The sequence below is a fragment of the Janthinobacterium sp. GW821-FHT03C08 genome, from assembly GCF_059420905.1.
Map to the genome: position 1 here is coordinate 457,747 of NZ_JBWKUP010000001.1, position 56,651 is coordinate 514,397.

General features: G+C 64.9%; 53 protein-coding genes (2 of these 53 only partly in view). 17 read left to right on the forward strand and 36 right to left on the reverse strand.

Annotated elements, in window-relative coordinates; genetic code table 11:
- The 6 genes from rbbA to AC07VL_RS02120 all read right to left on the reverse strand — a co-directional run.
- On the reverse strand, positions 1-2,097 hold the 5' portion of the coding sequence (rbbA, locus tag AC07VL_RS02095) for a ribosome-associated ATPase/putative transporter RbbA (protein WP_494804389.1). It extends 648 nt beyond the left edge of the window; only the first 2,097 of its 2,745 coding nucleotides appear in the window; it begins with the start codon at positions 2,095-2,097; the stop codon falls past the left edge of the window.
- On the reverse strand, positions 2,094-3,167 hold the full coding sequence (locus AC07VL_RS02100; protein WP_290603097.1) for an HlyD family secretion protein: 1,074 nt from the start codon (positions 3,165-3,167) through the stop codon (positions 2,094-2,096). The genes rbbA and AC07VL_RS02100 overlap by 4 nt, the downstream gene beginning before the upstream one ends.
- Positions 3,168-3,184: 17 nt before the next feature.
- The gene (locus AC07VL_RS02105) at positions 3,185-4,624 is read right to left on the reverse strand and encodes an efflux transporter outer membrane subunit (protein WP_494804455.1); all 1,440 of its coding nucleotides are present in this window, start codon (positions 4,622-4,624) and stop codon (positions 3,185-3,187) included.
- Between the two features lie 10 nt (positions 4,625-4,634).
- Entirely contained in the window at positions 4,635-5,402 is a 768-nt protein-coding gene (fabI, locus tag AC07VL_RS02110; RefSeq protein WP_494804390.1) for an enoyl-ACP reductase FabI, read from the reverse strand.
- Positions 5,399-5,584, reverse strand: coding sequence for a hypothetical protein (locus AC07VL_RS02115; RefSeq protein ID WP_494804391.1), 186 nt, complete (start codon positions 5,582-5,584; stop codon positions 5,399-5,401). The genes fabI and AC07VL_RS02115 overlap by 4 nt, the downstream gene beginning before the upstream one ends.
- 435 nt (positions 5,585-6,019) lie before the next feature.
- Positions 6,020-7,456, reverse strand: a complete 1,437-nt coding sequence (locus tag AC07VL_RS02120) for an IgA Peptidase M64 (RefSeq protein ID WP_494804392.1) — start codon at positions 7,454-7,456, stop codon at positions 6,020-6,022.
- 216 nt (positions 7,457-7,672) lie between these two features.
- On the opposite strand from AC07VL_RS02120, the gene AC07VL_RS02125 reads away from it, so the two are divergent.
- Together AC07VL_RS02125 and AC07VL_RS02130 are read left to right on the forward strand one after the other, a co-directional pair.
- Positions 7,673-8,275 (forward strand): TetR/AcrR family transcriptional regulator, encoded by a 603-nt coding sequence (locus AC07VL_RS02125; protein ID WP_494804393.1) that lies wholly within the window; start codon positions 7,673-7,675, stop codon positions 8,273-8,275.
- An 8-nt stretch (positions 8,276-8,283) separates the two neighbouring features.
- A complete protein-coding gene (locus tag AC07VL_RS02130) occupies positions 8,284-9,486 on the forward strand; it encodes a DUF418 domain-containing protein (protein ID WP_494804394.1) in 1,203 nt (400 codons plus the stop codon).
- Here the strand turns inward: AC07VL_RS02130 and AC07VL_RS02135 are convergent.
- From AC07VL_RS02135 to AC07VL_RS02145, 3 genes are all read right to left on the reverse strand, one after another.
- The gene (locus AC07VL_RS02135) at positions 9,477-10,730 is read right to left on the reverse strand and encodes a cyanophycinase (protein ID WP_494804395.1); all 1,254 of its coding nucleotides are present in this window, start codon (positions 10,728-10,730) and stop codon (positions 9,477-9,479) included. The two genes, AC07VL_RS02130 and AC07VL_RS02135, sit on opposite strands and share 10 nt — an antisense overlap.
- A 150-nt stretch (positions 10,731-10,880) precedes the next feature.
- Positions 10,881-13,676 (reverse strand): TonB-dependent receptor, encoded by a 2,796-nt coding sequence (locus tag AC07VL_RS02140; protein ID WP_494804396.1) that lies wholly within the window; start codon positions 13,674-13,676, stop codon positions 10,881-10,883.
- 33 nt (positions 13,677-13,709) lie between these two features.
- Positions 13,710-14,729, reverse strand: coding sequence for a MurR/RpiR family transcriptional regulator (locus AC07VL_RS02145; protein WP_494804397.1), 1,020 nt, complete (start codon positions 14,727-14,729; stop codon positions 13,710-13,712).
- 201 nt (positions 14,730-14,930) lie between these two features.
- Between AC07VL_RS02145 and AC07VL_RS02150 the strand changes: the two genes are divergently transcribed.
- Positions 14,931-16,067 (forward strand): succinylglutamate desuccinylase/aspartoacylase family protein, encoded by a 1,137-nt coding sequence (locus tag AC07VL_RS02150; protein WP_494804398.1) that lies wholly within the window; start codon positions 14,931-14,933, stop codon positions 16,065-16,067.
- 19 nt (positions 16,068-16,086) lie between these two features.
- Positions 16,087-17,475, forward strand: a complete 1,389-nt coding sequence (locus AC07VL_RS02155) for a YfcC family protein (RefSeq protein WP_494804399.1) — start codon at positions 16,087-16,089, stop codon at positions 17,473-17,475.
- A 40-nt stretch (positions 17,476-17,515) separates the two neighbouring features.
- Here AC07VL_RS02155 and AC07VL_RS02160 read toward each other — a convergent pair whose 3' ends face one another.
- From AC07VL_RS02160 to AC07VL_RS02180, 5 genes are all read right to left on the reverse strand, one after another.
- A complete protein-coding gene (locus AC07VL_RS02160) occupies positions 17,516-17,803 on the reverse strand; it encodes a hypothetical protein (protein ID WP_494804400.1) in 288 nt (95 codons plus the stop codon).
- A 123-nt stretch (positions 17,804-17,926) separates the two neighbouring features.
- The gene (locus AC07VL_RS02165) at positions 17,927-18,355 is read right to left on the reverse strand and encodes an alpha/beta hydrolase (protein ID WP_494804401.1); all 429 of its coding nucleotides are present in this window, start codon (positions 18,353-18,355) and stop codon (positions 17,927-17,929) included.
- 160 nt (positions 18,356-18,515) lie between these two features.
- Positions 18,516-18,779 carry a hypothetical protein gene (locus AC07VL_RS02170; protein WP_494804402.1) on the reverse strand — a complete coding sequence of 88 codons (264 nt, stop codon included), beginning with the start codon at positions 18,777-18,779 and terminating at the stop codon, positions 18,516-18,518.
- A 94-nt stretch (positions 18,780-18,873) separates the two neighbouring features.
- Positions 18,874-19,299 carry a GNAT family N-acetyltransferase gene (locus AC07VL_RS02175; RefSeq protein ID WP_494804456.1) on the reverse strand — a complete coding sequence of 142 codons (426 nt, stop codon included), beginning with the start codon at positions 19,297-19,299 and terminating at the stop codon, positions 18,874-18,876.
- Positions 19,300-19,465: 166 nt separating this feature from the next.
- A complete protein-coding gene (locus AC07VL_RS02180; RefSeq protein ID WP_494804403.1) occupies positions 19,466-19,663 on the reverse strand; it encodes a hypothetical protein in 198 nt (65 codons plus the stop codon).
- A gap of 275 nt (positions 19,664-19,938) precedes the next feature.
- On the opposite strand from AC07VL_RS02180, the gene argH reads away from it, so the two are divergent.
- Complete coding sequence (argH, locus tag AC07VL_RS02185) at positions 19,939-21,336, forward strand: argininosuccinate lyase (protein ID WP_494804404.1); 1,398 nt, start codon at positions 19,939-19,941, stop codon at positions 21,334-21,336.
- Between the two features lie 51 nt (positions 21,337-21,387).
- Here the strand turns inward: argH and AC07VL_RS02190 are convergent, their stop codons facing one another.
- Positions 21,388-22,044, reverse strand: coding sequence for a hypothetical protein (locus tag AC07VL_RS02190; protein ID WP_494804405.1), 657 nt, complete (start codon positions 22,042-22,044; stop codon positions 21,388-21,390).
- 672 nt (positions 22,045-22,716) lie between these two features.
- Here AC07VL_RS02190 and AC07VL_RS02195 point away from each other — a divergent pair.
- From AC07VL_RS02195 to AC07VL_RS02250, 12 genes are all read left to right on the forward strand, one after another.
- Positions 22,717-25,248 (forward strand): M4 family metallopeptidase, encoded by a 2,532-nt coding sequence (locus AC07VL_RS02195; protein ID WP_494804406.1) that lies wholly within the window; start codon positions 22,717-22,719, stop codon positions 25,246-25,248.
- Between the two features lie 246 nt (positions 25,249-25,494).
- Positions 25,495-26,688, forward strand: a complete 1,194-nt coding sequence (locus tag AC07VL_RS02200) for a type II secretion system F family protein (protein WP_494804407.1) — start codon at positions 25,495-25,497, stop codon at positions 26,686-26,688.
- 22 nt (positions 26,689-26,710) lie between these two features.
- A complete protein-coding gene (locus AC07VL_RS02205; protein ID WP_494804408.1) occupies positions 26,711-28,408 on the forward strand; it encodes a GspE/PulE family protein in 1,698 nt (565 codons plus the stop codon).
- Positions 28,395-29,171, forward strand: a complete 777-nt coding sequence (locus tag AC07VL_RS02210) for a hypothetical protein (protein WP_494804409.1) — start codon at positions 28,395-28,397, stop codon at positions 29,169-29,171. Before AC07VL_RS02205 ends, AC07VL_RS02210 begins: the two co-directional genes overlap by 14 nt.
- On the forward strand, positions 29,162-29,716 hold the full coding sequence (locus AC07VL_RS02215; protein ID WP_494804410.1) for a hypothetical protein: 555 nt from the start codon (positions 29,162-29,164) through the stop codon (positions 29,714-29,716). Before AC07VL_RS02210 ends, AC07VL_RS02215 begins: the two co-directional genes overlap by 10 nt.
- Complete coding sequence (locus AC07VL_RS02220) at positions 29,704-30,324, forward strand: hypothetical protein (protein WP_494804411.1); 621 nt, start codon at positions 29,704-29,706, stop codon at positions 30,322-30,324. The genes AC07VL_RS02215 and AC07VL_RS02220 overlap by 13 nt, the downstream gene beginning before the upstream one ends.
- Positions 30,321-30,860 (forward strand): hypothetical protein, encoded by a 540-nt coding sequence (locus AC07VL_RS02225; RefSeq protein WP_494804412.1) that lies wholly within the window; start codon positions 30,321-30,323, stop codon positions 30,858-30,860. The genes AC07VL_RS02220 and AC07VL_RS02225 overlap by 4 nt, the downstream gene beginning before the upstream one ends.
- The gene (locus AC07VL_RS02230) at positions 30,857-32,758 is read left to right on the forward strand and encodes a secretin GspD/PilQ domain-containing protein (protein WP_494804413.1); all 1,902 of its coding nucleotides are present in this window, start codon (positions 30,857-30,859) and stop codon (positions 32,756-32,758) included. Before AC07VL_RS02225 ends, AC07VL_RS02230 begins: the two co-directional genes overlap by 4 nt.
- 8 nt (positions 32,759-32,766) lie before the next feature.
- Entirely contained in the window at positions 32,767-33,237 is a 471-nt protein-coding gene (locus tag AC07VL_RS02235) for a type II secretion system protein (protein WP_494804414.1), read from the forward strand.
- Positions 33,238-33,242: 5 nt separating this feature from the next.
- Positions 33,243-33,626, forward strand: a complete 384-nt coding sequence (locus AC07VL_RS02240; RefSeq protein ID WP_494804415.1) for a type IV pilin protein — start codon at positions 33,243-33,245, stop codon at positions 33,624-33,626.
- Complete coding sequence (locus AC07VL_RS02245) at positions 33,613-34,149, forward strand: type II secretion system protein (RefSeq protein WP_494804416.1); 537 nt, start codon at positions 33,613-33,615, stop codon at positions 34,147-34,149. The genes AC07VL_RS02240 and AC07VL_RS02245 overlap by 14 nt, the downstream gene beginning before the upstream one ends.
- A 56-nt stretch (positions 34,150-34,205) precedes the next feature.
- Positions 34,206-35,429, forward strand: coding sequence for a M24 family metallopeptidase (locus tag AC07VL_RS02250; protein WP_494804417.1), 1,224 nt, complete (start codon positions 34,206-34,208; stop codon positions 35,427-35,429).
- Here AC07VL_RS02250 and AC07VL_RS02255 read toward each other — a convergent pair.
- The 21 genes from AC07VL_RS02255 to paaA form a co-directional block, all read right to left on the reverse strand.
- Positions 35,426-37,006, reverse strand: coding sequence for a methyl-accepting chemotaxis protein (locus AC07VL_RS02255; protein ID WP_494804418.1), 1,581 nt, complete (start codon positions 37,004-37,006; stop codon positions 35,426-35,428). The two genes, AC07VL_RS02250 and AC07VL_RS02255, sit on opposite strands and share 4 nt — an antisense overlap.
- 44 nt (positions 37,007-37,050) lie before the next feature.
- Positions 37,051-37,455: a type 2 periplasmic-binding domain-containing protein gene (locus AC07VL_RS02260; protein ID WP_494804419.1), complete on the reverse strand. Its 405-nt coding sequence runs from the start codon at positions 37,453-37,455 to the stop codon at positions 37,051-37,053.
- A 10-nt stretch (positions 37,456-37,465) separates the two neighbouring features.
- Positions 37,466-38,728, reverse strand: a complete 1,263-nt coding sequence (locus AC07VL_RS02265) for a hypothetical protein (RefSeq protein ID WP_494804420.1) — start codon at positions 38,726-38,728, stop codon at positions 37,466-37,468.
- A 362-nt stretch (positions 38,729-39,090) separates the two neighbouring features.
- Complete coding sequence (gene iaaH / locus AC07VL_RS02270; protein WP_494804421.1) at positions 39,091-40,566, reverse strand: indoleacetamide hydrolase; 1,476 nt, start codon at positions 40,564-40,566, stop codon at positions 39,091-39,093.
- Positions 40,567-40,643: 77 nt separating this feature from the next.
- Positions 40,644-42,695, reverse strand: a complete 2,052-nt coding sequence (gene paaZ / locus AC07VL_RS02275; RefSeq protein WP_494804422.1) for a phenylacetic acid degradation bifunctional protein PaaZ — start codon at positions 42,693-42,695, stop codon at positions 40,644-40,646.
- Between the two features lie 21 nt (positions 42,696-42,716).
- Positions 42,717-43,331 (reverse strand): phenylacetic acid degradation protein PaaY, encoded by a 615-nt coding sequence (gene paaY / locus AC07VL_RS02280; protein ID WP_494804423.1) that lies wholly within the window; start codon positions 43,329-43,331, stop codon positions 42,717-42,719.
- A gap of 116 nt (positions 43,332-43,447) precedes the next feature.
- Positions 43,448-44,179, reverse strand: a complete 732-nt coding sequence (locus AC07VL_RS02285; protein WP_290603171.1) for an ABC transporter ATP-binding protein — start codon at positions 44,177-44,179, stop codon at positions 43,448-43,450.
- Positions 44,179-44,934, reverse strand: a complete 756-nt coding sequence (locus AC07VL_RS02290) for an ABC transporter ATP-binding protein (RefSeq protein ID WP_314626212.1) — start codon at positions 44,932-44,934, stop codon at positions 44,179-44,181. Before AC07VL_RS02290 ends, AC07VL_RS02285 begins: the two co-directional genes overlap by 1 nt.
- 1 nt (position 44,935) lies before the next feature.
- Entirely contained in the window at positions 44,936-45,919 is a 984-nt protein-coding gene (locus AC07VL_RS02295) for a branched-chain amino acid ABC transporter permease (protein WP_494804424.1), read from the reverse strand.
- A complete protein-coding gene (locus AC07VL_RS02300; protein ID WP_046684305.1) occupies positions 45,916-46,794 on the reverse strand; it encodes a branched-chain amino acid ABC transporter permease in 879 nt (292 codons plus the stop codon). Before AC07VL_RS02300 ends, AC07VL_RS02295 begins: the two co-directional genes overlap by 4 nt.
- A gap of 82 nt (positions 46,795-46,876) precedes the next feature.
- Complete coding sequence (locus tag AC07VL_RS02305; protein WP_092796544.1) at positions 46,877-48,028, reverse strand: ABC transporter substrate-binding protein; 1,152 nt, start codon at positions 48,026-48,028, stop codon at positions 46,877-46,879.
- A gap of 87 nt (positions 48,029-48,115) precedes the next feature.
- Positions 48,116-49,321, reverse strand: coding sequence for a 3-oxoadipyl-CoA thiolase (gene pcaF / locus AC07VL_RS02310; RefSeq protein WP_494804425.1), 1,206 nt, complete (start codon positions 49,319-49,321; stop codon positions 48,116-48,118).
- 28 nt (positions 49,322-49,349) lie between these two features.
- Positions 49,350-50,678 (reverse strand): phenylacetate--CoA ligase PaaK, encoded by a 1,329-nt coding sequence (paaK, locus tag AC07VL_RS02315; RefSeq protein WP_494804426.1) that lies wholly within the window; start codon positions 50,676-50,678, stop codon positions 49,350-49,352.
- 69 nt (positions 50,679-50,747) lie between these two features.
- A complete protein-coding gene (paaI, locus tag AC07VL_RS02320) occupies positions 50,748-51,194 on the reverse strand; it encodes a hydroxyphenylacetyl-CoA thioesterase PaaI (protein WP_494804427.1) in 447 nt (148 codons plus the stop codon).
- Positions 51,187-52,752 carry a 3-hydroxyacyl-CoA dehydrogenase PaaH gene (gene paaH / locus AC07VL_RS02325; protein ID WP_494804428.1) on the reverse strand — a complete coding sequence of 522 codons (1,566 nt, stop codon included), beginning with the start codon at positions 52,750-52,752 and terminating at the stop codon, positions 51,187-51,189. Before paaH ends, paaI begins: the two co-directional genes overlap by 8 nt.
- Position 52,753: 1 nt before the next feature.
- A complete protein-coding gene (gene paaG / locus AC07VL_RS02330; RefSeq protein WP_494804429.1) occupies positions 52,754-53,545 on the reverse strand; it encodes a 2-(1,2-epoxy-1,2-dihydrophenyl)acetyl-CoA isomerase PaaG in 792 nt (263 codons plus the stop codon).
- A 92-nt stretch (positions 53,546-53,637) separates the two neighbouring features.
- Complete coding sequence (gene paaE, locus AC07VL_RS02335) at positions 53,638-54,717, reverse strand: 1,2-phenylacetyl-CoA epoxidase subunit PaaE (RefSeq protein WP_494804430.1); 1,080 nt, start codon at positions 54,715-54,717, stop codon at positions 53,638-53,640.
- A 40-nt stretch (positions 54,718-54,757) separates the two neighbouring features.
- Positions 54,758-55,291 (reverse strand): 1,2-phenylacetyl-CoA epoxidase subunit PaaD, encoded by a 534-nt coding sequence (paaD, locus tag AC07VL_RS02340; protein ID WP_494804431.1) that lies wholly within the window; start codon positions 55,289-55,291, stop codon positions 54,758-54,760.
- Positions 55,291-56,043 (reverse strand): 1,2-phenylacetyl-CoA epoxidase subunit PaaC, encoded by a 753-nt coding sequence (gene paaC, locus AC07VL_RS02345; RefSeq protein WP_494804432.1) that lies wholly within the window; start codon positions 56,041-56,043, stop codon positions 55,291-55,293. The genes paaD and paaC overlap by 1 nt, the downstream gene beginning before the upstream one ends.
- A 14-nt stretch (positions 56,044-56,057) precedes the next feature.
- Positions 56,058-56,342 carry a 1,2-phenylacetyl-CoA epoxidase subunit PaaB gene (paaB, locus tag AC07VL_RS02350; RefSeq protein ID WP_034746356.1) on the reverse strand — a complete coding sequence of 95 codons (285 nt, stop codon included), beginning with the start codon at positions 56,340-56,342 and terminating at the stop codon, positions 56,058-56,060.
- Between the two features lie 26 nt (positions 56,343-56,368).
- Positions 56,369-56,651 carry the final stretch of a 1,2-phenylacetyl-CoA epoxidase subunit PaaA gene (gene paaA, locus AC07VL_RS02355; protein WP_494804433.1) on the reverse strand. The gene runs 707 nt beyond the window's last position, so only the last 283 of its 990 coding nucleotides appear in the window; its start codon lies beyond the right edge, outside the window; it ends in the stop codon at positions 56,369-56,371.

A 56,651-nucleotide genomic window follows, 5' to 3' on the forward strand; every position in this document is an offset into this window, starting at 1 on the left:
GCTCATCGTGATGCCGTAGCGGTGCAGGGCCTGGTCGGCCAGCCACAGCTGGTGCATGCCCTGCACGTAGCCCTGCACGGTTTCGGCGCGCATCGGCATGGCGCCGTCGATCCACGCACCCACCTGGGCCGGCGCGCCGCGCTGCACGTCGCGCGCGAAGCCGGGCGGGATCTCGATGGCCAGCGACAGTTCGCCGCTGCGCATGCGCTTGTCGATATCGGCATAGTCGCGCAGGGGCGGCTTTTCGATGAAGTAGCGCGAGCCGGCCAGGTTATTCGCGTAATTCTGGCTCAGGGTCGTCTGGTCGTGGTCGAGCACCGCGTACGTCAAGTCTTCGACGTCCAGGCTGATGCCGAAGCCGATGACGAACAGCAGCAGCACGGAGCCGCCCAGCGCCAGGGTCAGGCGCACGGGGTCGCGCCGCAGCTCCAGGGTTTCGCGCCACATGTAGCTGAGCATGCGGCCCAGGCTGAAGCGGCTGCGCCGGTGCCCGGTGGCGATGGCAGGAGCGGCGACGGGAGTGGCCTGGGCAGCCTGCGCCTCGGGCGCCGTGCCGCCGCCCGCCTCTTCCAGGTAGGCGATGAAGGCCGCTTCCAGCGATGGCGCGCCCTTCTTGCGCACCAGCTCAGCCGGTGCATCGCTGACCAGCACTTTCCCCGCATGCATCAGCGAGATGCGGTCGCAGCGCTCGGCCTCGTTCATGAAGTGGGTGGAAATGAAAATGGTGACGTGGTCGCGCCGCGCCAGCTCGATCATCAGGCGCCAGAAATTGTCGCGCGCGATGGGGTCGACGCCGGACGTCGGCTCGTCGAGAATCAGCATTTCCGGCTTGTGCACCATGGCCACGGCCAGGGACAGGCGCTGGCGGATGCCCAGCGGCAGGCTGTCGGGCAAGTCATCCATTACGTCGCGCAGGTCGAATCGCTGCGCCATTTCGTCGACGCGGGCAGAAATTTCCGCCTCGGGCACGTGGAACAGGCGCGCGTGCAGCACCAGGTTCTGGCGCACCGTCAGTTCGCTGTACAGGGAAAACGCCTGCGACATGTAGCCGACCCTGCGGCGCGTGTCGATGTCGTTGGAATCGACTTCCTTGCCGAACAGCCAGGCCTTGCCTTCCGTGGCCGGCAGCAGGCCCGTGAGCATCTTCATGGTGGTCGACTTGCCGCAGCCGTTCGACCCCAGAAAGCCGAAGATCTCGCCGCGGCCGATACGGAAATTCACATGGTCGACGGCCGTGAAATCGCCGAAGCGCATGGTCAGGTCTTTTGCCTCGATGGCGACGTCCTGCGCGCTGGCCGCGTCCAGCGGCGTGATGACGACGGGCTGGTGGCCCGCGCGCTTGGCTTCGGGCAGCAGCTTGATGAAGGCCGCTTCCAGGTTGCTGCTGTCCGTGCGCGCCAGCAGTTCGGCCGGCGTGCCCGTGTCGAGCACCTTGCCGTCGTCCATGGCGACCAACCAATCGAAGCGCTGCGCCTCGTCCATGTAGGCGGTGGCGACCATCACGCTCATTTGCGGGCGCTGCACGCGGATGCCGGCGATCAGGTCCCAGAACTGGGCGCGCGCCAGCGGATCGACGCCAGTGGTCGGCTCATCGAGGATCAGCAGGTCGGGATCGTGGATCAGGGCGCAGCACAGGCCCAGTTTCTGCTTCATGCCGCCCGACAGCTTGCCCGCCGGGCGCGCCAGGAAGGGGTGCAAGCCCGTGCTCAGGGTCAGCTGGTCGATGCGGCGGCGGCGCTCGGCCGCGTCGTGGCCGAACAGGCGCGCGAAAAACTGCAGGTTTTCCTCGACCGACAGGGTCGGATACAGATTCTTGCCCAGGCCTTGCGGCATGTAGGCGATGCGCGGGCAGACGTCGTCGCGGTGGCGCGCATTCTGCATGTCGCCACCGAGCGCCATGACCGTGCCCTGCTGCACGGCGCGCGCGCCGGCCACCAGCGACAGCAGGCTCGATTTACCCACGCCATCGGGGCCGATCAGGCCCACCATGCAGCCGGCCGGCACGTCCAGGTCGATGGCGTCGAGCGCCACCGTCTTGCCGTAATGCTGGCTGACGCCCTTGATACTGACAACAAAGGAAGTGGCTGCTGCACTCACTGCGGAACCTTCGCCGTCAATTCAGCGGGCCAGGCCTGCTTGGCATCGAGGCGTACCCAGGCCACGCCTGGCAAGCCCACTTTCACCAGGGCCAGGTGCTTTTGCAGCAGCTCGCGGCTGATCTGCGCCTTCACGCGGAACATCAGTTTCTGCCGTTCGCTGGCCGTTTCCACCGTCTTCGGCGTGAACTGCGCGCTGGCGGCGACAAACGAAATCGTCGCCGGAATCACGTAATTGGGCGCCGCATCGAGGATGATGCGCACTTCGCCGCCCAGCGCCACCTTGCCGGCTGCCGTCTCGGGCAGGAAGAAGGTCATGTAGACGTCCGACAGGTCGACCAGGTTGAGCACCTTGCCGCCGCCGGCCAGCACTTCGCCCTGCTGCGCCACCAGATATTGCACGCGGCCGTCGCGCGGCGCCTTCAGCTGGCCATCGGCCAGGTCGGAATCGATGCGCGCCGTGGTCGCCTCGGCAGCGGCGACGGCCGAACGCGAGCCCACCACCTGCGCCTTGGCCGCGTCGATGGCTGCCTGCGCCGCCGTCACCTGTGCCTTGGCCGCGTTCAGGGCCGCCGCCACGCTGCGCACGCGGGCGCGGTCATCGTCAAGTTCCTGCACCGACGAAGCACCCTCCTTCGACAGCGTTTCGGAACGGGCCAGGCGGCGCTTGGCCGCATCGAGTTCGCTTTCGCGCTGCGCCACCATGGCCAGCGCGGCCGCCTTGTCGCTTTCGCGCACGGCCACCTGCGCCTGCGCGCCCACCACCGTGTCCAGCGCCTGCTGCTGGCGCGCGCGCGCTTCGTCGCGCTGGGCCGTCAGCGAGTCCACCTGCATGGTGGCGAGCGGCTGGCCCGCCTTGACGAAGTCGCCCTCGCGCACGAGGATTTCCTGGACCCTGCCCGCGAGCTTGGTGGCGACGTCGATCTCGGTCGCTTCGATACGGCCATTGCCGCTGACGAAACCTTCACCGGGGCCAGCAGGACGCATTTTTTGCCAGGCCACATAGCCCAGCACGAGGACGGCCACGACCAGCGCGGCGGGAATGATTTTTTTCTTCAGTTGTGGATTCATGGTGTCGGCGATCGCTATTAATTGGTGAAGGTGGTGGCTGCAGGGGCGCCGCCGAGGGCGGCGTACAGGCTGACCTGGCTGGAGAGCAGCGCGCGGCGCGTCTGCACCAGCTGCTGTTCCACCGTCAGCAAGTCGCGCTGTGCGTCCAGCACTTCCAGGTAGGGCGCGGCGCCATTGTCATAGCGCAGTTTGGCCAGGCGCGCGCGTTCGCTTTGCGCGGCCAGCGTCGTCTTGCCGATGTCGACCTGCAGCGCCAGCCAGCGCCGGTTCGACAGCGCATCGGCCACTTCACGGAAGGCGCCCTGCACGCTTTTTTCGTAATTGGCCACGGCCACGTCGCGGCGCACCTCGGCCAGGTCCATGTTGGCGCGGATGCGGCCCGCGTCAAAGATCGGCAGCACCAGGCGCGGCGCGAAATTCCACGCGCCGCTGCCCGAATCGAACAAGCCGCTCAATTCCGCGCTGGCCGTGCCATAGGCGGCCGTCAGGGAAATCGTCGGGAAGAAGGCGGCGCGCGCGGCACCAATATTCGCCTGCGCGGCGCGCAACTGGTGCTCGGCCGCCACCAGGTCGGGACGCTGCGTGAGTAGCGCCGAGGGCAAGCCCGCATGCAGCGGCTGCAGCACGCTGGCGTCGTCGAAACGGCGCACCTCACCAGCCACCGGCGTCAGGTCGACGGGACCGCCCACCAGTTGCGCCAGTGCATGCGCCTGCACGGCACGCGCCTGCTCCAGCTGGGCCGACAGGGACAGGGCCTGGCTGAGCAGGGTTTCCACCTGCGTCAGGTCCAGCTTGGAAATCGCTCCCACCTCGAAGCGGCGCGTGAAGATGCGCAGCGATTCGGCGCGGCTGTCCACCGTGGCGCGCGCCAGCGCTACCCGTTCATCGAGCTCGCGCAAGCCCAGGTAGCCATTGGCCACCTGCGCCACCAGGGCCACGCCGACGGCGCGGCGCGCCTCGTCGCTGGCCAGCAGGGTTTGCAGCGCGCTGTCCTTCAGGCTGCGCACGCGGCCCCAGAAATCGAGCTCCCAGGCGCTCACGTTCAAGCCCACCTGATACTGCGCGCTCGTCATGGGACGGCCCGTCAGGCTCAAGTCGCCGGGCACGCGCGTGCGGCTGCCTTCCGCGCCCAGCGCCACGGTGGGGAATTGCTCCGCGCGCTGGATGCCGTACGCGGCGCGCGCTTCTTCCACGCGCAGGGCGGCGATGCGGATGTCGCGGTTGCTGGCCAGCGCCTGCGTGATCATGGCCTGCAGGCGCGCATCGGCGAAGTAGCTTTGCCAGGCGATATCGGCAGCCTGCGCGCCGGCAGGATCATTTTCCGGATACTGCGCCGCCACGGGCAGCGGCGGCGGTGCATACGGCGGCGCCATCGAGGCGCAGCCGGCCAGCAGCACGCTGGCAGTCAATGCTGCCAGCGTGGCGCGTGGGGATAGAACGGGAACAGCCATGGTCATCATCTTCCAGTCAGTTCAGAATGTTGTAGCCGCCATCGACATACAGGGTGCCTCCCGTGATGGCGCGCGCGCCGTCGCCGGCAAGGAAGGCGCACAGCGCGCCCACGTCCTCGATGGTGGCCAGGCGCCGCAGGGGCGAGCGTTCGATGGCGTCGGCCATCAGGCGGTCGAAATGGGCGATGCCGGATGCGGCCCGCGTCTCCAGTGGCCCTGGCGAAATGGCGTTGACGCGGATGCCGGCAGGTCCCAGTTCGGCGGCCAGGTAGCGCACGGACGCTTCCAGCGCCGCCTTCACGGGCCCCATCAGGCCATAGTCGGCGATGACTTCCTCGGCGCCCAGATAGCTCATGGTCATCAGGCTGCCGCCGTGCGGCATCAGCGGTTCGGCCAGCTTCGCCATGCGCATGAAGGAATGGCACGAGATATCCATCGCCTGCGCGAAGCCGTCAGCGGAACTGTCCGTCACCCTGCCATGCAAATCCTGCTTCGGCGCGTAGGCGATCGAATGGACGACAAAATCGAGCGTGCCCCACTGCTGTTCGATCTGCGCAAACACGGCTTCCAGCTGGCCCGGCACGGAGACGTCGAGCGGCGCCATGATGGCCGCCTGCACTTGCTGCGCCAGCGGCGCCACGTGCGGGCGCGCCTTGTCATTGAGCCAGGTGACGGCCAGCTCGGCGCCGGCCGCGCGCAAGGCGCTGGCGCAGCCCCAGGCGATGCTTTGCCCGTTGGCGATGCCCACCACCAGCCCCCGCTTGCCCTGCAAGGGGGGCGTCATGCTTTATGCGGACGCAAGGCGGGCCACGGCGTGGCGGCGTTCACGCACTGCACCGCGCCGGCGCACACGGAAGCGGTGCAGGTGGCCAGGGTCACGCCGCCGGCGCGCGCATGCGGCAGCACGATGGGAGTATGGGGATGGAGGGTGCTGCATGCGTCAGGCGCGGGGATCTGCATCTTCATGAATCTGGCTTCCGTCACTGAAAATTCGAGGCCAATGCCAGGCCAGGGAAAGTGGACTGGTAAGGGGCGAAAATACTCTACAGCATTTAGATGCGCGATTTATGAAGAGTCTTATCCGCGTGCTGAATGCCTTGAGCGAGGTCAACTATAAGTGCGATTGCGGCGATGCAACATTGATGTACATCAAATTCTACCGCAATATTATTTAAATGAAACAAATTGTAAGCAATCGAATCGCGGTATTTATCTGATAACTATTTGCAACTGGCGAGAATGAAAGTGACTTCCGGAGCTGGAATTGGTATTAGCAGGAAAATACGCAGAGGAAAGGTCTTGCAGAGGGGAAATGTGGCGGGGAAAAGTGAAATGGGGAGCATGCTATTGCAACGCAACATGGCACCCCATTCATTACTTGATTGCTACTATTGATGTATCTCAGCGTGATTGCGCGGGGCGCGAATACAGGTCGATGATGGTGCTGATGCCGTCCTGGCACACGGAACAGAAGGTCTCGCTGCGGTCGAACATGATGCATTGCATCTCGGGCCGGTAGTAGCCGGACGATTCATAGTTCGCGCCCTCGAAGGCCCCCACCGCATGGCGCTGCGGCGCCTTGGAAAACAGCTGCTGCGTGTACGCCAGGTCGGCCTTGAACAGGGCGCTCATTTCGCTTTCCGGGCGGTTCGCCGCGCGCAGGGCGGCGCGCTGCTGCTGATATTCGCGCGCATGGCTGTCATACGCTTCCTTCGGCCACGGCGTCGGCAGCGGCGTGCCGGCCTTCACGTGGCTTTTCCATTTCAGCCTGGCCGGGTCGCGCAGCGCCGTGGCATTCGGCTCCCACGGCTCCTGGCGCTCGCCATTGGACTGGTAAGCCACGGGCGAGGTGTAGTACTCGTCGGCCAGGCCGGCGAAATGGTGGCCGAATTCATGCACGAACAGGTAGTTGGCCCAGTCGTTGTTGGCCGCCGCCGTGCTGAACTGGCCGAAGATGCCGCCACCGCCATAGGTGTCGTTGTTGACGAGGATTTCGATGAATTCGTACGGCGCGTACTGCGCCAGGTCGCGCAGGGCGCGGTTGTCCGTCGTCAGCACATAGCGCTCGCTGCCGAAGATATCGTAGCGCGTGCCCAGCGGCGAGGCGTGATGCACGCCCGTCGATGGACGCGACACGCCCGATTCCTGCGTCGGCGCGGCCATGGCCCACACGTTGAAATCATTGGCCCGCTCGCGGAACGGCGACACCGTGAACAGATGGTCAGCCAGCTTGCGCGCCGTCGCTTCGAACTTGCCCATCTCGGCCGCCGTATAGCCATCGCCCAGGATCAGCAGGTCGACCTTGTCGGGTGACGGACCGCTGACGCGGATGGGAATGGGCTTGACGGGTGCCGGCGGCTGCTTGCGGATCACGTCCTGCGCGGCCGGATCGACATCGGTGCTCCACACGATGGAAAACAGGCCACGCTCGTCGCGCTTGAGGATGCGCACGCGCACGGGGTGCTCGGGCTGCGGGAAGCGCACGGATTCCTGGAACGCGCGCGTGGTGGTTTTCGCTTCGTCGGTGCTGGCCCACTCGCCAAAGATGGTGGAAAAGCCGCGCGAGTACAGCACCTTGCCCGACTTGATGTCTACCACTTCCAGCAGGTTGTTGCCGCGGTTGCTGTCATCGATGGTGCGCGCCATGCTGCCCGGCCATGGCAGCGGCTCGACCAGCACGCGCTCGACTGCGTAATGCTCGCCCAGCGCATTGCCGCTGTGCTGGTAATCGAGGCGCATGGTCGCTGGCTGCTGCCCGCTGGCCGCCTGCGCGAAGGGGGCGATGCCGGCGGCCAGCGCCAGCGCGCAGAGGAAGGATCGAATCGGGGTCTGCTGCATGTCATTCCTAAAACGGTAGAAAAACAGGTGAAGGGAACGGTTCTCCAAACAATCGGCGGCCCTGCCGGCGGGCCTGCGAAAAACCGCTGCGGCACATTGTAGCGACCTGAAGCGGGCATGCAAAGCGGCGATTTGCCGCGAGCACGCTTGACCTCGCAGCAAGCTTGCATTAAATTAGACTGATTAGTCGATCAATTAAAAGGCAGGCCACCCATCATGCGCACCATCGATCCCGACAAGCACGCCGCGCGCCGCGACGCCATCCTGGCGGCGGCACGCCACTGCTTCGCCCGCAAGGGCTTTCACCAGACCAGCACTGCTGCCATCTGCGCACAGGCAGGCATGAGTCCCGGCAACCTGTTTCACTACTTCCCCACCAAGCAAGCCATCATCGCCGCCATCGTCGACCAGGAAGGCCGGGAGACGGCCGCGTATTTCGCCGGCGTGCAAGGCAACGCCGATGCCTATGCCGCCCTGCTCGACTTCATGGATCTGGTGCTGGCACTGGCGGCAGACGGAGACTTTGCGGGACTGGCGCTGGACATTGCCGCCGAAGCGACGCGCGACGCGGACATCGCCGCCAGGGTGGCGCGCAACGACGCCCTGCTGCGCGCGGGCGTGCAGTCGCTGCTCGAAAGCGCGGTCGCGCAAGGCCAGGTCGACGCCGCGCTCGACCCCGCGCAAACGGCCAACTGGCTCGCGGCGCTGATCGACGGCATCTTCAACCGGGTCGCCGTCGATCCCCATTACGCACCGCTGGCGCAGCGCGCCAGCCTGCACCAGTTGCTGGTGCGCTTCCTGCGGCCCACCCTGTCATGACGGCCGCGATGCCAGACCCGCCGGCCCGCATCGGCGATGTCGACGCCCTGCGCGGCTGCGCCCTGTTCGGCATTTTGGTCGTCAATATCGGCGCTTTCGCCACGCCCTGGTTCGGCCTGGGATTGACCGACCCGGCCTTTCACGGCAGCGTGGACCGCGCCACGCACTTCCTCGTCGCGCTGCTGTTCGAGACCAAGTTCTATCTGCTGTTTTCCTTCCTGTTCGGCTACAGCTTCACCTTGCAGATGCAGGCGGCCACGCGCGCCGGCGCGCCGTTCGTGCCGCGCATGCTGCGCCGCCAGGCGGGCCTGTGGCTGATCGGCGCCCTGCACGCCATCATCCTGTTTCATGGTGACATACTGACTACATACGCCGTGCTGGGCATCGTGCTGCTGGCCCTGCACCACTGCGGCGAACGGCCCGCCCTCACCCTGGCCTTTGTCCTCGTCAGCGCCTGCGCGGCATTCTGGGCAGCGATGGCCTGGCTGCAAGGTCTGCAGCCGCCGAGCGACACCGCAGACAACGCCGTGCTCATGGCGCAGAAAGCGGCAAGCGCGCTGGCGGCCTACCGTGGCACGCCCGCCAGCGTGGTGACGCAGCACCTGCGCGAACTGAGTGAAATCTGGATCGTCCTGCTGCTGGTGCAGGCACCGTGCGCACTGGCCATGTTCCTGTGCGGCCTGGCTGCCGGCAAGCGCGAAATGCTGCTGCATGCGGCCGACTATCTGCCTCTGCGCCGGCGACTGCTATGGGCCGGCGCGCTGGTGGGATTGCCGGGTGCCGCCTGCTATGCGTGGACGTCCGTGTATGCCGGCAGCCAGGCATGGCAGGTGGCCGGACTGGCCGTGGGCCTGGCGACGGCGCCGCTGCTGGCGGGTGCCTACCTGGCATTGGCCTTGGCCGCTTTCGAGCGCCTGCGCGACGGCATGCTGTTTGCGCTGCTGGCCGACACGGGCCGCATGGCCCTGTCGAACTACCTGCTGCAGTCGGCCATCTGCGCCTGGCTGTTCCTCGCCTATGGCGCGCGGCTGATGGGCAGCGTGTCGCCGCCGGGCGCCCTGGCGCTGGCCGCCATCCTCTTCGGCCTGCAGCTGCCATTGAGCCGCTGGTGGCTGCGCAGGCATGCGTATGGCCCCGTCGAATGGCTGCTCCGGGCCTTGACGATCGCGGCGTGGCCCCGCTGGCGGCGTGCCGGCGCCGGCTATTTGTAGCGGTACAGCGGCTGGCGCAGCTGGATTGGACGGATGTCGAGGCGCAGCTTCAGCACCGAATACGCTTCCGCCTCGGTGGAGCTGTAACCGACGCTGTTGACCGTCTTGCTGAACCTGAACTCGAAGCCCAGGTCCGGATACGGGTCGCGCGGGTTGCCGAAGGCGATGCCGATGGCTTCCTGCTGGGCATTGTCGATCAGGTTGCCCATCAGGTCGAGCACGGCGTTGTTGCCGAGGATATCATTGGTGAAAACGGGTTCGCGCATGTCGGGCTGGTTCGGATCGAGCTTGTTGTCGGCCTTGTCCGGCGATGGCGTGAAGACGCGCGTGACGAGGTTGAATTTGTCGCCCCGGTCCAGGTAGCTGATGGCGGCATTGCTGATATTGAAATTCTTCACGCCGCGGTCGCTGATGGCGCCCGACAGGTCGATCAGCAAGGCCCCGCTGTAGCCGATGACTTCCACGTCGCGCATGGCATCGACCACCATGGCGCTGTTTTCGTCGATGCCCAGGCCCAGGTGATAGCCTTTTTTCAGCATCACGGGAATCATGCGGGCGAAACGGCCACGCACCAGCAAATGCTGGTCGACGAAGACGTCGCTGCCGATGAAACCCAGGCCCGGTGCGATTTCGCGCCCGTCCGTCACGCCCATTTTCAGCATGTCGAGCACGGGCTTGGCGTCATAGAACATGGTGGTGCTCATGATGGCGGCACCGGCGCTGGAACCGGCGATCACGCCGCCGTTGCGGTAGACCGACCAGATGGCCTCCAGCGCAGCCGTACGGCTGCCGTCCGGACGCAGCAAGGCTTGCGTGATGCGCCCCTGGTCGCCGCCGGCAAAATAGATGCCGGTGGCCGACTTGATCTGCGTCACGATGGCCGGGTCTTCGGCCGCCTTGCGGTAATCGCGATTGGCCAGCTTGACGGCCAGCGGCACGAAAAAGGCGTCCGCACCATATTGGTTGAGTTTCTTGATGATGCTTTCACCCGATTTTTCCGGGTTCATCGCGGCCGAGGCCAGCACGGCGATGCGCGCGCCTGGCCCGCCAGACAACTTGACGATGCGCTGCCAGACTTCGGCATTGTCGGCCCGCAGGCCGCCGCCGATGATGACGAGGGTGCCCTGCGGCGCCGTGCCGATGGCACTGCCGGCAGGCGCCGCCGCAGCATGGAAGCTGCACAATACCAGCGCAAACAGCAGCGCGGCGCGGAATTTCTGATACAGGCTTGCGGATGATTTCATGGTGCCTCTCGAATGCAAAGAAAGTGGCGCGCACCGGTTGATACCGGCACGCGCCGTTGCTGCCAATACTGCTGCTTGCAACCCAACGCCATCGAACTACGATGCTACTCGCCGTGTGTGACAGCGATATTGCGGTATCTCCTGTTTTTTTTATTTGAAAGTATAGTTGGCCGAAGCGTAAAAGCGCCGGCCGCGCGGGTCCGTGTAGCTGGGGTCATAACCGGACAGGAAAAAATATGCCTGGTTCGAATAGGGCGGGCTGGTATTGAACAGATTCTGTATGCCCGCGCGCAGCTTGAACTGCTTGCTCACCGCATAGGCGCCCGACATGTCCCACAGCGTGTACGCCTTCACCCGGTTCGCCTTGACCACGCTGCCGTCATCCGTGTTGATGGCCGAGTTCTGGTCGTCATAGCCGCTCGAATACGTGTTCGACAGGCTGGCCGAATACGGGCCATTGTCCCAGTCCAGCGTGATGGTATGGCGCCAGCGCTGGACCACGCCGTCCGTGACGAATTTATTCAGGTTGCTGATGAAGACGTCGCCGGGACTGGTCTGGATTTTCGAATCGAGCACGTAGGTGCCGCTCAGGTGGCCGCCGAAACGCCCCCATGCCGTCCTTACGCCATGCAGGTCGGCCGTGATATCGATACCGGACGCCTTTTGCGCGCCGCGGTTTTCCTTGCGCAGTTCGATGTAGTCGATCAAGCCGTCTTCGTCGCGGTGTACCAGGTCGCCGTACTTGGACAGGTTGGCCAGGATGATGTCGTCGCCGATCTCGCTGATCAGGTCCGTGCGCTTGATGTTCCAGTAGTCGGCACTGAAAGTCCAGTGCTGGCTCGGTTCGAGCACCAGGCCGGCCGAGAACTGGCGGCTGCGTTCGGGTTTCAGCTTGTCGTTGCTGTAACGGCGCGTGTCCCAGTTGTCGGCGCAGACGGAATAGTCATTGTTCTCGCTCGCGCAATACACGGGATCAGGCAGGGTCGCCGTGCTGCTGTAGACGGTGGGCCGGTGCAGGTCCGCCATCGACGGCGCACGGAAGCCCTTGCCGGCCGAAGCGCGCATCAGCACCTGCTTGCTGGGCATGTAGGTCAGGCCGATCTTCGGACTGAGGGCGCCACCCACCTGCTGGTAATGGTCGTAGCGGCCGGACAATTGCGCCTGCCACTGCCGGGTGAATGGCAGCAGCAGTTCGCTGTAGATGGCTTGCACGTTGCGGCTGTCGCTGGTGGGGCCGCCGCCTTCGGGCGCCGCGTCGTTGTTGATGTTATCGCTCATCAGCAGCGCCGATGGACGGAACTCCGTGCGCTCGCGCCGCACTTCGCCGCCCATGGCCAGCGCCAGATCGCCGCCGCCCAGCGCCATCAGCGCACGCGACGCCTTGAAATCGAGCGAGTCCATGGTGCCGCGCGCATGGCGCACCTCGTCGTTGACCTGGATGCTGTCGATCAGCGCCTGGCCTTTCGCGCTGGAGGGACCGAAAGGATTGATATCGCCGGCGGCGATCCCTTCCAGCAGCTTGTCGTACAGGACATAGCCGTGCGTGTCGCGGTCCTTGACCACGTTGACGCTGTGGTTCAGGCCCACGTCGTAGTCCCAGCCGGCGAGCGTGCCGGTGGCGCCCACGACGAACCGCTGGCTCTCGCTGGTCAACTGGCTGGTGCGCATGCCCGCTTCGTTCAGGCGCATGCGCAGTTCCAGCTCGCGCGCCGTCGGATTGCCGTCTTCATCGACGATGCTGTCCAGCCCCGTGTTGGCCAGTTGCGGCACCTTGCTGTAATCGAGATAGCCCGTCACGCGCGCCGACGAGCCCACGTAATAGCTGCGCGAACGGCTCAGCGCCACTTCCGCATACAGCTGGTGGTCGCCGTTCAGTTTCAGCACGCCGCGCGTGAGCAGGTTCTGCTTGTCCGTCTTCGGATACAGCTCCGTATCGCCCATGTAGTCATAGGTACAGGCATCGACGCCGCCCGTGCCCGCCGGCAGGTACAGATTGGCCGGCGGCGCGCAGTTCGGGATCGACAGATTGATCTGCCGGTTGGTGATGGGCCGGCCATTGAGCAGGAAGCCGTTGTCCTGCAAATAGTCGCGCTGTTCGCCCGACAGGCGGATATTCGCCGGACTGGTAAAGCTGGACAGCAAATGCCCGAGGCGCTGCGGAATCTGCAGATTGGGGATGAATTTACGCTGCGACGAGCTCAAACGGTCGGTTTTCTGCAGGTCGACGACGGCAAAGATATTGTAGCCGTCCGTCGCCAGGTCGCCCGTGCCGGCCGTGATGCTGGCCGTGCGCTTGCCGGCTCCGCCTTCCTGCGTGCCGCTGCCGTACGCATTCAGCTCCACGCCCTGGTAATCCTTGCGCGTAATAAAATTGATGACGCCGCCGATGGCGTCCGTGCCGTACAGGGCCGAGGCGCCGTCGAGCAGCACTTCCACGCGCTGCAATGCGGCGGCGGGGATGTTATTCAGATCGACGCCCGCGTCGTCGCCGGGCGAGGCAAAGTTGGCCATGCGCCGCCCGTTGAGCAGCACCAGGGTGGACGAGGTGCCCACGCCGCGCAGGTTGGCACTGTTAAAGCCGCGCTGGTCGCCGCCCACGTTGATGCTGGCGCCGTCCGTCAGGCCGCCCACGTTGGCCGAGACGCGCGCCATCAGTTCGGCCGCCGTCGTCACGCCCGCCTTCTCGATGTCGGCACGCGTGATGACCTGCACCGGCAGCGCCGTTTCCGATTCGAGCCGCTTGATGGCCGAACCGGTGATTTCCACGCGCTGCATCCTGGGCTGCGCCGTCCCCGCATCCGCCCCCTGCTCCTGCGCCAGCGCACCGCTGCCCAGCATGCCCAGCGCCGCCGAGACGCTCAAGCCCCCTACGGCCAGGCGCACGGCATGGGCCAGCACCGATACACGTGGCAGTATGCGACTGCCGTCCTGTTTTTTTTCTTGCATGCCAACTCTCCCAGATGGTGTTAACCCTGATTTTTATAATGACTGCTTTTTATGCACTGCCTTGCGCTGCCTGACTGCTGTTTTCCGGGGTCCCTGCACGCCATGTTCGCCGCCGTACAGGTAGGCGGCGATCACCTCGCTCAGGCGGGCGGCTTTTTCAACGTTGTCCTTGTTCGACACCATCAGCGCCACGGCCAGCGCCTCGATCATGGCCAGTGCCGCGCTGGCGCTGCTGGGCAGGACGGGATGCGTGCTTTGCGCGTACAGTGCATGGTCGGCCAGTTCAGCCAGGGGGGAGGCGGGAGAGTCGGTGAGCGCGACGATGCGGGCACCGCGGTCACGCGCGAAATTGGCCAGGCCGATGCAGTCGAGCGTATAGCGGGGGAAGGAAATCACCACGAGCACGTCGCTCGCCGTCAGGTTGACCAGATGTCCGGCCGCCACTTCCGAGCCGCCGATGCCCACCACTTCGACGACATGCGGGCAAAACGGCTGCAAATGCTGCACCAGCATGCCGGCCAGGTTGGCCGACAGGCCAAAACCCATCACATACACCACCTGGGCCAGCGTCAGATGGCGCACCACGGCGTGCATATCCGGCAGCGCCAGCGCACCCGAGGTGGCGGCGATATTCGCCGCCGCGTATTCCAGGCTTTCCGTGACGGGGGATGTGGCGCGCGCGCGACGCTCTATCGTATGGCGCAGTTTATCGACCGGCTGCAACAGTGCCTGCAGGGTTTCCGCCATGGCGCTGCGCATGGCCGAATAATTCCTCTGGCCGATGTCGCGTGCGAAGCGGCTGATGGTGGCCGTCGAGACCCGGCAACTGTCGGCCAGTTCCTCGATGCCCAGCGCGGTAACGCGCATCTGGTTGCGCAGCAGGTAGTCCGCGATCTGGCGCTGCGAAGCCGACCCGGTTGCCAGCACATGCATCAGCGCCTGTCCCAGCGGCGATTGCGCAAACGCCGCATCGGGCGACGACAGCGCGCCGGCCAGCGCGGGTGCGGCTGGCGTACGGGTGCTGCTGCGGGCAGGGCTGGCGGATGCTTTCATGTCACTGGCGGCCTGTGCTTGTCATGTGCGGCGGATCGATGTGTCGGCGCCAAAAAATCAGCGCGTGAACTCACTTTACGCATATCAAAAAGAAAACTCAACAATTTTTTGTAAATGGATTTTCATTGATTTACTTCGTGAAAATAATGCGACATAATCGACCGAAATCCATCAACCATGCACCTTTCCGGGGCGCCCACCATGCACGCACAACAGCATCCGATCTCCACGCCGCACGCCAGCGTGTCCTGCCAATTGAGCAGCTTTCACTTCGGCGGCACGGCCACCGGCAGCCGCAGCGGCAAGAAGGTCTACATCCAGGCGGCGCTGCATGCAGACGAAGTGCCGGGCATGCTGGTATCGCAGTTCCTGCGCCGCGAGCTGCTGGCGCTGGAGGCAGCGGGCAAGGTGCACGGCGAAATCATCCTGGTGCCGGCCGCCAATCCGATCGGCCTGGCGCAAGCCATCCACGGTGCGCCCTTCGGCCGCTTCGACCTGACCACCGGCATCAACTTCAACCGCGCCTACCGCCACGTGGCCGAGGAACTGAAAATCACGCTCGACGGCAAGCTGGGGCAGGATGCGCAGGCCAACGTGGCCCTGATCCGCGCGCATGCGCGCGACGCCGTCGCCGCCTGGTGGCCGGGCACGGATGCGGAGACGCTGAAAAAGACCCTGCTGGGCATGGCCATCGACGCCGACATCGTGCTCGACCTGCACTGCGACAATGAGGCGGCCCTGCATATCTACACGGGCACGCCGCTGGCGGCGCAGATCGCGCCCCTGTCGGCGCTCTTGGGCGCGCGTGCCGTGCTACTGGAACTGGCGGCTGGCGAAGAGCCGTTTGATGAGGCGTGCAGCCGCCTGTGGTGGGACCTGGACAGCCACTTCGGCGGCCGCTATCCGATCCCCGCCGCCTGCCTGTCGACCACCGTCGAACTGCGCGGCGAGGTGGAAGTGAGCTACGCCCTGGCCGAACGCGATGCGACCGCCCTGCTGCGCTTCCTCGCCATCGAGGGCGTGCTGGACATCGAAGGCGCCGGCGACGACCTGCCCGCACCGCAATGCCAGCCCACGCCGCTGGCTGGCGTCGAACCTATCCTCGCGCCGCACCATGGCGTGCTGGTGTACCTGCGCGAAATGGGCGACGTGCTGGCCGCCGGCGATGCGCTGGCCGACCTGATCGATCCCGTCAGCGGCGAGACGACGACTTTGCGCTGCACGGTCGCTGGTGTATTCTTCGCGCGCAGCGCCCACCGTCATGTCCTGCGCGGCATGAACGTCGGCAAGGTCGCTGGCGCCGTCGCCTTTCGCGGCGGCAGTCTGTTAAGCCAATAAAAAATCCAAAAAAAGCGCCATGAGAAAACTCAAGCTCCCCAATACCTTCGTCCTGCTATGCGGCATCCTGGCCATGATCGCCCTGGCCACGTGGCTGGTACCGGGCGGGAAATTCGACACCCAGCTGGTGAATGGCAAGCAGCTCATCATTCCCGGCACCTTCCACTACGTCGACAACAAGCCGCAGGGCCTGGCCGCCCTGATGATGGCACCCATCAAGGGCTTCGTCGACGCCAGCCTGATCATCGGCTTCGTGCTGATCGTCGGCGGCGCCTTCGCCGTGCTGCAAAAGACGGAAGCCTTCGATTCGCTGATCAAGGCCATCGCCAAGGCGCACACCAGCTCGCGCTTCGTGCGCGCAGCCATCATCCCCGTCTTCTTCACCATGTTTTCCCTGGGCGGCGCCACCTTCGGCATGAACGAGGAAGCGATTCCCTTCATCCTGATCTTCGTGCCGCTGGCCCTGGCCCTGGGCTATGACACCATCACTGGCGTATCGATACCCTTCATCGGTTCGCAGGTAGGTTTTTCCGCCGCCTTCCTGAACCCGTTCAACGTCGGCATCGCGCAGGGCATCGCCGGCGTGCCGATCTTTTCCGGCATCGGCTACCGCCTGATCGTCTGGGCCATCGCCACGGCGGTCAGCATCGTCTTCCTGATGTGGTATGCGGCGCGCATCAAGCGCCATCCCGAGAAAAGCCCGACCTACCTGCTCGACATCGAAAAGCGCCGCGAGCATACGCTGGACCTGGAGAGCTTTGCCGGCATGACGCGCACGCACCGCGCCGTGCTGTGGATCTTCCTTGCCACTTTGCTGACGATGGTCGTCGGCGTGGTCAAATACGACTGGTTCATCGATGAAATCGCCGCCCTGTTCCTCGTCATGGCCATCGTCGTCGGCCTGGTCGGCCGGCTCGACACGGACAGCCTGGTGGCCGCCTTCGTGCAGGGCGCGCGCGACATGGTCAGCGTTGGCCTGGTCATCGCCCTGGCGCGCGGCACCATGATCCTGGCGCGCGACGCGCAGATCATCGACACCATGCTGCATGCGCTCACGCCCCTGGTGGCCTCGTCGAGCCCCGTCTTCGCCGCGCAAAAAATGTTCTTCATGCAGTCGGTGATCAACTTCTTCATCCACTCGGGCAGCGGCCAGGCGGCGCTCACCATGCCCATCATGGCGCCGCTGGCCGACCTGGTGGGCGTGACGCGCCAGACGGCCATCCTGGCCTTCCAGTTCGGTGAATTCACCACGCCGATGATTCCTACCTCCGGCATCACCGTGGGCGTGCTGGCGCTGGCGCGCGTGCCCTGGATCACCTGGGCCAAGTGGATGATCCCGCTGCAGCTGATCTACCTGGTGCTGGCGCTGCTGCTCCTGATTCCACCTTGCCTGATGCACTGGCAATAAAAAAAAGCCACGGCGACGCATGATCGCCGTGGCTTTTTCCTTATTGGCGGGACGCCTGCCCGTAAGGTCCATCAACGCGCCCTTTTGCCCAGTCGGCCAACAGGTCGTAATAGCCTGGCGCGATGACGGTGGGCTTGCGCGTGCCGTCCGCTGTCTGTTCATAGTTGCGCATGCCGTGATCGGCCTTGGGGAAGAGGTGGACGAAGATGGCCTGACCCTGGCCGCGCAGCGCCGTCAGCCGCGCCACGGTAACGGCCGGCGACGCCTGGCGATCATCTTCCGCCAACGCCCACAACTGCGGCACCGCGACCTGGCGCAAGGCCTGCATGGGATCTTGCTACCGGTCGACGCCGAGCTTGTCGAACTGCGGCACGCCATGCCTGCGCAACTCTTCAACGGGCATCCCCAGCAGCACACCCGTATAGCCGCCCTTGATGAAGGCAAACCAGGGCTACTTGGCAAACTGCTGCTGGAACGCCGCCAGTTCGTCCAGACCATCCTGATAGCCGGATTTCACCAGCCTTGCCGTGATCTCCGTCGCCCTGCGGGCCTGGGCGACAGTCTCGCCGCCATAACCACGCTCGCGCATTTCCTTGTCCACCTGCGCCGCATCCTGCTGCGCGATATCGACCGCTAGTCCATAGCCGATGCCGATGAACTGCGCCTTGGCGCGCGCCTGCGCCAGCGGGACGATCCAGCCGCCCTGGCTCACGCCAACCAGGCCGAAACGGCCATGGCGTCCTTGCGCCAGCCGCCGGGCTTCGTGCGAGGCGGCCACCAGGTCATCGGCCAGACGCGGGAAATTCTGCGTGTATTCGCCCCCGGACAGTCCGCTGCCACGCTTGTCATACACGAACACCGACACGCCCCGCCCGACCATCTGGTAGGGTTCGCGCGCGCTCTATCCAACCGCTGCCCTCGGAGCCATGCGCATACACGACCAGCGGCGTATGCCTGCCTGCGCCAAGCGCCTCGATCAGCCTGCCCGCGAGCATGGCGCCGTCCGATTCAAAGCGCGTATTCGATTCCGCCAGCGCGACTTACGGCCAGCGCTCCGTGCCCCTGACCAGCACGACATCCTTGCCGCACGCCAGCAGCGCCCCGGCATCCAGCGTATTGCCGACCACCCCGTCGCTGAAGGTGTAGCCGTATCCCTTGCCGCCTTTGGTGACGGCGACGAAGCGCGTCTGGTCCTTGCGGAAAATACCCGTTTCGCAAGGGGCGGCGCTGACGGCATCCGGCGCGGGTGCGCCAGTCGCCGTGAGCGACGCGGCAAGGAAAGGCCATAGAAAAAAAGAGGTCATGGAGTCTTGGGTCCGGTAAAAGGCTGTCGCGTTGTTGATCAATAAAAATAGATAGCAGGGAAAACCGGGATCGCGCGCCAGCCGCGCCAGTGGTTCAACGCCGATAAATATCGGGAAAGTAGCGCTCCATCAGCGTCTCCGGCCTGCGCGGCGCCGTAAAGCCGTGGTGCGCATATAAACCATGCGCCGTGCTGGTGGCCAGCATGAAACGGCGCAAACCCTGCAAGTCGGGGTGTGCCATCACGGCCTGCATCAGGCGCTTGCTGTAGCCGCGGCCGCGGTACTCTTCCAGCACATACACGTCGACCAGATAGGCAAACGTGGCGTAGTCGCTGACCACGCGGGCGAACGCCACTTGGCGGCCGTCCAGCGTGCCGCCGAAGCAGAGCGAATGGTCAATCGCGCGCTGAACGGTGGCCAGCGCGATGCCGCCGGCCCATGCCGATTGCGTGCTGAGAAAATGGTGAATGGCCGGAACGTCGAGTTCCGCCTTGTCGCTACTGATCTTCAAGTGTGGCATCACGCTGTCCGCCTGTCGTGGAAAAACCGATCATCGGCGATTTGCGCGCTGCTGTCACCTGGGCTGGAGAGAACCGGGGGCGCCGCCCGTTCCGATTGCCCGTGATGGGATGCTGCGATTTGCTGCTACTACTGCTTCGCGTGCTGGCTGCATTGCCAGGACGCGCTTACAGGGCGGCTTTCTCTGCTGCGCTCAGGCGCTTGGCGCTGACATACACGGTGTGTATGGTGGCCTGGTCGGCGCTGGCGACGATGGCGGCGGGAGCGGTGCGGAACTTCGGCACGGCGGCGGTGGCCAGGCTGGTGGCGGCGGCAATGGCGACGATGGCGACGAAGATGGCTTCCATGTTTTTGGCGATGTTCATGATGTTTTCCTTTGGTGAGTGGCGGGTTTGTGTTGTTGTCTTGCGATGATTGAACTTTAGGCTGAAGCCCCCATCATCGCCACCGGATTGCGACAAAATGCACGATTTGCGGGACAGAATACAAACAGCCCCGATGGAATGCGCAAAGCCCCTTCCCGACGCCATTTGACGCCAGCAAGCCGCATTCCGGGCCAATTCGCGGCCGTGCAGCCCCCTAAAAGCCCTACCGCAGGCCAACCTTGTTTATAATCGCCCTACACTAAAGGACTTCTTTCATGACTGATCAATTCTCCAAAAAGGGCGAAGCCTGGTCGGCCCGGTTTTCCGAACCGGTCTCGGACCTCGTCAAGCGCTACACAGCTTCTGTATTTTTTGACAAGCGCCTGGCGCTGTTCGACATCGAAGGTTCGCTGGCCCATGCGGAAATGCTGCATGCGCAAGCCATCATCAGCCCGGCCGACTACGCGGAAATCCAGCGCGGCATGGCGCAAATCTCGCAGGAAATCGCCAGCGGCCAGTTCGAATGGCTGCTGGACCTGGAAGACGTCCACCTGAATATCGAAAAACGCCTGACCGAACTGGTGGGCGATGCGGGCAAGCGCCTGCACACGGGCCGTTCGCGCAACGACCAGGTGGCGACCGACATCCGCCTGTACGTGCGCTCCGCCATCGACGACATCACCGCCCTGCTGGCGACGTTCCGCAGCGCGCTGACGGACCTGGCCGAGCAGCATGCCGACACCATCATGCCTGGCTTTACCCACATGCAGGTGGCCCAGCCGATCACCTTCGGCCACCATATGCTGGCGTATGTCGAAATGTTCGGCCGCGACGCCGAGCGCATGGCCGACTGCCGCAAGCGCGTCAACCGCCTGCCGCTGGGCGCCGCCGCCCTGGCCGGCACTACCTTCCCCATCGACCGCCTGCGCGTGGCCAAGACCCTGGGCTTCGACGACGTGTGCCATAACTCGCTCGACGCCGTCTCGGACCGCGACTTCGCCATCGAGTTCTGCGCCGCCTCGGCCGTGCTGATGATGCACGTGTCGCGCATGGCGGAAGAACTGGTGATCTGGATGAGCCCGCGCATCGGCTTCATCGACATCGCGGATCGCTTCTGCACCGGCTCGTCGATCATGCCGCAAAAGAAAAATCCGGACGTGCCGGAACTGGCGCGTGGCAAGACGGGCCGTGTGTACGGCCACCTGATCGGCCTGTTGACCCTGATGAAAGGCCAGCCGCTGGCCTACAACAAGGACAACCAGGAAGACAAGGAACCGCTGTTCGACACCGTCGACACCGTCGTCGACACCTTGCGCATCTTCGCCGACATGGCCGGCGGCATCACGGTGAAACCGGAAGCCATGCGCGCGGCAGCCCTGCAAGGCTACGCCACGGCGACCGACCTGGCCGACTACCTGGTCAAGAAAGGCTTGCCGTTCCGCGACGCCCACGAAGCAGTGGCCCTGGCCGTGCGCGCCTGCGTCGATGCGGGCTGCGACCTGGCCGACCTGTCGCTGGAGCAGCTGCGCGCCTTCTCGCCCCTGACGGGCGAAGACGTGTTCGAGGTACTGACGCTGGAAGGCTCCGTGGCCGCGCGCGACCACGTGGGCGGCACCGCGCCAAACCAGGTGCGCGCCGCGATCGCCCGCGTGCGCACGCAGCTGGAAAAATAAGCGGCGTCCATCCCGCAAGCGCCCCGCTGCAGCAATGCAGCGGGGCGTTTTCTATTGCGCGACGATTTTCGACAGCACGGAAAACGCCGCCCCCGTCTGCGATGCTTCCAGCAGCAGGGTCAGCTCCGTGTAGGTGCAGATGATGTTGATCAGATTGATGCGGTCCCACGCCAGGCGCCGCAGGATGGCATGGTACACCCCTGGCGTATAGCAGGTTTCCGGGGCCAGGTGCAAGGTCACGGCCGTCACCCGTTCCAGGCGTGCCAGTTCCTGCTCGCTGCCGAACACCTCGTCCACCAGCGCGTGCAGGCTACGGCTGCAGATCACCATCACCTCGTTGACGCCGCGCGTGATGGTGATGAAGGTGCCCCGCTGCGGCGCGGCCAGCGCCAGCAGTTGCCTCTGGCAGGCATAGGTCTGGTCGGAATAGCGGTAGGTAAATACCATCAATTCGCTGCGCGTGGAAAGCTCTCCCGCCCTGTGCGCCAGCACGATTTCGCCGCTCTTCTGCTGCGGCAGCCGTTCGGCCAGGCGGCGCAGTGCCATCACCACGGCGGCCTGTCCCACCGGTTTCCACAAATCCGTCTGCAATTGCGGCTGCAACTGGCGCGCCAGCTCCGACAGGTTGAGCAAGCCGCGTCCCAGGCCTTCGCTGAGAAAGGCCGATTCCATCACGATCTGTTCCACTTTGGTCGCTATCGAAAGCATAGTTCATCGGGCCGGTGATACCGGTACACGCACCGGTAGCCGGCAACCCTTCCTCAAAAAAAAGACGCACTGAACCCGCGGCCACGCCGGGAGGCGCGGCCGGACATCGTGAAAAAACCCGTTGCAGGGGCAGATCCGGGCGGCGGCGGCTAGGAAGGCGGATGCAGCATCAGTGCCGCTCCAGAGGGGAAATGGCTGAAACCAATGGCAAAAAACAGTGCTGACGTCATGTGAAACTCCCGATTTTTTTCCCGATGCGCGACATGGACGCGGTCATTGCCGCGTGCGCTTTTTTTGTCTGTACGTGGCCCGCTGGGGGCAACGCGCAAAGCTAGTGTAGATCGCAACATTTAAAAAATGCAACAGTGTTTTGCCAACAGAACAGGCAACGAGAGGGACTAGTCCAAAACAGAACTTACGGTTTGCGGCAGATCAAACGTTCGCTTCATAAATGCCAGATAAATGTTCAATTCTTAACAAAAAAAACCATCCTGACCCATTTCTTGAATTTTTTGACATGGCGATATCGACAAGTTTAGTGTCGCCCTACCCGACGCTATCCCATCACAACAACGGCAGGCTATCCGCCCGCCGCCAGGCGCGCCGGGGTGGCCATCAGACAATCGCGGCCAGCTCATTCACCATTTTCCTAACCGATACCATGGAGCAGAAATGAATTTACGTTTGACGATAGTTGCCGCATCCATCGCCGCCCTGCCGCTGATGGCCACCACGGCCGATGCCGCCACGCCGCTGCCACCCACCCTGATGGCCGCCCCGGTCAGCCTGGCGTCGCCGCAAGAGACTGCCAGCCTGGTCAACAAGCTGGCGGCACAGGCGCGCAGCCGTGGCCTGAACACCGAACATGGCTTCGTGGTCGGCGCCCAGCATCCTGGCGTGAGCGGCACGCGGGTCAGCCGCGTACAGCACACCTACAAGGGCTTGCCCGTTTTCGGCTCCGAGACGGTGGTCGTCAGCAACAACGCCGGCGACATCGTCAGCGAATCCGTGTCGGACCGCGCGTCCGGCCTCGGCAGCGGTGGCGTCAATTCCGTCACCCGCAGCGCCACCGCCGACATCGACACCACGCCCGCCATCAGCGCGGCGGCAGCCATCGCCGCCGCCGTCAAGAACATCGGCGTGCAGGCCGTCGACCACGTGCCGCCACAGGCGCAGCTGCTGATCTACCCCGTCATGAAAACCGTGCGCGTGGCCGGCGCCGAGAACAAATCGGAAGCGTCGCTCAACGCCCTGGACGTGCAGGACGTCGTCGACCACTATGAGCTGGCCTACCTGGTACAGACGCGCATGATCAGCGGCAGCAAGCCGGTGTACTACGATACCGTCGTCAGCGCCAGGGACGGCAGCATCCTGCGCCAGTGGAAAGCCCTGAAGACCGTCGTCGGCGTCGGCAATAGCCAGTACAACGGCCAGGTGCCGATCAACACCACGCTCACCGGCAGCACCTACACCCTGAAGGACGCCTCGCGCGGCACGGGCGGCAGCTTCGGCGCCATGGCCATCACCAATGCCAACCACGGCACCACGTCGGGCAGCGTGTACAGCAACACCAGCAATACCTGGGGCGACGGCCAGCAATACATCAGCGGCGGCAGCACCACCAATGCCAACGGCCAGACGGCGGCCGTGAATGCGATGTGGGGCCTGATGAACACCTACGACACGCACAAGAACGTGCTGGGCTGGTCCAGCCTGGACGGCAACAACACGGCCACGCACATCGCCGCCCACGTCAATACGGCCTATGACAACGCCTACTACGACAGCAGCTGCAAGTGCATGTACATCGGCGATGGCGGCAGCTCCTTCAACAGCCTCGGTTCGATCGACGTGATCGGGCATGAAATGGGCCATGGCATCACGGACGCCACTTCGGGCCTGGTCTACTCGCAAGAATCGGGCGGCTTGAACGAATCGAACTCCGATATCGCCGGCGAAATGGTGGAAGCGTATGCGCGCGCCGGCGGCACGGGCACCAGCATTCCCAACACGGGCAACGATTGGATGATGGGCAAGGAGATCGCCAAGAATGGCCAGCCGCTGCGCTGGATGTACAAGCCAAGCAAGGATGGCAGCAGCCCGAACGCGTGGAGCAGCACGCTGAAAAACCTCGACGTCCATTACAGCAGCGGCCCGAACAACCGCATGTTCTACTTCCTGTCGCAAGGTTCGAACTCCACGTCCAGCAGCGATTACTACAGCTCCTACCTGAACAAGAGCCCGCTGGCCATGACCGGCATCGGCAGCGACAAGGCTTACCGCATCTGGTTCAAGGCAGCCACCACCAAGTTCACGTCGTCGACCAACTACGCCGACGCGCGCAACAAGGTGCTGGCGGCAGCCGAGGAGCTGTATGGCGTGGGCAGCGCCGAGGCAACCGCCGTCAAGCGCGCGTATGCAGCCATCAACGTGGGCACCGACGTCGATGAAACGACGACGGGCGGCGCAGTGAGCATCACCAGCCAGCCGGCCAGCATCACCGTCGCACCAGGCGCCACCGCCTCGTTCGCCGTGGGCGCAGGCGGCGGCACGGCGCCATACACCTACACGTGGTACCGCAATGGCGCCGTGATCAGCGGCGCCACATCGCCAAGCTACAGCTTCACGACCGTAGCGGCCGACAACGGCGCCGTCTTCAAGGCCACGGTGACGGATTCCTCGTCGCCAGCCGTGACGGCAACGTCGAACAACGCCACCCTGACGGTCGGCACGAGCAGCGCCACCGAAAGAGTGACGAACGGCGGCTTCGAGTCCGGTGCCACGGGCTGGAGCGGCACCACGGGCGCCATCGGCACCTTCACGGGCCAGGTGGCGTATGAAGGCACGAAATACGCCTGGCTGGGCGGCAATGGCACGACGGCCAGCGAATCGCTGACGCAAAGCGTGGCCATTCCGGCCGCCGCCACGTCCGCCAGCCTGACGTTTGCGCTGCATATCGACACGGCCGAAACGGGCACCACCGCCTACGACAAGCTGGTCGTCACCGTGAAGAACAGCGCCGGCACCGTGCTGGGCACCCTGGCCACGTATTCGAACGCGAACAAGGCGGCCGGCTACCAGATCCGCACGTTTGACCTGATCGCCTACAAGGGCCAGACCGTGCAGATCTCGTTTGCCGCCACCGAGGACGCTTCGCTGCAAACCTCGTTCGTGATCGACAAGGTCAGCCTGATCACCCAGTAAGCGGCTGAACACGCGGGCGGCCGGCCAGTTGCCGCCAGTCGCCCGCATCCACCGCACGACACGATTGATTTTCTTGCAATTCCAGTCTACCCTGAGGCAGTGATTGCATCTTGCTTGCTGCCGGTACCCGCGACGAATTGACCTTTTTGGATTGTTCCTGACCGATGCCTACTTCGACCTTGCCCGCACGCGCCGTCTCCCCTGCCAGCCCATCCCTGTTCACGTCCATGCCCGCCTGACGCGGCCATGCAGTTCCACCTCCAGGTACAGGGCCCGGCGGGCAGCCAGGCGCTGTCCATCGATGCCGCCAGCGAGGCCGAGGCGATCCGCGCGGCCGTGCGTGGCGGCTGGCGCGTGCTGGCCGTCGACGACGGCGCCGCGCAGGAGACGGGCGCCGTGGTCCGCCCCGGCAAGCAGGGCCTGCCCCTGCTGCAATTCAGCCAGGAGCTGCTGGCCCTGCTCGAAGCGGGCCTGAACCTGGGAGAGGCGATGGCCACCCTGCACAACAAGGAAACGCGCCCGGCAGCCAAGGCCACCTTGGCCGCCATCGTGCTCACCCTGCAGCAAGGCCAGAGCTTTTCCGACACCCTGGCCGATTTTCCCGACATCTTCCCCGACATTTACATCGCCACCGTGCACGCGGCCGAACGCTCGGGCAACCTGCCCGAGGCGCTGGCCCGCTTCGTCGGCTACCAGCTGCAGTTCGACGCCATCCGCAAAAAACTCATTTCCGCCGCCATCTACCCGTGCATGCTGCTCGTCGTCGGTGGCCTGGTGACCCTCTTCCTGCTCGGCTACGTGGTGCCGAAGTTCAGCGTCGTGTATGAAAGCTCGGGCCGCGAAATTCCCTGGATGTCGCAGATGCTGCTGGCTTTTGGCCAGACCCTGGCCACCCATCCGCTGCTGTGCGCCAGCGCCCTGGCCGGCGTGGTGGCCGCCGTGCTGTTTGGCGTAGCCAATGCCGGCGCGCGCCAGGCGCTGGTACTGCACCTGCTGCGCCTGCCCGTGCTAGCGGAAAAAGCGGCGGAATTCCGCCTCGCCCGCTTCTACCGGGCCCTCAGCCTGCTGCTGCATGCGGGCATCCCGCTGCACAAGGCGCTGGCCATGGTCGCGCCCATGCTGCTACCGGCGCAACAGGAGCAGCTGGCGCTGGCGCGCCGCGCGGTGCAGGAAGGCATGCCGTTTTCCACCGCACTGGAACAGGCCTGCATGGCCACGCCCGTGGCGCAATCGCTGCTGAAAGTGGGAGAAAACACGGGCCGCCTGGGCGACATGCTGGAACGCTCGGCCAAGTTCCACGACGAGGAATTCGCCCGCTGGGTGGACTGGGCCTCGCGCCTGCTCGAGCCGCTCTTGATGACCATCATCGGCGTCGTCATCGGCGGCGTGGTGGTGCTGATGTACATGCCGATCTTTGAACTGGCGGGGAGCTTGTCGTGAACGTTATCGTGAAAGTCCTGCCATGAACGCGCGCGAGGAAGAGCGCAGCGTGCTCGATGCGACCATGCTGCGCCAGGCCCACGCCGGCGCGCTGGCGCAGGGCCGCCCGCAAATGGCCGTGCTGCAGGAAACGGCGGCCCTGCCGCCCGACGTCTTCCTGCGCCAGCTGGCCACCCTGTTTCGCTACCCGGCGTGGACGATGGCCGAACTGCAGGCCGCCCTGCCCGCCTTTTCCCTGCTGCCCTACACCGACTGCGCCCAGCGCGACTGCGTGCTGCTGCAGCCGGACGCTCCCGGCGCACCGCCCGTGCTCGTCATCGGCAATCCCTTCAGCGAGGACCTGCTGCAATGGGCCGACTTCGCGCTGTCCACGCCCTTCACGGTGGCGCTGGCGCACCCGGACGACCTGGCCGCCTACCTGCTGCAGCAGGAAAGCGTGCAGCAGGCGATGCAGGAAATGCAGCACGGAGATGATGTGCCTGGGCTGGACCAGAGCATCGAAGACATCTCGCTGATCCGCATCAGCGAAGACAGCAGCCCTGTCGTGAAACTGGTGAACTCCACCATCTACGACGCGCTGAAATTCCAGGCCAGCGACATCCACCTCGAATGCGACGTGGCCAGCCTGGTCATCAAGTACCGCGTCGACGGCGTGCTGGTGCAGGCGGGCCAGGTGCAGGGCTTGCCGATGGCCGAACAGATCATCTCGCGCATCAAGGTCATGGCGGACCTCGATATCGCCGAGCGGCGCATCCCGCAGGACGGCCGCTTCAAGGTGCGCGTGAAAGGGGCGGAGATCGATTTCCGCGTCTCCATCATGCCGAATATCTTCGGCGAGGATGCCGTGCTGCGCCTGCTGGACCGGCGCGCGCTGACGGAAGCGGCGCAGGCGCTGCGCCTGGAAAGCCTGGGCCTGAACGAGGACGCCATCGAACAGATCCGCCGCCTGGCCGCCAAGCCGCACGGCATGCTGCTGGTGACGGGTCCCACCGGTTCCGGCAAGACCACCACGCTGTATGCAGCCATCACGGAAATCAATACGGGGCGCGACAAGATCGTCACCATCGAGGACCCCGTCGAGTACCGGCTGCCGCGCGTGCTGCAGATCCCCGTCAACGAAAAGAAGGGGCTGACGTTCGCGCGCGGCCTGCGCTCCATCCTGCGCCACGATCCCGACAAGATCATGATCGGCGAAATCCGCGACGACGAAACGGCGCAGATTGCCGTGCAGGCGGCGCTCACGGGCCACCTGGTGTTTACCACCGTGCATGCGAATAACGTCTTCGACGTGCTTGGCCGCTTCCTGCACATGGGCGTGGACGCCTACAGCTTCGCGGCGGCCCTGAACGGCATCGTGGCGCAGCGCCTGCTGCGCCTCAATTGCGCCCATTGCGCCGTCGACGCCAGCGCCGAGGTGCTGGCCGATACGCAGCAGCTGCGCGACAGCGGCCTGGCGGCGCATCAGGTGCAGGACTGGCAGTTCATGGCCGGCAAGGGCTGCGGCCATTGCCGCGGCACCGGCTACAAGGGCCGCAAGGCTGTCGCCGAAGTACTGATGCTCAGCGATGCGATGCGCGAAATGATCTGCACGCGCGCACCGCTGAGCCAAATGAAGGATGAAGCGGCACGCAACGGCTTTCGCCTGGCGCGCGAAGCGGGCCTGGACCTGGTGCGGCGCGGCGAAACCACTCTAGCGGAGCTCAATCGTGTCACTTATTGACCATACCCTGTGCCTGCACCTGGCGCCGCAGGCACTCTACGGCGTGCAGCGCCGCGCCGGCCGTCCCGTCGCGAACAGCGCTTTTCACCTGCCCATCCTGACTCCTGGCGCCAGCTGGGAAGGGGCGCTGGACGGCTTGCGCGGCTGGCTGGAACAGGATGCTGGCAAAAAGCTGCCGCTGGCCGTCAGCCTGGCCAGCCGCTGGTGCGCCATGCTGATGGTGCCGTGGAGCGGCGCCCTGCTTGATGCCGCCAGCGCGCAGCGATTTCTGCACAGCCAGTTCGGCGCCGTGTATGGCGACGGCGCGCGCGCCTGGCGCCTGGCCGCCGACGACGCGCCATATGGCCAGCCGCGCCTGGCCTGCGGCATCGATGCGGCCCTGCTGCAGGGCGTGCAGGAAGCGGCCAGCGCGTATGGCCGGCGCTGCCTGTCCATCGAACCCATCGTGGGGCCGGCGTGGCGCAGCATCGCCGGCGGCAAGCCGGCCGCCTTCGCCCTGGTGGAGGCGGGCCGGCTGCTGCTGGCGACGACCGGCGGCGGGCGCATCACGGCCCTGCACAGCCAGTCCTGCGACACGGCCTGGGGCGATGAACTGGAGCGGGCCTGGCGGCGCTGGAACCTGCGCGCACCGCAGCTCGACACCATCGAACAGGTGGCGCTGCTGGACTTGAGCGGCGTGCCGCAAGTGGAACTATCGGCGCGCTTCCAGTCCATGCCTGCGGCCAGCCCGGTACACCTGATGCGGGAGGCCGCATGGGCCTGAGCCGCATCGAATTCATGTCCGCCAGCGTGACGCAGGCTTTTTCCGGCTGGCGTCTGCTCCTGTGCCTGGCCGGAGCCCTGCTCCTGCTGCCGGCCTCCCTGTTCTGGCTCGTACAGGCGCAGGAAACGCGGCGCCTGGAAGCACAACTGGCGCAGCTGCAGCCCGCCAGACCCGTGCGCGCGCCCCTGTCCGCCAGCCAGCAGCGCGAGCGCGACATCGAACTGAAACAGGTGGCCCTCGCCGTGCGGCAGCTCAACCTGCCCGTCACGCGCCTGATCAAGACGGTGCAGGCGCCGCGCGACGTGCGCGTGGCGCTCCTGGGGCTGGACCTGAATGCCCAGCAGGGCCAGGATGGCGCCAGCGCCCTGAAAATTGCCGCCGAGGCGGAAACACCGCAGGACATGCTCAACTACCTGGCCTTCCTGAACCAGCAGCCCATGTTCAGCTCCGTGTACCTGCTCAAGCACGAGATGAGCGGCAGCGCGGACGCCAGCGCCCCTCGACATCCCTACCGTTTTCAGCTGGGGGCACAATGGCGGCAATAAAACCCGTGCTGACGGTCCGCACGCAGCCTGCACGCCCGCGCCTGCAACTGCGCCTGCCGCCGCGCCTGCAGTGGGAAGCTCAGCGGCTGTGGCGTACCCTGGGCTGGCCCTGCGCCATCGGCGCGGCCTGCCTGGCGCTGGCCGCCGTCGCCGTACAGCAGGGCAAGGCGCTGACGGCGCGCCAGCAGCATCTGGCGGCGCAACTGACGGCGGCGGCAAGACAGTCGGCGCTGCCGCCGACACCCGCCGCGCTCGATACGGAAGCCGACAGCCTGGCCGCCTTCCACGCCTACCTGCCCGCGCATGACAGCATTCCCGAGCAGCTGAAAACCTTGCTGGAAGTGGCGCAAAAGAGTGGCGTCACCCTGGCCAAGGCCGACTACAAGCCGCAGGAAGACGGCAACACGGCCTTTTTGCGCTATCAGGTCACCCTGCCCGTGAAGGCCGAATACGCGCAGCTGCAAGCCTTTATCGTCGACGCCCTGCAGGAACTGCCCACGCTGACGCTCGACTCCGTGCTGTTCAAGCGCGAGCAGATCGAGGCAGGCGAGATCGACGCGCGCATCCAGTTCGTCCTGCTGGTGAAAAAACCGGAGGTGCGTTCATGAAAAAAGCCGTACTGGGGGCGGCCGCCGTGGCGACCCTGCTGGCCGCGATCTTCGCGCCCGAGGACGAAGGCAGCATCATGGGGCCGGCCACGGCCACGCCGCGCCAGGTGGAGCGCGTGCCGGCACCAGCCATCGTCACGGCGGCCAGTGCCGCGCCCGCCCGCTCCGCGCTGGCCATCGAGCGGCGCCGGGCACTCGACGATGAGGAAGCGGCCACCTTGTTCGCCAAGCAAAGCTGGCAGCCGGAGACACCGAAAAAAATCATGCTCGACCAGCAGGCGGCGCAGGCCACGCGCACCGTCGCCGCCATCGATCCGAATGCACCGCCTCCGCTCCCCTTTCAGTTCCTCGGCCGCTTCGTCGACGAAGGCAAGGCCGCCTATTTTCTGCAGGCGGGCGAACGCAACGTGGTGGCGCGGCCCGGCGACACCCTGGAAGACCGCTACCGCTTCGACGGCGTGGTGCAGGGCTCCCTGCAATTTACCTATCTGCCGCTCAACCTGAAACAGACACTCGCCGTAGGGGACCTCAATTGAAACGACGCGCACCACGTACGATCTTCACCCTGCTGCCCATGCTGTCCCTGCTGGCTGGCTGCGCCGGCAACCAGGCCTACAACGATGGCCAGGCCATGCTGGGCGCGGGCCACACGCAGCAGGGACTGGCCCTGCTGGAACAGGCGGCGCAAGCCGAACCGACGAATGCGAAGTACCGCATCGCCGTCACGAACGGCAAGATGCGCGCCCTGAACAACCTGAATGGCCGCGCGGAAGCACTGCGCCAGCAAGGTAATTTACCCGAAGCGCAAGCGCTGTACCGCCAGGCGCTGGCCTTGGACGCCAGCGACGACGTGGCGCAGCGGGGCCTGGCCAGCGTGGCGCAGGACGAGCGCCACCGCAAGCTGGTGCAGGAAGCACAGGCCAGCTACCAGCGCGGCGGCGACGCGAATGTGGCGCAGGCGCAGGAAGCCTTGCGCCAGGTGCTGCAGGAGCGTCCCGCCCAGCGCGAGGCGCTGGCCCTGAAAGGCCGCATCAGCGACGAACAGGCCAAAGCCCGGCCCGCCGGCGGCAAGCTGGCCGCCGCCTACCGCAAACCCGTGACCCTGGAATTTCGCGACGCACCGCTGCGCTCCGTGTTTGATTTTCTCGGCAAGGTCTCGGGCCTGAACTTCGTCTTCGACAAGGAAGTCGACCCGGCCCTGCGCGCCACCATCTCCGTGCGCGACACCAGCATCGAGGAGGCGATTGCCATGCTGCTGGGCGCAAACCAGCTGGAGCAGAGCGTCACCAGCGACAAGTCGATCACGATTTACCCGAACACGCCGCAAAAGGTGAAGGATTACCAGCAGCTGGTGGTGCGCACCTTCTTCCTCGCCAACGCGGACGTCAAGACGGTGGCGTTTTCCATCAAGACCCTGCTCAAGGCCAAGGACGTCGTCACCGATGAACGCCTGGGCATCATCATGCTGCGCGATACGCCGGAAATGGTGCGCATGGCCGAGCGCATCATCAACGTGCAGGACCTGGCCGACCCGGAAGTCATGCTGGAAGTGGAAGTGCTGGAAGTCAAGCGCACGCGCCTGATGGAGCTGGGCATCCGCTGGCCGGACCAGGCCAGCCTGACCCTGGCGGGCAGCGGCACGGGCCTGGGCGGCCTGAAGCTGGCCGACCTGCGCCGCATCAATGGCGAGAATATCAACCTGGGCATCGGCGGCGTGACCCTGAACGCCAACAAGACCGACAGCGACAGCAATATCCTCGCCAATCCCCGCATCCGCGTGCGCAACAAGGAAAAGGCCAAGATCCTCATCGGCGACCGCGTGCCGGTGATCACCGTCACGACGAACAACGGCGTCAGTTCCGACAGCGTCAATTACATCGACGTGGGCCTGAAACTCGACGTCGAGCCGAACGTGTACCTGGACGACGAAGTGGCCATCAAGATCAACCTGGAAGTGTCGAACGTCGTCAAGGAAGTCATCAGCAAGACGGGCACGCAGGCGTACCAGATCGGCACGCGCAGCGCCTCCACGGTGCTGCGGCTGAAAGACGGCGAGACGCAGGTGCTGGCGGGCCTGATCAGCGACGAGGACCGGGGCACGGCCAACAAGGTGCCGGGCGTGGGCGAACTGCCCGTGCTGAACCGCCTGTTCGGCAGCCAGAAGGACGACGCCATGCGCAGCGAGATCGTGCTGTCGATCACGCCGCGCCTGCTGCGCAGCATCCGCCGCCCGGACCTGCTGACGGCCGAATTCAATTCCGGCACCGAGGCGGCCGTGGGCGGCCGTGGCAGCGTGGGCGGCGCGCCTGAGGCCATCGCCGCGCCGGAACAGGCCGCGCCGCGCGCCGGTTCGCCCATGACGGGCGGCGACGAGGCGCCTGCCGGCGACAAGCCTGCCGCTACGCCCACCGCCACCGTCAAGGGCGGCCAGTGAGCTGGCCCATGAAACCGCGCGGCTTTACCTTCATCGAGCTGATGATCACCCTGGCGATCATGGCGACCCTGGCCACGGTCGCGGTGCCGATGGCGCAGGTGGCGCAGCAAAGGGCGAAGGAACACGCATTGCGCAGTGCCCTGATCGAGATCCGCGAGGCCATTGATGCCTACAAGCGCGCTTCCGACAATGGCCGCATCAAGCTGTCGCTGGGCGCTTCCGGCTATCCGAAGAAGCTCGATGAGCTGGTCGAAGGCGTGCCCGACCAGCGCAGCCCGTCGAAACAGAACATCTATTTCCTGCGCCGCCTGCCGCGCGACCCGTTCCAGCCCAGGGAAGAAGGCAGCGCGGCCGACAGCTGGAGCAAGCGCGCCTACGCCTCGCCGCCCGACAATCCCAGCGAAGGCGAGGACGTGTTCGACGTCGCCTCGCGCTCGACCAAGGCGGGCCTGAACGGCGTGCCCCTCAATCAATGGTGACGGCCATGCATACGATAAGCCCGCGGCGCGGCTTTACCCTGGTCGAACTGCTGGTGGTGCTGGCCATCATTTCGCTGCTGCTGACGATCGCCATTCCCCGCTATTTCGGTTCGGTGGAAAAGTCGAAGGAGGTCGCCCTGAAGGAAAACCTGCAGGTGCTCAGGAGCGGCCTGGATAAATACTATGCCGACAAGGGCGAGTATCCGGCCGCGCTGGCCGACCTGGTCACCCATCATTATTTCCGCAGCGTGCCCATGGACCCCGTCACGGAGTCGTCCGCCACCTGGCAGCTGGTGCCGTCGCCAAATGGCGAAATCAGCGGCGTGGCCGACGTGCGCAGTGGCGCCAAGGGCAAGACGCGCGAGGGCATCCCGTTTGAACAGCTCTAGTTTTCGACGCCGTGCGCGGGGATTTGCATACGTCTGGACCCTGCTGCTGGTGGCCTTCATGGGCGTGGGCCTGGTCGTGGCCAACGAACTGTTTGCCACGGCCGCGCGACGCGACAGGGAGCGCGAGCTGCTGTTCATCGGCCACGAATTCCGCAATGCGCTGGGCCGCTACTACGACAGCACGCCGGGCGACGGCCGCCCGCGCTACCCGCTGACCCTGCAGGAACTGCTGAAAGATCCGCGTTTCGCCAACGCCCGGCGCCATCTGCGCCGCGTGTATGCGGACCCCATCACGGGCAAGGCGGAATGGGGGCTGCTGCGCCAGGAAGGACGCATCGTCGGCATCCACTCGCTGTCGCCGCAACAGCCCATCAAGCAGGACAACTTCCTCGATGAAGACGCCGGCCTGCGCCGCAAGCAGCGCTATGCGGACTGGCAGTTCACCTATCCGCACGACCTGGTGCTGGCCCCGCCCGATGCCGCCGGCGGGGCGCCCGGCCTCAAGCCGAAAGGCGCAAACTGATATCATGCGACTTTCCGTAACACGCATCGGCATCACGCATCGAACAAGGAGCAGGCATGAGCATAGGTGGCACTTCCATCGAACAGGCATTGGCATCGCTGTCGGACATGACGTCCGGCATGGTCGCCATCGGCAAGGACGAACACGCGCAGCGCATCGCCAAGGCGCAGGCATTCATGCGCCAGCAGGGCATCGCCGCGATCTATCTGAACGCGGGATCCAACCTCACCTATTTCACGGGCACCAAATGGTATGCCAGCGAACGCATGGTGGGCGCCATCCTGCCGGCCAGCGGCGATATCGAATACATCGCGCCCGCCTTCGAGGAAAGCACCCTCACGGGCTTCATGATCATCGAAGGCAAGGTCAATTGCTGGGAAGAGCATGAAAGCCCGTATCAGTTGTTCGTCGATGTGCTGGCGCGCATGGGCATTACCCAGGACGCGGCCACGCCGCCGCGCGTGGGCATCTGCGAAAGTGCCTCCTTCTTCATCTACGACGGCATCCGGCCGCTGGCGCCCGGCTATGCGCTGGAAAACGCCCGCGCCGTCACGGCGTACTGCCGCAGCCGCAAGTCCGCGGCGGAGATCGCCCTCATGCAGCGCGTGATGGACATGACCCTGGCCGTGCACGTGGCCACGGCCAGCATGCTATATGAGGGCATCACGACGGTGGAAGTGGAAGAATTCATCCAGCGCGCGCACCGCAAGGTGGGCGCGCCCCGCTCCTATTTCTGTATCGTGCTGTTCGGCGAAGCGACCGCCTATCCGCACGGCGTGAACTACGTGCAGACCCTGAAGGCGGGTGACACGGTGCTGATCGACACGGGTTGCCAGGTGATGAACTACATTTCCGACATCACGCGCACCTATGTGTTTGGCGCCATCAGCGAGCGCCAGCGCTCCGTGTGGAACAGCGAAAAGGCAGCGCAGGCCGCGGCGTTTGCCGCCGCCCGGCTGGGCGTGCCGTGCGGCGACGTGGACCGCGCCGCCCGCGTCTCTTTGGCGTCGGACGGCTTCGGCCCCGGCTACAAGCTGCCGGGCCTGCCGCACCGCACGGGCCACGGCATCGGCCTCGATATCCACGAATGGCCTTACCTGGTCGGCAATGACACCACGCCGCTGGACGTGGGCATGTGCTTCTCGAACGAGCCGATGATCTGCATCCCCGGCGAATTCGGCATCCGCCATGAAGACCATTTCTACATGACGGAAAACGGTCCGCGCTGGTTCACCGAACCGGCGCACAATATCGACGACCCGTTCGGCTTGCAGGCTTAAGCGGCCTGCGCCAACGCAAGCCGCCGCAGCGCCGGCGCGCTGGTGATCGCTGGCGCACCGGCCGGCGTCAGCTTGAACACGGCCAGCGCCGTGCCCAGCTGCACGGCCTGTTCCTGCAGCGATTCGGCCGCCGCCGACGCTTCTTCCACCAGAGCAGAATTTTGCTGCGTCATCTGGTCCATGCTGCCGATGGCCACGCCGATATCACCGATGCCGGCGCTCTGCGCCTGGCTGGCGGCGCTGATCTCGGCCATGATGTCGGCCACCTTTTTCACGGAATCGACGATCTGGCCCATGGTCAGCCCCGCCTCGTCGACCAGCTTAGAACCGACGCCTACCTTGGCCACCGAGTCGCCGATCAATTGCTTGATCTCGCGCGCGGCGGCGGCGCTGCGCTGCGCCAGGTTGCGTACTTCGGACGCCACCACGGCAAAGCCGCGCCCCTGCTCCCCCGCGCGCGCCGCTTCCACTGCCGCATTCAAGGCCAGGATATTCGTCTGGAAAGCGATGCCGTCGATGACGCCGATGATGTCGACGATGCGCTTGGAAGAAGCGTTGATCTCGCCCATGGTGGTCACCACCTGACTGACCACTTGCCCGCCCTTCACGGCCACCGACGACGCCGACACCACCAGCTCGTGCGCCTGGCCCGCGTTGGCCGCGTTGTCGCGCACGGTGGAAGTCAGGCTGTCCATGCTGCGCGCCGTCTGGTCCAGACTGCCCGCCTGCGATTCCGTGCGCGCCGCCAGGTCCGCATTGCCCTGGGCGATTTCCGCGCTGGCCACCTGGATGGTTTCGGCCGAAGCCTTGATGCCGGACACCATGCTGGCCAGCTTGCCGCGCATGTCCTGCAACGCCGCCAGCAGGCTGGCCTGGTCGCCCGCCTCGGTGACGATCTGCATGGAGAGGTCGCCATCGGCCACGGCGCGGGCGATCTGGCGCGCATATTCGGGTTCGCCCCCGAGCTGCTGCCAGATGGCGCGCACGACGAAGTGCGACACGGCCACCAGGCAGACGATGACAGCCAGCGCCACGGCGACGCTGGTATTGAGCGCATTGCGCACATTCGCCGCGCTGTTCTCGATGCCCTGCTTGAACTGCATTTGCGCCTGTTCGTTGGTCTTCGCCAGGTCGCCATTGAGCACGGCCAGCGCAGCCTGCATGCGCGCCACGGTCGCCTGCGGGTCGCCCTCTTCCATCTCCAGCATGATGCGCGCCGCGCCCAGTGCCGGCGCATAGTAGGCATCGAACGCCTTGGCCAGCCGCGCGCCGCGCTCGCGCTGGCCGGGTATGGCCGCGAAGTCGGCCAGCTTTGCGCGCAGCTTGACGGCCTGGCCGTCGACCTGGGCGATGCGTTCCTTGTCGCCCTCGCTGACGGCGTCGCGCAAGGCATCGCCGACGGCGGCCACGTCCAGCGTCAAGGACTTGGCCAGGTCGAGCACGGGATAGTCGGCGCTTTCCGTGGCATGGATGGAATTGAGCGCGGCCGTCGACAGATAGGCGCTGACGGCCAGGCCCAGCCCGAAGATCACGGCCGAGACGACAGGCAGCGCCCAGATCTTGCGTTTGATGCTCATTGCTGTCTCCTGATTGTTATGAGTATGTGCATCGCGGCGTGACCTTACGGCGTCGTCAGCACCACCTTGACGCTGGCGTCGACGGCGCCCTTTTCGATATAGCCGATGGCTTTCGGATCGGCGGCAACAGCCTTCTTCACCTCCGCGCTATTGGCCACTTCCTTCGGCAGGGTGGCCTTGCCCGTGAAGACCAGCTTGGACCACAGGGCCTTGGCCTGCGACGGTTCCTTGTCCGTCACCTTCTTGTAGAACTCGGCACGCACGGGAGCGCTTTCCGGCTGGTCGATCGGCGTCATGGCCGTCGATTTACCGAGGAAGAACTGCGCCACCTGTTCATTCGTCATGGCGCCGGCGGCGCTCTTGGCATTGACCACCACGACCACTTCGGCCATGGCGGGAACGGCGCTCGACAAGGCCAGCACGGCAGCCGCAAAAATAATGGGTTTCATGCGGGGCTCCTTAGAAAACAAAATCGATGGCGGCGGCGGCCACCGTGACGGGACCATGGAAGCCCGGCTTGGCCTGCACGAACAGGCCCGGGCCATTCTTTGGCTTGATGCGGTCGATCTGCACCTTCAACGCGGCCGAACGATGAAAATCCCAGCGCACGCCGATGCTGTCCGTCGTTTGTTCCAGCTGGTTGCGCGTGTAAGCCAGGGTGTCGACGCCGGCCGACAGGGCGCGCAGGGTCGGCGTGCAGGCGGCGGGATAGCCGGCCGGGCAGCTTGCCGGCACCGTGTTGTTCACGCGGCCATCGGCCTTCAGGCTGGCGTGGCTGTAGTAAGGCAGGAAGGCGCCCATGCGATAGCCGCCCATCACGTACCACGAGGTGCTGTCGCTGACATAGCTGTCCGTCTTGCGCTTCGCATATTCGGACTGCAGCAGCACGCTGTTCCAGTCCAGGCCCAGACCGACGGAGGTAAACGACGCCTTCTTGTCCTTCACTTCCAGCGTATCGGCCAGGGCGCCCAGCTGGGCGATCCGGTAGCCGCTGCCGGCCGCGCGCAGGCTGCCCATCAGGGTATTCAGGCTGGGCGAATCATCGATGGTCAGCCTGGTCTCGGCTCGGCCGAAGCGCACGGTGACGGGGCCGTGTTCGGCCACCACGTTGAGGGCGACGATGGACTTGCCTTCCACGTGCACGGTCGAATCGGGACCCGTGGCCAGCGTGGCCTTGGTGCGGCCCAGCGCCAGCTGCGTCGTGACGCTCGTGTCGCCCGCGCTGAACTGGTAGGTGCCGTCGATGCCGTCGATGCTGTTCAGGGGCACTTGCGAATACATTTCGCCGGGCGGGCGCAGCATGGTGTTGGCATAGCCCACGTTGCGGTAGTCGGAAATCATGAAGACGGGCAGGCCCATGCGGCCGACGCGCACGCTGAAGCTATCCGACACCTTGGCCTTGGCAAAGGCCCACGCCAGTTCGGCGCCGAAGTCATTTTCGCCATCCTTGCGTGCCAGTCCCTGCACGGTGGCCGACAGCCAGGGATTGACGGTGACGTTTGCCTGCAAACCCACATTGGAATCGACGCCCGTGCGTGCCGTGCGGCCCGCGCCGCTGGCCTGGTTCGGGCGCGCAAACTGCGCATTGTCCGTGTCGGCCACGGTCAGCGCGGCCGTGCCGTAACCGCTGATCTTGACGGCGGGGCCGTCGACTTCTTCCGCATACGCGTGGCTGATGGCCAGGGGCATGGCCAGCATGAAAATCAGGACGTGTTTATTCATAGTAATTAAATACCCGTAACGGTGAACAGTAATCGTGGAGTGTGACTCGAGGTCGGGGGTTCACCAGCCGTGACAGGCCGGGTCCGTTTTTTGCACCGCCAGCGCCCCGTGAGGTCTGCATGGCGTGTGACCAGTGAGTAAAAACATGCTACAGAGAAAAGGTTTTGCTTTGGAAAGTTTTCTGCTGGCAATACGCGATTTCGCCTGTTTTCAAGGAAAAAGCACGCGTTCTAGAGGGGTTTATCTAAATAGCACGCCGTGCAAAACCACACTTTGCCTATATTTTTCATACACTTATGGATAATTCAGCCAACAAGAAACCCTGGCGCCCTGCCCGGCGCGCCAGTGTGCTTCTTAGGCCTTCAGACGCACGCCGGCGGTGCCGGCAAGGGGCCGAACAGCGCCTCCAGCGACAGACCGATGGCCAGCAAGCGGCTGTCGCTGCCCAGCAGTCCATCGATCTCCATCCCCACCGGCAATCCTGCAGCTGTCATACCGGCAGGCAAGGACAAACCGGGAATGCCCGCGTTGCTGGCCGGGTCCGTATTGCGGATCAGGGTAGTAAACGCGTCACCAGGCGCGCCGTCCGCCACCGCGATGACCGACGAACCCTGCACGCCATCAATGGCCACGGCGCACACGGGCGTGGTGGGGAAAAAGATGACGTCCAGCCGGTGCCGCGCAAAATAATCGCGGTACAAGGCTTGCAAGCGGGGCCGCTGCACCAGCAGGGCGTCAGGGTACGCCGCCCCAAACGCATCGCCCAGGATGGCGCCAAACGCATGCCGCACGTCGGGGCTAGCCACCTGCGCGGCGATGTCGTCCAGCGTGAGCTGCGCGCCGCCGGCTGCCAGGTAGGCGGGAATCGCCTGGCGCGGCTCGTGCAACGCCAGCGGGAACGACACCTTGCCGTTCGCCGCCATCACGTCTTCCATGCCGATATCGACCAGCACCACACCCGCCTGCGCCAGGGTTTCCCTGGCTTGCGCCATGACGGCCGCCACGTCGGCGTCCAGCGGCTGCCAGAAGGCGGCCGGCACGCCGAAACGCAGGCCTGCCAGCGGCTCCGGCGAGGGCACGGGAAGGCCGGACAGCACGCTGTCGAGCAGGGCCACGTCGGCCACCGTGCGCGCCATCGGGCCCAGCGTATCGCGCGTATGGCTGATGGGTACCGTGCCGTCGGAATCGTAGCGGCGCTGACTACCGCCATCGCCCACGGACGGACGCAAGCCCACGATGCCGCACAGGGCGGCCGGCACGCGCGTGGAGCCACCCGTATCCGTGCCCAGGCCTGCCGGCGCGATGCGCGCGGCGACCGCGGCCGCCGTGCCGCCGGAAGAACCGCCCGGAATGCGCGCGCTGTCATACGGATTTTTGACATGTCCGGCAAAACTGGAAAAATTCGTGCTGGTGGCGCCAAACGCCAGCTCGTGCAGGTTCGCCTTGCCCAGCACGATGGCGCCAGCGTCCAGCAGGCGCTGCACGCCGGGCGCATTCGCCGGCGGATACCAGTCGCGCAGGGCCGGCGTGCCGGCGCTCGTCGGCATGCCATGCGTGTCGATATTATCTTTGACAACGATGGGCAAGCCCGCCAGCGGCGGCAAAGGCTGGCCCGCCGCGCGCGCCGCATCGACACGCGCGGCGGCGGCCAGCGCGGCATCCGCATTCAAGGTGATCAGGCTGTTCAAGCCCGCTTGCGCGCGGGCCTGTGCCAGCAGCGTATGCATGTAGTCGACGGCGCCCAGGTTGCCGTTGGCGATGGCGGCCACGGCATCGCTGGCGCTCAGGGCCAATTGCGCCTGCGCGGCGATGGAAGGTTGTTCGTCTGCCTTGCTCATGCTGTCTCTCCAAAAAAATACGCCGCCCACGCGTACATCGCAGGCGGCGCCGGTCCATCCTGTCCTGCCAGTGTGCCTTACTCGCGCTTGGAAACGAGGGTCAGGATGTCGTAGCTGGCCACCAGTTCCTCGTTCTGGTTCGTCACCTGCACGTCCCACGCGACCACGCCCTGGCCCACGCCAAACACGTCCTTGCGGTTGCGGTCGACCTTGCGCTTGCACGTCAGGCGCGCGCGGATGGTATCGCCGATGGCGACGGGGGCGACGAAGCGCAGGTTGTCCAGGCCATAGTTGGCCAGCACTGGGCCGACGCCGGGCGATACGAACAGGCCGGCGGCGGCCGACAGCACGAAGTAGCCGTGGGCGATGCGCTTGCCGAACTGCGATTCCTTCGCGGCGATTTCGTCGAAGTGCATGTAGAAGAAATCACCCGAGATGCCGCCAAAGGCGACGATGTCCGCTTCGCTGACGGTGCGGCGGTGCGTGAGCAGCGAGTCGCCCGTCTTCAAGTCCTCGAAGTGCTTGCGGAACGGGTGGATCGGGCTTTCATTGACGTCCGCGCCGCGCACGTATTCGCCCGTGATGGCCGCCAGCATGGTCGGCGAGCCTTGCACGGCCGCCCGTTGCAGGTAGTGGCGCACGGCGCGCACGCCACCCAGCTCTTCGCCGCCGCCCGCGCGGCCAGGGCCGCCGTGCTTCAGCTGCGGCAGGGGCGAGCCATGGCCCGTCGAATCGACGGAGGCCACGCGCTCGAGCACGTGCACGCGGCCATGCGTGGCCGCCACTTGCGGCACCACGCGCGCGGCGATCTTCGGATCGCGCGTCACCAGGGTGCTCACCAGGCTGCCCTTGCCGCGCGCGGCCAGGGCCAGCGCCTCGTCTATATCGTTGTAGCCCATCATGGTGCTGACGGGGCCGAACGCTTCCACGTCATGCACGGCATCGTTGCCGAATGCGTCGCGGCACAGCAGCAGGGTCGGCGAGAAGAAGCTGCCATCCGACGCGCCATCGCCTAAAGGACTAAAACCGTCGGCCGCGCCGAACACCACCTCGTTGCCCTGCGATAGGGTGGCGACACGCTCGGCCACGTCGTTCTGCTGCTCTTTCGAGGCCAGCGCGCCCATGCGCACGCCTTCGATGGACGGGTCGCCCACCACCACCTTGGCCAGGCGCTCGCGCAGGCGCGTGCCGACGGCGTCCATCAGGTGCTCCGGTACGATGATGCGGCGGATGGCCGTGCATTTCTGGCCCGACTTGCCCGTCATCTCGCGCACGACTTCCTTGACGAAGAGGTCGAATTCCACGTCGTCGGGCGTGACATCCGGCGCCAGGATGGCGCAATTGAGCGAATCGGCTTCGCCATTGAAGGGCACGGAGTTGGCGATCAGGTTCGGATTGGTGCGCAGCTTGGCGGCCGTGGCGGCCGATCCCGTAAACGTCACGAAATCCTGGCCATTCAGGCGGTCCAGCAAGTCGCCCGTGGAACCGATCACCAGCTGCAGACTGCCGGCCGGCAGCAAGCCCGATTCGTGCATCATGCGCACAACGGCCTGCGTCAGGTAGCTCGTCGCCGTGGCCGGCTTGGCGATGCAGGGCATGGCCGCCAGGAAGCTGGGCGCGAATTTTTCCAGCAGGCCCCAAATGGGGAAATTGAAGGCGTTGATGTGTACGGCCAGGCCGCCGCGCGGCACCAGGATGTGCGTGCCGGCGAAGCCGCCCTTCTTGCCCAGCGCGATGGCCGGGCCTTCGTGCAGGACGTTCGACGACGGCAGCTCGTTGCTGCCCATGCTGGCGTAGGCGAACAGGGTTCCCGTGCCGCCTTCGATATCGACCCAGCTGTCGGCGCGCGTGGCGCCCGACAGGTGCGAGATCGCATACAGTTCTTCCTTCCGCTCGACCAGGTACAGGGCCAGCGCCTTCAGGCGCGCGGCGCGCTGCTGGAAGTCGAGCGCCATCAAGCCAGGCACGCCGGTCTTGCGCGCATACGTGACGGCTTCGTCGAAGTCGATCTTTTCCGCATGCGTGTGATAGATGACGCGGTTGTTCAGGGCGCTGTGCAGGGGAACGGCGGCGCTGTCGCCCAGCCAGCGGCCGGCGATCAGGCTTTGCAGGGTGGATATGTGAGCCATGTGGTTTACTCCTATGTTGGTTTACTGCGCTGCTGCGTTCTTGTGCAAATGCAGCGGCAAGGCGGATTCAAAATTCAGGCGCTGGCGGTTCGCCTCGACTTCCGTCAGGGCTTCCACTTCGCGCATCGTCTGCATGGAGCGCACGGCAAGTTCGTGGTACTGGCCCGTGCCCGAGCTTTTCCATTTGATTTCATCGTCGCTCAAGGAACGTATCACCTTGGCCGGCGTGCCCACCACCATGCTGCGCGGCGCGATGATCATGCCAGCCTTGACGAAACTCATGGCGGCGACGATGGATTCCTCGCCGATGATGGCGTTGTCCATCACCACCGCGTTCATGCCGACGAGCGCATTGCGGCCGATGCGGCAGCCGTGCAGCACGGCGCCATGGCCGATGTGGCCATCGACTTCGACCACCGTGTCGCAGCCTGGGAAGCCGTGCATGACGCAGGTATCCTGCAGATTGGCCCCCTCTTCCAGGATCAATCGGCCGAAGTCGCCGCGGATCGAGGCCAGCGGGCCGATATAGCAGCGCGGACCGACGATCACGTCGCCGATCAGCACGGCCGACGGGTGCACGTAGGCGCTGGGGTGGACGACGGGGGTGACGCCGTTGATTTCGTAGACTTTGACCATACAAGCTCCTATTCATCTGCGCGCCATGCACGCTATTACCAGACGCAGCGGAAAACTGGGGTCAGACGGGGACGCCGAGTCCCGGCGGGTCTGACCCCGGCCCTCCGCTGCTGTCTTCACATACCCAGGTACGCGCTCTGCACCTGCTCGTTATGCAGCAATTCGGGACCTGGGCCGGACAGGGTGATGGCGCCCGTCTCGATCACATAGCCCACGTCGGCGATCGACAGGGCGGCATGCGCGTTCTGCTCGACGAGGAAGATGGTGATGCCCTGGTCGCGCAGCTCGGCCACGATGCGGAAAATTTCCGCGATCAGGAGCGGCGCCAGTCCCATGCTCGGTTCGTCAAGCAGCAGCAGTTGCGGGCGGCCCATCAGCGCGCGCGCCATGGCCAGCATCTGCTGCTGCCCGCCAGAAAGGGTTCCGGCCAGCAGCAGGCGCTTTTCCTTCAAAATCGGAAACAGGCCGTACATGCGCTCCATGTCGCCCGCCACGTCCTGCGGCGGGCGGGTGAACGCGCCCAGGCGCAGGTTGTCTTCCACCGTCATGGGGCCGAACACTTGCCGCCCCTCCGGCACCTGGCAAATGCCGCTGCGCACGCGCCTGTCGGCGCTCATGCGGCTGACATCCTGGCCGGCGAAGGCGATGCTGCCGGCGCTGATCGGCTGCACGCCGGAGATGGCCCGCAGCAGAGTCGTCTTGCCCGCGCCGTTCGCGCCCACCAGCGCCACCAGCTGGCCCTGGCGCACCTGCAGGGCTATGCCGTGCAGGGCCTGGATGCGGCCGTAATGGCTGGTCAGTCCCTGTATATCGAGCACCAGCGGTGTCTGAGGTTTTTCCATCTTCATCATGCCGCCACTCCCAGATACGCCGCCACCACGTCGGGATTGGCGCGCACTTCGGCGGCGGTCCCTTCGGCCAGCTTCTTGCCATAGTCGAGCACCAGGATATGGTCCGACAGATTCATCACCAGTTTCATGTCATGCTCGACCAGCACCACCGTCACGCCCGATTGCGCCACCTTGCGGATCAGGGCTTCGATTTCGCCCGTCTCCGTGTGGTTCAGGCCCGCCGCCGGTTCATCGAGCAGCAGCACCTTCGGCTTGGCGGCCAGCGCGCGCGCGATTTCCAGGCGTTTCAGCGCGCCATACGACATCTGCCCCGCCTCGTCATCCACATGGCGGCCGACGCCGACGAATTCCATCAGGCCCGCAGCCTCGTCGCGGCATGCCGCATCGGCGCGGCGCACGGACGGCAAACGCAGCATGGAAGCGAACAGGTTCTGGTTCAGGCGCAGGTGCGCGCCCACCATCACATTGTCGATGGCCGTCATGTTCATGCACACCTGCAGGTTCTGGAAGGTGCGGCTCATGCCTCGCCGCGCCAGCGCATCGGGCGGCATGGCCGCCACGTTCTCGCCATTGAGCAAAATCTCGCCCTTGCTCGGCGTGTAGACGCCCGTGATCAGGTTGAACAGGGTCGTCTTGCCGGCGCCGTTCGGCCCGATCACGGAGTGGATATTGCCTTCCTTGACGGTAAAGCTGACATCCTGCACGGCGTGCACGCCGCCGAAGCTCTTGCTCAGGTTCTTAATCGTCAGCATCTCACACCTCCTGCTCAGCTTTGACGGGCGCCTTCGGCGCGGCGGCCCGCTTGCGCGAACGGCTGGCCAGGCTCGGTACCAGGCCCTTGGGCATGAAGATCATGGTGGCCATCAGGATCACGCCAAACACCACCGTTTCCCAGCCTTCAAAGCTGGACAGCAGCTGCGGCAAAATCGTCAGCAGGGCCGCGCCGATGATGGAGCCGAAGATCGACGCCATGCCGCCCACTACGACCATCGTCACCAGCTCGATCGAGTGGAAGAAGCCGGCCAGGTTGGGCGTGATGAAGCCGATGTAATGGGCGCTGACGCTGCCCGCGATGCTGGCGATGACGGCCGACAGCACGAACACGCGCACCTTGAAGCGGGTCGTATCGACACCCACCACGCGGGCCGCCACTTCCGAGCCGTGGATGGCCTGCAGCGCGCGGCCGACGGGTGAATCGATCAGGTTCAGGGCCAGCCAAGTCACCAGCAACAGCAGCACGGCGCACACCAGATACCATGATTTTTCACCGGCGATTTCCAGGCCGGCGACACTGAAGGCGGAGACGCCGATGCCGTCCGGGCCGCCCGTCCATTGCGTCTCGTTGTTGATGACGATGGAGATGATGATGCCCAGGCCCAGGGTCGCCATGGCCAGGGTATGGCCCTTCAGTTTCAGCACGGGGCGCGCCAGCAGCAGCGCCAGCAAGCCCGTGGCAACGGCGCCAGCGGCCAGGGCTGCCAGCGGCGGCCAGCCGTAGTGCGTGGTCAGCACGGCCGACGCATACGCGCCCAGGCCGTAGAAACCCGCGTGGCCGAGGCTGATCTGGCCCGTGTAGCCCATCAACAGGTTCAGGCCGATGACGACGATGGCGTTCAGGGCGATGCGGATCGCCACGTCATAATAAAACGCGTTGCTCAGGAACAGGGGCAGGATGGCCAGCACCAGCGCCAGCACCAGCAAGCCGCCGTGGCGCGAGCGTGTAAAAAAGTTGGTCATACACGCTCCGAATTTTTGGCGCCAAACAAGCCTTGCGGCAGGAAGAACAGGATCAATAAAATCAGCACGAACGGTACCGCGTCCTTGTAGGCCGAGGAGATGTAGCCAGCCGTCATGGCTTCGGCGATGCCGAGGATCAGGCCGCCGGCAATGGCGCCCGCGCCGCCACCGAGGCCGCCGAGGACGGCGGCGACAAAGCCTTTCAGGCCCAGCATGATGCCCGCGTCATACGAGGTATACGTGATGGGGGCGACGAGGATGCCGCCCGCCGCGCCCAGCAGGGCCGACAGGCCGAACGAGAACAGCAGCACCTTGCGCGTGTTGATGCCCACCAGCTGCGCGGCCAGCTTGTTGTGCGAGGTGGCCAGCATGGCCTTGCCCATCAGGGTGCGGCCAAAGAACCAGCCCAGCACCAGCACGATGACGACGGTCACGCCCAGCACCCACAGGCTTTGCGGCAGCAGGCTGGCACCTAAAAATTCGATCGGCGCATCGCCGGAAAAGGCCGGTAGCGAATGCGTATCCTTGCCCAGCCAGATCTGCACCAGGCCGCGCAGCACGAGCGAGGCGCCGATGGTGATGATCAGCAGGGTGATGACCTGCGCGTTCTGCGCCGGTTCGATCACGGTTTTTTCCATCAGCAGGCCCACCAGACCGGTGGCGATGACAGCCAGGATGATGGCCAGCGGCAGCGGCACGCCGGCGGCCGACATGACAGCGGCCAGCATCCCGCCCAGCATGATGAACTCGCCCTGGGCGAAGTTGATGACGCCACTGGTGTTGTAGATGATGGTAAAGCCCAGCGCCGCCAGCGCGTAGGCGGAACCGACCGTCATCCCGGAATACAGAAATTGTAGAAATTGAGCGACTTCCATGGTGTCTCCATTATGTTCGGCGATGCGCGGGCCGCCATCGAGGGCGGCCTCGCGCAGGTACTTCCGGCTTACCTACTCGAACTTATTTAGACAATTGCCATTCGCCGTTCTTCACTTCGACCATGCGGAATGCCGACAGGTCCAGGCCCATGTGATCCTTGGCCGACATGTTGAACACGCCCGTGGTGCCGACAAAACCCTTGGTCGACTCCAGCGCCGCGCGCACTTTTTCGCGGTCCGTGCCGCCGGCGCGCTTGATGGCGTCGACCGACAGGTTCAGGGCGTCGAGCGCATAGCCGCCAAAGGTCGACGGATCGATCTTGTAGCGCTCCTTGTACGTTTTGTCGTAGCCGACGACGACGGCCTTTTGCGCGTCGCTGTCCGGCAGCATGGCGCCGATCAGCAGGGCCGGCGTCGGCAAGCGCACGCCTTCGGCGGACTTGCCCGACAATTTCAGGTACTCGTCGGAGGCCACGCCATGCGACTGGTACAGCGGTAGCGCGGCCATGCCCAGCTGGCCGTAGTTCTTGGTGACGACGGCCGGGCCTTGGCCCAGGCCGAAGACGAAGACGGCTTGCACGCCCTTGGTATTCTTGATGCGGGTCAGCTGTGCCGTGATGTCCGTATCCTTCGGACCGTAGGTTTCATCGGCCACCAGGGTAATGCCGTATTTGGAGGCGACGATCTGCGATTCCTTGCGTCCCGAGGCACCGAAGCCGCTCGTTTCCGACAGCAGGCCCACCTTGCTGATGCCGCGCTTCTTCATGTCCTCGAACACCTTCTCGGCCGCCATGCGATCCGTGTGCGGCGTCTTGAAGACCCATTTCTTGACCGGATCAATGATCACCACGGCGCCCGCCAGCGAAATGAAGGGCATGCTGGCGCGGTCCACCAGCGGTGCCATCGCCATCGTCGCACCGGTGGTGGTGCCGCCGATCAGCACATCGACCTTGTCCGACTCGATCAGGCGTTTCGTGAAACCGTTGGCCTTGGCCGCATCGCTGCCGTCGTCGTAGTGCACCAGTTCCAGCTTGCGTCCCAGGACGCCGCCGGCCGCGTTGATCTTCTCGATATACAGCTGCAGGGTTTTCAGCTCCGGATCGCCCAGGAAGGCAGCCGGTCCCGTGACGGACAGCACGGAACCGATCTTGATGTTATCGGCCGCATATGCGCCCGCGGCGGACATGGCCAGCACGCCGGCGATCAGGGTTTTCTTGAAGATATTGGCAATCATTGTGGTCTCCACCAGGTTGGCACTACGGTCAAATTGGATGGTGCTATCTTGCACCTTGGTTTTTTATTATTTAACTATCTACGGCTTTTATACGCGTTCAATCACCACGGCGATCCCCTGCCCCACGCCGATGCACATGGTGCACAGCGCATAGCGCCCGCCCGTGCGTTCCAGCTGGTTCAGCGCGGCCATCACCAGGCGCGCACCCGATGCGCCCAGCGGGTGGCCGATGGCGATCGCGCCGCCATTCGGGTTCACGTGGGCGGCATCGTCGGCCAGGCCCAGGTCGCGCGTGACGGCCAGCGCCTGCGCGGCAAATGCCTCATTGAGTTCGATCACGTCCATCTGCTCGATGGTGAGACCCGTCTGCGCCAGCACCTTGCGCGAGGCCGGCGACGGGCCAAAGCCCATGATGCGCGGTGCCAGGCCGGCCGTAGCCATGCCCAGCACTTTCGCGCGGGCCTTCAGTTTGTATTTTTCCACGGCGGCGGCGGATGCCAGCAGGATGGCGCAGGCGCCATCGTTCAGGCCCGAGGCATTGCCGGCCGTGACGGTGCCATCAGGCTTGACCACGCCCTTGAGCCTGGCCAGCATCTCCAGCGAGGTGTCGGGACGCGGATGTTCGTCGCTGGTGACCATCTTCGGATCACCCTTCTTCTGCGGCACGGCAACGGGCACGATTTCGTGCTCGAACACGCCGGCCGCATGGGCGGCGGCCCAGCGCTGCTGGCTGCGCAGGGCGAGCGCATCCTGGTCGGCGCGGCTGATGCCAAATTCCACGGCCACGTTTTCCGCCGTCTCCGGCATGGTGTCGATGCCGTACTGCGCCTTCATCTTGCCGTTCACGAAGCGCCAGCCCAGGGTCGTGTCCTCGATTTTCGCCGCGCGCGAGAAGGCGCTGTCGGCCTTGCCCATGACGAAAGGCGCGCGCGTCATGCTTTCCACGCCGCCGGCGATGATCAGTTCCGCCTCGCCAGCCTTGATGGAGCGGGCCGCCATGCCCACGGCGTCCAGGCTGGAGCCGCACAGGCGGTTGATGGTGTTGCCCGGCACGGCCGCCGGCAAGCCGGCCAGCAGCGCAGCCATGCGGCCCACATTGCGGTTGTCCTCGCCCGCCTGGTTGGCGCAGCCGTAGAACACGTCGTCGATGGCGGACCAGTCGACGGAGGGGTTGCGGGCGATCAGGGCGGCGATCGGCAGCGCGCCCAGGTCGTCGGCACGCACGCTGGAAAGGGCGCCGCCGTAGCGGCCGAAGGGCGTGCGCACGGCGTCACAGATAAAAGCTTCGTTCATGGTAGTCCTTATTCTGTATGGTCGTCTATCAGGAGAAGATCTTCGGGCGCTGGTCGATCACGCGGCGGGCCTTGCCCGTCAGTGTGCGTTCGATGCCGGAAGCGGCCACCAGGCGCACGCGCGTGCTCACGCCCACGTGGGTCTTGATGCGGTGCTCCAGTTCGCGCGCCAGGGCGTCCGTTTCGCTGGCAGAGATGGTGGATGTCAGGTCGATGCGCAGTTCGGCCACCACTTCGAGCTTGTCCAGGTGGCCGTCGCGCGTGACCACCAGCTGGTATTGCGGCGACAGGCGCGGCATCTTGAGGATCAGTTCCTCGATCTGCGTGGGGAAGACGTTCACGCCGCGGATGATCAACATGTCGTCCGAGCGGCCCGTGATCTTGCCGATGCGGCGCATGGCCCGCGAGGTCGGCGGCAGCAATCGGGTCAGGTCGCGCGTGCGGTAGCGGATGATGGGCAGCGCCTCTTTCGACAACGAGGTAAACACCAGTTCGCCCTCCGCGCCGTCCGGCAGAACTTCGCCCGTTTCCGGGTCGATGATCTCCGGGTAGAAATGGTCTTCCCAGATGACGGGACCGTCCTTGCTCTCGATGCATTCGGACGCCACGCCAGGTCCCATCACTTCGGACAGGCCGTAGATGTCGACGGCGTCGATGCCGGCGCGCGCCTCGATTTCCGAGCGCATGGCGTCGGTCCACGGCTCGGCGCCGAAGATACCCACCTTTAGCGAAGACTCGGCCGGGTCCAGGCCCTGGCGCGTGAATTCCTCGATGATGTTGAGCATGTAGGACGGCGTGACCATGATGATCGATGGCTTGAAATCCTGGATCAGCTGCACCTGCTTTTCCGTCTGCCCGCCGGACATGGGAATGACCGTGCAACCCAGGCGCTCGGCACCATAATGCGCGCCCAGGCCGCCCGTGAACAGGCCGTAGCCATAGGAGATATGCACCATGTCGCCCGCGCGGCCGCCGCCGGCGCGGATCGAGCGCGCCACCACGTTGGCCCAGGTGTCGATGTCGTTCTGCGTGTAGCCGACCACCGTGGCCTTGCCCGTGGTACCGCTCGAGGCGTGGATGCGCACCACCTGCTCGCGCGGCACGGCGAACAGGCCGAACGGATAATTGTCGCGCAAGACTTTTTTATCGGTGAACGGAAATTTGGAAAGATCGGACAAGGATTTGAGATCGTCCGGATGCACGCCCGCTTCGTCAAAAGCGGCACGGTAATGGGGCACGTTGTCATACGCGTGCTTGAGCGTCCATTTCATGCGTTCGAGCTGCAGCGCCTGCAGTTCATCCTTGCTGGCGCGCTCGATCGGCTCGAGGTCATTCGGGGCGGGATAGCGTTGGACCATTTCTGTCTCCTAATCGGTTCTTCAATTTTTCAAATCGGCTGCGGCAGTTCAAACCTGCTCTTGTGCTGCTCAACCGCTAATGACTTCGCCCGCCACGCGGATCGACTTGCCTCGGAAGAGCGCGATGGCGCGGCCTTCCTGGTTGCTGACCTTGACGTCATAGACGCCGCTCTTGCCCGCCAGCGCCTGCTCGACGGCGTGCGCCGTCAGCACGTCGCCTTCGCGGCCTGGCGCCAGGTAGTCGATGGTGCAGCCGGCGCCCACGGTGTTCATGTTGTAGCTGTTGCAGGCAAAGGCGAAGGCGCTGTCGGCCAGGGCAAAAATGAAACCGCCATGGCAGGTCTGGTGGCCATTGAGCATGTCGGCGCGCACCGTCATCGTCATGCGCGCATGGCCGGGACCCACGTCGGCCAGGGCGATGCCCATGGCGGCGGTGGCGTTATCGCGCGACAGCATGGAGGCGGCGGCCGCTTCGGCCAAAGCCTGGGCAGCGTGAAATTGGTCTTCCTTATGCATGAAACGGTGCTCCATTGGCGAGTTTGCGGCGCAGCAGCGGCGAGACCCGGTAGCGGTCTTCGCCATAGCCTTGCGCCAAGTGGTGCAGCACGGTCACGATCTGTTGAACGCCTACCGCATCGGCCCAGGCCAGCGGTCCGCGCGGATAATTGACGCCCTTCTGCATGGCGATATCGACGGCATCCGCCGTGCACACGCCCTGGTTGACGGCGTCGGCCGCTTCGTTGGCCAGCATGGCGACCGTGCGCATGACGGCCAGGCCAGGCACGTCGTCCAGGCGCGTGACGATAAAACCGGCCGCCTGGAACAGGCCGACGACGGCCGCATAGGCGTCGTCGCTGCACTGGTCGGCACGGGCCACGGCGATGCGTTTTGCACTGGCGTAATCGAGCGCCAGGTCGAACAGCACCGTGTCCGGATGCTGGTTGTCGTGCGCGCGCTGGGTGGCGCTGCGCCCATCGGTCAGATAAATCGCGGCGCCATGGCAATGCAGGGCCGGTGCCTCGTCATGCGCCTGGCCTTCCTGCGTCACGCGGCGGCTGACGGTGACGCCCGCCTGTTCCAGCCGCTGCACCAGGCTGCGGATGATGCCGCTGTGGCCACGGCCATCGCCGCCGATGGCCGCCGACAGGGCGACGAATTCCGGGGTCGCTTGCACGCTTTCCGCCTGCGCCACAGGGGCAGCTGCGCCTTCGCCGTACAGGTAGAAGCCGCGGCCCGATTTGCGGCCCAGGAAACCGGCGTTGACCATTTCCTGCTGCAGCACGGACGGCGTGAAGCGCGGGTCGTTGAAGTAGGCGCCGAACACGGACTGCGTGACGGAGAAATTGACGTCGTGGCCGATCAGATCCATCAATTCGAACGGGCCCATGCGGAAACCGCCCGCTTCGCGCAGCACGGCATCGATGGTGGCGGCGTCGCCCGCCTGCTCGTTCAACAGGCGCCAGCCTTCCGCGTAAAACGGACGGGCGACCCTGTTGACGATGAAGCCCGGCGTCGATTTCGCATGCACGGGGTTCTTGCCCCAGGCGATAGAGGTGTCGTACACGGTGGCGGCGACTTGTTCACTGCTAGCCAAGCCACTGATCACTTCCACCAGCGCCATCAGGGGCACGGGATTAAAGAAGTGCATGCCGACCAGGCGTTCCGGGCGGCGCAGCTTGGCGGCGATGGCCGTGACGGAGATCGACGAGGTGTTCGTCGCCAGGATGCAGTCGTCGGCCACCAGCGCTTCCAGTTCGGCGAACAGGCCGCGCTTGACGTCGAGGTTTTCCACGATGGCTTCCACCACCAGGGCAGCGTCGCTCACGTCGGCCAGGCTGCCGGCCGCCTGCAGGCGCGCCGTGGCGGCCGCCGCTTCGTCCAGCGCCATGCGGCCCTTTTCGGCCAGCTTCGCATACATCTTGCCGATATCAAGCAAAGCCTTGCTGACCGCTTCCGCCCGCGTGTCGTACAGTTTGACTCTGTAGCCGGCGGCAGCCGCCACCTGCGCGATGCCGGCGCCCATGGCGCCGCTGCCGATGACGGCGACGATACTGTTCTTTGCCAATGCAGTCATATCAGTGTCCCTTGAATTGCGGTGCGCGCTTTTCCATGAAGGCGGCCACGCCTTCGCGGTAATCGTCGCTGTTACCGAGATCGCTCATCATGCGCGCTTCCAGCGCCAGCTGCTGCGGCAGGGTATTCGCACCGCTGGCGGCCAGCGCCTGCTTGGTGTAAGCCAGGCCCTTGGTCGGTGCCGTAGAGAAGTGCACGGCCAGCTTGCGCGCTTCCTGCGCCAGATCGGCATCGTCCACGCATTTCCAGATCAGGCCCCAGTCTTCCGCCTTTTCTGCCGTCAGTTTTTCACCCAGCATGGCCAGGCCCATCGCGCGCGCGGAACCGATCAGGCGCGGCAGGAAGAAGGTGCCGCCCGTGTCCGGAATCAGGCCCAGCTTGCAGAACACTTCCACGAAGCTGGCCGACTTGCTGGCAATGACGATGTCGCAAGCCAGCGCCAGGTTGGCGCCCGCGCCGGCAGCCACGCCATTGACGGCGCAGATCACGGGCATAGCCAAGGCTTTCAAGGCCAGCACCAGCGGCGCATAGTTCTTTTCCACGGACTCGCCCAGGTCCACGCCCTTCGAGCCTGGCTCCACGGCGCGGTCGGACAAGTCCTGGCCCGCGCAAAATCCGCGGCCAGCGCCTGTCAGCACGAACACGCGCACGGTGTTGTCGGCATTGACTTTCGCCAGCGCGTCGCGCACTTCCTCGTGCATGGCTTGCGTGAAGCTATTGAGCTTGTCGGGACGGTTCAGGGTGAGCGTCGCGATACCCTGCTCGATGGTGAAGAGGATGTTTTGATAGGTCATGGCGTGTCTCGTATACGTTTATTTTTAACCCAGGTGCCACTGCCAGGGTCGGACCTTAAGGTCCGACCCCAGATGTTGTTTGGGGTTTGCGACTATTCAGCCTGGTCGAAATCGACCACCACCTTGTCGGTCAATGGAAAACTCTGGCAGCTGAGGACGAAACCGCGCGCCACTTCATAGTCTTCCAGCGCGTAGTTGACGTCCATTTCGACTTTGCCGTCGAGGATCTTGCAGCGGCAGGTCGAGCATACGCCACCCTTGCACGAGTAGCGCATGTCGATGCCCTGCCGCAGTCCCGCGTCGAGGATGGATTCCTTGTCCTTGTCCATCGTGAAGGTGGTGTGGTTGCCATCCAGGATGACGGTCACTTCCGTTTCCTGCACGGCATCGGAGGCCAGCTGGGCGCGCGGCTTGTGGGCGTTTTTCGGGATGCTGGCGGCGAACAGTTCGATCTTGATGTTCTGCTTGGGCATGCCGGCCGCCTGCAGGGCGGCGGACACGCCCAGCATCATGTCTTCCGGGCCGCAAATAAACGCGTTGTCGTAGTCTTCGACCTTGATCCAGTGCTGCAGGAACTGTTCGCATTTTTCCTGCGTGATGCGGCCGTTGAACAACTCGATATCCTGCTGTTCGCGGCTCATCACGTACACGAGGTTCAAGCGCTCCAGGTACACATCCTTCAAGTCCGTCAATTCTTCCTTGAAGATGACGGACGACGATGCGCGGTTGCCATAGAACAGGGTGAAGCGGCTCAGGGGTTCCGTCAGCAGGGTCGTCTTGATGATGGAGAGGATGGGCGTGATGCCGCTGCCGGCGGCAAACGCCAGGTAGTGCTTGCGGTTGACGCAGTCGAGCGGCACGTTGAAGTGGCCCATGGGCGGCATCACATCGATGGTGGCGCCAGCCTTGAGCGTATCGTTGGCCCAGGTGGAAAAAGCCCCGCCGGGGGTGCGCTTGATGGCCACGCGCAGGGTGCCGTCCTGCACCGCGGAACAGATGGAATACGAGCGGCGCACGTCTTCCGCATTGATATGGGCGCGCAGGGTCAGGTGCTGGCCCTGCTGGAAGCGGAACTGCTGCTGCAGTTCCGCCGGCACGTCGAACGTGACGGCGATGGTGTCGCGCGTTTCGTTGCGCACGTTGGCCACGGACAGCGGATAAAATTTACTCATGCTTCATCTCCAGTTTCTTCGGAACGTGTGCCTGGTTTTTTTAGTGGCACTTGAAGTAATCAAACGGTTCGCGGCAAGCCAGGCATTTGTACAGCGCCTTGCACGGCGTGGAGCCGAACTGGCTGGTCAGCTGCGTATGCGTGGAACCGCAGTTCGGGCAGATCACGTCCAGCTTCGGCATGGCCTGGCGCTTGACGCCACCACGCAAACCGCTGATGTCGATCACCTGCTGCTGCGGCGGGGCGATGCCATAGCCTTTCAGCTTGGCCTTGCCCGTCTCGCTCATCCAGTCCGTGGTCCAGGCGGGCGCGAGCTGGTTCACCAAGGTCACCTTCTCCACGCCATGGCTGCGCAAGGCATCCGTGACGGCGTCGGCGATGACCTGCATGGCCGGGCAGCCCGAATAGGTGGGCGTGATCGTCACGGTGCAGGCGTCGCCCCCGGTGACTTCGACGGCGCGCACGATGCCCAGGTCCACCACCGAAATGACGGGGATTTCCGGGTCGGGCACGTCGCCCAGCCAGGCCCAGACCTGGGCCGCATCCAGCGCCGCGGCGCCACCGGCCGTGTTCATTACCACTCCGCCCCGGGATAGGCGCGCTGCAGGAACTGCATCTCGGCCAGGATAAAACCCAGGTGCTCCGTGTGCGTGCCCTGCTTGCCGCCCTTTTGCATCCAGGCGTCGGGCGCCGGCATGGCGAGAGTGGCTTCGGCGAAGATTTCGGCTACGTGTTCCAGGAAAGCCTGGCGCAGGATATCCGATGGCGGCGCAACGCCTGCGGCGACCATGGCCTGGTCGACGGCGTCATACTTGAACATCTCGCCCGTGTACATCCACAGCTTGTCGGCTGCGGCCTGCGTCTTGGCATGGCTCTCCGCCGTGCCGTCGCCGAGGCGCACGATCAGGTCACCGCTGCGGCGCAGGTGGTACGTGACTTCCTTGATCGATTTTTGCGCCACTTCGACGATGCGCGCGTCCGTCGATTTCGCCAATTCCAGCAGCTGGAAGTAGTGCCAGCTGTCAAAGAAGAACTGGCGCATCATGGTGTCGGCGTAATTGCCGTTCGGCTGCTCGACCAGCAGGCAGTTCTTGAAGTCGTGGGCGTCGCGCAAGAAGGCGATGTCGTCCTCGTCGCGGCCCGCGTTTTCCAGTTCGGCCGCATAGCTGAACCACAGGCGCGTCTGGCCCAGCAAGTCCAGCGCCACGTTGGTCAGCGCCATGTCTTCTTCCAGCGCCGGTCCCTTGCCGCACAGCTGCGACAGCTGCTGGCTGAGGATCAGGGCATTGTCGCCCAGGCGCAGCAAGTAGTTAACTTTGTCATCCATTGCCGGCGCTCCCATCACAGGTTCTTGACTTCTTCCGGCATCGGGAAGAAGGTGGGATGGCGGTACACCTTGCTGTTCGACGGCTCGAACAGGGCGCCCTTGTCGCCGGGGCTGCTGGCGACGATGTCGGCCGCGCGCACCACCCAGATGCTCACGCCTTCATTGCGGCGCGTGTAGACGTCGCGCGCATGGTTGACCGCCATGGTGGCGTCGGAGGCGTGCAGGCTGCCCACATGCTTGTGCGCCAGGCCGTGCTGGCTGCGGATGAAAACTTCCCACAATGGCCATTCTTTGCTCATGTTGCTCTCCCCTATCTTATGTATATTTACGCTGCCGCTTTGACTGCGGCTTGCTTGTCGGCGTAGGCGACGAGCGCATCGCGGAACCATGCGCCGTCCTCATATGCCTTGACGCGGGTTTGCAGGCGCTCGCGGTTGCACGGGCCGTTGCCCTTCAGGACATTGTTGAACTCGGACCAGTCGATCTCGCCGAATTCATAGTGGCCCGTTTCGGCATTGAATTTCAGGTCGGGATCGGGCACGGTCAGGCCCAGGTATTCGATTTGCGGCACGGTCTGGTCGACCATGCGCTGGCGCAATTCGTCGTTC

What these genes read in the sequence shown, in the direction of transcription:
- AC07VL_RS02100 (WP_290603097.1), bottom strand. Translation starts at nt 3,167, where the DNA reads ATGAATCCACAACTGAAGAAAAAAATCATTCCCGCCGCGCTGGTCGTG.
- AC07VL_RS02105 (WP_494804455.1), bottom strand. Translation starts at nt 4,624, where the DNA reads ATGACCATGGCTGTTCCCGTTCTATCCCCACGCGCCACGCTGGCAGCA.
- fabI (WP_494804390.1), bottom strand. Translation starts at nt 5,402, where the DNA reads ATGACGCCCCCCTTGCAGGGCAAGCGGGGGCTGGTGGTGGGCATCGCC.
- AC07VL_RS02115 (WP_494804391.1), bottom strand. Translation starts at nt 5,584, where the DNA reads ATGAAGATGCAGATCCCCGCGCCTGACGCATGCAGCACCCTCCATCCC.
- AC07VL_RS02120 (WP_494804392.1), bottom strand. Translation starts at nt 7,456, where the DNA reads ATGCAGCAGACCCCGATTCGATCCTTCCTCTGCGCGCTGGCGCTGGCC.
- AC07VL_RS02125 (WP_494804393.1), top strand. Translation starts at nt 7,673, where the DNA reads ATGCGCACCATCGATCCCGACAAGCACGCCGCGCGCCGCGACGCCATC.
- AC07VL_RS02130 (WP_494804394.1), top strand. Translation starts at nt 8,284, where the DNA reads ATGCCAGACCCGCCGGCCCGCATCGGCGATGTCGACGCCCTGCGCGGC.
- AC07VL_RS02135 (WP_494804395.1), bottom strand. Translation starts at nt 10,730, where the DNA reads ATGAAATCATCCGCAAGCCTGTATCAGAAATTCCGCGCCGCGCTGCTG.
- AC07VL_RS02140 (WP_494804396.1), bottom strand. Translation starts at nt 13,676, where the DNA reads ATGCAAGAAAAAAAACAGGACGGCAGTCGCATACTGCCACGTGTATCG.
- AC07VL_RS02145 (WP_494804397.1), bottom strand. Translation starts at nt 14,729, where the DNA reads ATGAAAGCATCCGCCAGCCCTGCCCGCAGCAGCACCCGTACGCCAGCC.
- AC07VL_RS02150 (WP_494804398.1), top strand. Translation starts at nt 14,931, where the DNA reads ATGCACGCACAACAGCATCCGATCTCCACGCCGCACGCCAGCGTGTCC.
- AC07VL_RS02155 (WP_494804399.1), top strand. Translation starts at nt 16,087, where the DNA reads ATGAGAAAACTCAAGCTCCCCAATACCTTCGTCCTGCTATGCGGCATC.
- AC07VL_RS02160 (WP_494804400.1), bottom strand. Translation starts at nt 17,803, where the DNA reads ATGCAGGCCTTGCGCCAGGTCGCGGTGCCGCAGTTGTGGGCGTTGGCG.
- AC07VL_RS02165 (WP_494804401.1), bottom strand. Translation starts at nt 18,355, where the DNA reads ATGGTCGGGCGGGGCGTGTCGGTGTTCGTGTATGACAAGCGTGGCAGC.
- AC07VL_RS02170 (WP_494804402.1), bottom strand. Translation starts at nt 18,779, where the DNA reads ATGACCTCTTTTTTTCTATGGCCTTTCCTTGCCGCGTCGCTCACGGCG.
- AC07VL_RS02175 (WP_494804456.1), bottom strand. Translation starts at nt 19,299, where the DNA reads ATGCCACACTTGAAGATCAGTAGCGACAAGGCGGAACTCGACGTTCCG.
- AC07VL_RS02180 (WP_494804403.1), bottom strand. Translation starts at nt 19,663, where the DNA reads ATGAACATCGCCAAAAACATGGAAGCCATCTTCGTCGCCATCGTCGCC.
- argH (WP_494804404.1), top strand. Translation starts at nt 19,939, where the DNA reads ATGACTGATCAATTCTCCAAAAAGGGCGAAGCCTGGTCGGCCCGGTTT.
- AC07VL_RS02190 (WP_494804405.1), bottom strand. Translation starts at nt 22,044, where the DNA reads ATGCTTTCGATAGCGACCAAAGTGGAACAGATCGTGATGGAATCGGCC.
- AC07VL_RS02195 (WP_494804406.1), top strand. Translation starts at nt 22,717, where the DNA reads ATGAATTTACGTTTGACGATAGTTGCCGCATCCATCGCCGCCCTGCCG.
- AC07VL_RS02200 (WP_494804407.1), top strand. Translation starts at nt 25,495, where the DNA reads ATGCAGTTCCACCTCCAGGTACAGGGCCCGGCGGGCAGCCAGGCGCTG.
- AC07VL_RS02205 (WP_494804408.1), top strand. Translation starts at nt 26,711, where the DNA reads ATGAACGCGCGCGAGGAAGAGCGCAGCGTGCTCGATGCGACCATGCTG.
- AC07VL_RS02215 (WP_494804410.1), top strand. Translation starts at nt 29,162, where the DNA reads ATGGGCCTGAGCCGCATCGAATTCATGTCCGCCAGCGTGACGCAGGCT.
- AC07VL_RS02220 (WP_494804411.1), top strand. Translation starts at nt 29,704, where the DNA reads ATGGCGGCAATAAAACCCGTGCTGACGGTCCGCACGCAGCCTGCACGC.
- AC07VL_RS02225 (WP_494804412.1), top strand. Translation starts at nt 30,321, where the DNA reads ATGAAAAAAGCCGTACTGGGGGCGGCCGCCGTGGCGACCCTGCTGGCC.
- AC07VL_RS02235 (WP_494804414.1), top strand. Translation starts at nt 32,767, where the DNA reads ATGAAACCGCGCGGCTTTACCTTCATCGAGCTGATGATCACCCTGGCG.
- AC07VL_RS02240 (WP_494804415.1), top strand. Translation starts at nt 33,243, where the DNA reads ATGCATACGATAAGCCCGCGGCGCGGCTTTACCCTGGTCGAACTGCTG.
- AC07VL_RS02250 (WP_494804417.1), top strand. Translation starts at nt 34,206, where the DNA reads ATGAGCATAGGTGGCACTTCCATCGAACAGGCATTGGCATCGCTGTCG.
- AC07VL_RS02255 (WP_494804418.1), bottom strand. Translation starts at nt 37,006, where the DNA reads ATGAGCATCAAACGCAAGATCTGGGCGCTGCCTGTCGTCTCGGCCGTG.
- AC07VL_RS02260 (WP_494804419.1), bottom strand. Translation starts at nt 37,455, where the DNA reads ATGAAACCCATTATTTTTGCGGCTGCCGTGCTGGCCTTGTCGAGCGCC.
- AC07VL_RS02265 (WP_494804420.1), bottom strand. Translation starts at nt 38,728, where the DNA reads ATGAATAAACACGTCCTGATTTTCATGCTGGCCATGCCCCTGGCCATC.
- iaaH (WP_494804421.1), bottom strand. Translation starts at nt 40,566, where the DNA reads ATGAGCAAGGCAGACGAACAACCTTCCATCGCCGCGCAGGCGCAATTG.
- paaZ (WP_494804422.1), bottom strand. Translation starts at nt 42,695, where the DNA reads ATGGCTCACATATCCACCCTGCAAAGCCTGATCGCCGGCCGCTGGCTG.
- paaY (WP_494804423.1), bottom strand. Translation starts at nt 43,331, where the DNA reads ATGGTCAAAGTCTACGAAATCAACGGCGTCACCCCCGTCGTCCACCCC.
- AC07VL_RS02285 (WP_290603171.1), bottom strand. Translation starts at nt 44,179, where the DNA reads ATGAAGATGGAAAAACCTCAGACACCGCTGGTGCTCGATATACAGGGA.
- AC07VL_RS02290 (WP_314626212.1), bottom strand. Translation starts at nt 44,934, where the DNA reads ATGCTGACGATTAAGAACCTGAGCAAGAGCTTCGGCGGCGTGCACGCC.
- AC07VL_RS02295 (WP_494804424.1), bottom strand. Translation starts at nt 45,919, where the DNA reads ATGACCAACTTTTTTACACGCTCGCGCCACGGCGGCTTGCTGGTGCTG.
- AC07VL_RS02300 (WP_046684305.1), bottom strand. Translation starts at nt 46,794, where the DNA reads ATGGAAGTCGCTCAATTTCTACAATTTCTGTATTCCGGGATGACGGTC.
- AC07VL_RS02305 (WP_092796544.1), bottom strand. Translation starts at nt 48,028, where the DNA reads ATGATTGCCAATATCTTCAAGAAAACCCTGATCGCCGGCGTGCTGGCC.
- pcaF (WP_494804425.1), bottom strand. Translation starts at nt 49,321, where the DNA reads ATGAACGAAGCTTTTATCTGTGACGCCGTGCGCACGCCCTTCGGCCGC.
- paaK (WP_494804426.1), bottom strand. Translation starts at nt 50,678, where the DNA reads ATGGTCCAACGCTATCCCGCCCCGAATGACCTCGAGCCGATCGAGCGC.
- paaI (WP_494804427.1), bottom strand. Translation starts at nt 51,194, where the DNA reads ATGCATAAGGAAGACCAATTTCACGCTGCCCAGGCTTTGGCCGAAGCG.
- paaH (WP_494804428.1), bottom strand. Translation starts at nt 52,752, where the DNA reads ATGACTGCATTGGCAAAGAACAGTATCGTCGCCGTCATCGGCAGCGGC.
- paaG (WP_494804429.1), bottom strand. Translation starts at nt 53,545, where the DNA reads ATGACCTATCAAAACATCCTCTTCACCATCGAGCAGGGTATCGCGACG.
- paaE (WP_494804430.1), bottom strand. Translation starts at nt 54,717, where the DNA reads ATGAGTAAATTTTATCCGCTGTCCGTGGCCAACGTGCGCAACGAAACG.
- paaD (WP_494804431.1), bottom strand. Translation starts at nt 55,291, where the DNA reads ATGAACACGGCCGGTGGCGCCGCGGCGCTGGATGCGGCCCAGGTCTGG.
- paaC (WP_494804432.1), bottom strand. Translation starts at nt 56,043, where the DNA reads ATGGATGACAAAGTTAACTACTTGCTGCGCCTGGGCGACAATGCCCTG.
- paaB (WP_034746356.1), bottom strand. Translation starts at nt 56,342, where the DNA reads ATGAGCAAAGAATGGCCATTGTGGGAAGTTTTCATCCGCAGCCAGCAC.